Here is a 57,671-nt window from a genome sequence, read left to right on the forward strand (position 1 = left end):
ACCTGCTGGAAACCTCCTGTTATTACAGTCAGTGTAAAAAGTGATACTGTGAAGAAATTGAAACCGCTGAAGCCTTCATATCCCGGAAGATTAAGACTTGTAGGATCTCCTAATGCCCAAAGCAGCATCATTAACACGTTTCCTATAAGTGCTATCCAGCTGCTGAGAACCATGGCTTTCTTCTGTCCGAATCTTGTGGCGATAACTCCCACTCCCAGGATAACGAAGATAACATTACCGATGGTGGTATAAATCTGGAAACCACCGGAGAGAGCAAAGTTGCCTGCCACTATGGCATACATGATGAGAGTAACTGTTGAAGTCTTGGCTGCTGTTCCAAGTTTGTCAGTTGAAGCTGCGATAACAAGCATCTGTATTGCCTTATTGCTTTTGATGACATCAACATAATCCCTGAAGGTAATCTTCTGAACCTCACCTGTACCGAAATACTCTCTTCTGTCCTTAGGCCAGATGGAGATGACTGCGATGGCTGTGAAAACCGCTGAAGTTACGGCAACTATAAGCCAGAACTCATGGAACATGGCAATGTCTTTACCGAGGCCGTGGTACTTGGCCGCAAGATACGAAGAAACAAAAACCTGTCCTCCCGTGAAAAGGATCATGTTGTAAATTGCATCGAACACTGTGAAAAGGGGCCGCTGTTTAGGGTCATTGGTAACACAGGACTGTGCCGCTTTTGTTGTTACACACTGGAAGGTGTAACCGATATAATAGATCGCATTTACAAGTATGAAAAAAAGGATTCTCGGGGCTCCCTCAGGAAGTGAAGGAGTCACATAGAACATAAGGAAACTTGCAAGGGCAAGAATCAGATTTCCCATGATCATAAAGGGTCTGTTCTTACCGAACTTTCCGTCTGTTTTGTCAACGATATAGCCTATGATGGGATCAGTTACACCATCCCATACACGCATTATCATCGAAAAGCTTCCTGCCAGTACTACTCCCAGGCCTACCCATCCTGTGATGTAATAAGCTATGAAGTTCATAAGAAAAAGATAAAGGTTTGTTGCGGTGTTGTTCAGGGCATACCCTGCAATTCTCCAGGTTGGAACTCTGTGAATTCCGTTTCCGACATCATATTTACTGCTTCCCATTTCAGGTCCTCCAGATTAAAATACCCGGTATCTGATACCATATTCCGAATGGATTTCACAACTTATCAAATACCTTAGTTTTTATTGATTTCGTCCATGGTTATTTCTGAATTATATGCCGGCAGGTTATCCAGATCCTTATCCATGACTCATATCTTTTTAATGAATTGTTTGAATTTCAAGTGTCTTCATGATAATCTGATGTCAGAATTTGGACAATGACTATATTTTGTAATTATAGTATTATATTTGTCTCCGACATCTTAAAACAAATTTAGTACTATATCATCCAAATATAGAGCCTTATTTCATACTTTTCCGGTTAGGAGAACTTTATGCAGAACCCATTTCTTGAATTCACAAAAAGTTATTTTGACAAAATCGGTATACCCGCTCATATAGTGGATATACGGGAGCCCATTTCTCAGGAACTGGACCGCGGTCTCAGAAAGACCATTCTTCATCAGGACTTTTCCAAAAGTACACTTTTTGAGGATATAAGTAAAAACTTTTCACAGGACCATATCATTTATTACTTTGAAGATAACTACAGTTTAAGATATATTCTTCTGTCTGTTCCTGATCAGGAAATTCCTTTGGCCATGGTACTCGGCCCTTATATCGTAGAATCTCCCGGGATACAAAAAACCCAGGAAATCTGCAGGAAGCATAATATACCTCAGGGACTTTGGCCGTTTATAAATCAGTATTTCTCAGCCATCACCTATATCGACAACATCTCCATGCTTGAGAGCTATGTGGAGACCCTTGCAGAGACCATCTATGGCATAGGAAGCTTCAGGATAGAATATTTAAGTCAGAGAAATCCGGAAAAAGAGTCCTTCCTTGATTCCGCCTCAAGCACTTCCAATGAAGATACCATGCAGCAGTTGGAATACCGGTACAATCTGGAAGAAAAAATAATGGACGCAATCGCAAGCGGAGATTTCGACAAAGCCATGCATTACAGTGCGGATAATGCATTTAACAGTGTAGACAACAGATCATCCAATACGCTGAGAAGCAGAAAGAACAATCTTTTCGCCTTTAACACAGTTTGCAGGAAAGCTGCGGAACGAGGTAAAGTTCACCCCATTCACCTTGATGAAATGTCACGAAGGATGGCTATAAAAATAGAAAATATGAAATCTCCGGCAGAAAACAAGGATGTTCATCGGGAGATTCTGAAAAAATACTGTCTTTTGGTGCAGCAGCAGTCCACTGCCGGCTACTCCCCTGTTATGCAGAAGATACTGAATCATATATCTCAAAAACTTTCAGACCCGGAACTTACGCTTCAGGAAACCGCAGAAGATCTTGGTCTTAACAAAAGCTATCTTGCATCACTTTTCAAGAAAGAAACAGGCAGTACATTTACAGGATTTGTGAACAAAAAAAGGGTGGAACGCGCCATATTCCTTCTCAATACAGCGGATTATTCTGTTCACACCATAGCTTCCATCTGTGGTATGAATGACATGACTTATTTCAATCGGATTTTCAAAAAGGAAAAAGGTATGACACCTACACAGTACAGGAATATGATACGGGGAGTAATACTATGATATAAGTGTCATAAGTCTTCCTCCACTTGTGCTTGCACAAAAGTGGAGGATAGACTTCATGACACGCCCCACATGACTGGTGGCAGATTCCGTAGGAATCTGGCATATAGCACCAGCCCTTCGCGAAGCGAACTAAATGGGCTGGTGTTCTCAGAGAGCACGAAAGGACGATTTATCGGCCTGAGAGTGCGGAATGTGGGAGGGCGCTGATGATCCAGTGGATCATCGCTTAGCGCCGACCGAAGTGGAACGTAGACGCGAGAGCGCATAGCGCGAAGCGGTCCGATATCGACTTTTTCATTTAAAAAAGAAAACAGGCAATATTAAAATGAGGTGACCCCAAAGTCTTAATTTCGGGTCACCTCAAATATTCCTACATTGCTTTTGGCAAATATAAATAATGTTTATGTCAAAAGTGGATTACTTATGATACTTATATCAGGCTGCAGCTTTTTCTGTTTCTGAAACCTGAGATGCCTTAGCAGCCGTTTCAGGTTCTGTATACTGCTTATCAGCCTTTGTGATGGTTTCAGGATAAATTTCCGCAAAATCATTCTTCATGGAAACAGGAACATATCCCTGCTCTTTGTACTGTGCTGATTTCTCTTCCCAGTTCTGTGTTCCCCATTCACGTACATCATCGTCAGCAACTACCATAAATGCTTTTGCAGGATAGGGATTTCTCTTATCAATGGCATAATTCATCATACTTGTATCACTACCGCTGTTACCGAAAGCAAGTACCGGACGCTGGCCGATTTCTCTTTCAATCCATATAGTTTTGTTGGCATTCAGATTCTTCTGGATAAAACCGCCTGTAAGCACAAGCTCATCTCCGTCATTGTACTTGAAATCCATATTGGATGATACATCCTCATTGCCCTTTACCTTAACTTCAAATTCAGTTCCGATAACATGGCTCGGAGACACATATTCACTGATAGGTGAATTGTCTACTATGGCTCTTGTAGTGGTGCGTTCTGTTCCGCTCACAACATAGATTGTGTAGTCATTGTCATAAAGGTACTTTACGACCTCTACCATGGGCAGGTAAAAACCATCTATGTAACGCATATTGTTGAAGCTTTCTGTCTTTTTCTGTCCGAACTCAACCGCATAGTCATAAAGCTCCGAAACAGTCATACCTGCATAGGCTTTTGCAAAGTTTCTTGCAAGCTCCTCTCCCGCTGTATATCCCGGCTTTATCTCACGGGCTGCTTCCTTAAGCTCCTCGGATACCTTTTCAGGATGATCCTCGAGACAGTAGCTTATGAACATGCATGTATCGTAATATGTAAAATAAGTTTCACAGGTTAAGGTTCCGTCCATATCAAATACAGCGATTCGATCCTTAACAGGAATAAATCCATCCGAATTTTCATCAACAGAAGCACTGACAAATTCAACAAGAGACTCCATGGCGGGAGAAGAAGGATCCCACTTTGGAAGTACTGCCTTCTTTTCGTTTTTCTTTTCTTCAAAAGATATGATCTTTCCGTCATCCGGTGCAGTTGTTTCCGCGACTTCTGTCACAGCTTCCGTCTCTTCTGTTTTTTCAGATTCTTTTGTTTCTTCTGTTTCCGCAATTTCAACAGTTTCTGTACTTTCTACAGTCTCTGTACTTTCTACAGTTGCAGCTTCTGTACCTGCCACAGGAACAGAAGTGGTTTCACATGCAGTGAGACCAAGGGGCAGAGCCAATGCCAATAACAGTGAAACTAATTTTTTCATATTGTTTAATCCTCCATATACACTGACACAAATAATGTGAGTATCAAAACCGATAAAGTACGCATAGCGTTAAACTTATATCGAACTACGGGTTACTAATAAAGATTCGACACCCACTCTGATAAATATAAGCTACATTTTACAATCAATCAGAGAAAAAAATAAGTGCAACTGACAGTGGAAATTAATCCCTGTCAATTACACTTTTAACTGTATCTGAAGTATCCCGGATCAGCTCCACATCTCCTCAGCTTTATTGTAATACTCCATAAGAACGGGTTTTGTGAGATGATTCACTTCAACATCTGTGTCAACCTCATCCTTGCCGAATTTGAAAAGGGCGATAACATTGTCATCGGTAATATATTTTGTCTCAACATCAAAAGATATTTCTTCGGAAAGCTCACCTTTGCCTGCCATGTTGAAGCCCCAGTCGCCGAAGGCGGGAACCTCCATGTGATAGGGTTTAACATTGAAACCTTCACTTTCAATGGTCTTGTTGATGCACCAGAAAGCCTTTGTTGCATAGTAAGGGCTTGTGGACTGGACCACCAGTACGCCGGAATCCGAAAGACATCCGGAGCACATTCTGTAAAATATATTTGAATAAAGCTTATTTAACACTTCTGTGTTAGGATCCGGAAGATCAACGATTATCACATCATACCGTTCTTTACAGTCTTCAAGATACTCATATGCGTCCATGTTAAAGATATTGAGCTTATCCGAAAGAAGACTGTTTTCGTTTATATCCGTGATATTTTTGTTTGTACTGCATATCCTGATCATCTCCGAGTCAAGATCCACCAGATCTATCTTCTTTACTTCGGGATATTTCAAGACCTCCCGGACTGCCAGACCGTCACCTCCGCCAAGGATCAGTATATTCTCCCGTTTACTCACCTCATTCATGGGAACATGGACCAATGCTTCATGATAGCGGTATTCGTCGGACGTCGAGAACTGGCAGTTTCCGTCGATGTACAGCCTTACGTCGTCCCTGTGCTTTGTCATAACTATCTTCTGGTACTGAGTCTGCTCAATCAGCACAACTTTATCTCTGTAAAGACCGCTCTCGATGGATTCGGAGATATTGTCAGCCATGACCATGCCTTCCAGCATAGCAAAAGAAAGAAGGAAAGCCAGTGTGCGAAACACCCTGATATGATCTACTCTTTTCCCGAATCTCCACATGATTAGGAGAGCTGCAAGTATATTCAGAAATCCGCACAAAAAAGAAGTGGCAAAATACCCAAGCTTCGGAAGAAGGATAAGGGGAAATGCAATTGACCCTATGAGTCCGCCAATGTAGTCAAAACTGAAAATGGATGAAAGCGTCACCTTCAGGTTGTTTTCATCCTGCTCGATGATTCTTGTCATGACCGGAATCTCAGCACCGGCAAAAGCTCCTATTATGATTATTTCAAGGTACATGACCAGCGCATAATTGGATATATAGATATTGGCAAGAAAAAGTACCAGTGAGCTGATACCTCCGATAACACCTATTCCGAGCTCGATGGATACAAAAATGTTGAAAAGATTATTTGAAAAATATTTGGAAACATAAGATCCCAGTCCCAGTGATGCCATGTAAAGTCCGATGGTCACCGAGTACTGTAGTGTGCTGTTTCCCAAAAGATAAGAACTTACTGCGCTGATGATAAGCTCGTAGCACATGGAACATCCTGAGATTATCAGGGTGGTCAGCATCAGAAGTCTGTACTTTTTACTCATTAAAAAACGCCTTCCTAAAGGACTATAAGTCCATGTATTTGTTAAATTACTGTATTACTCCGCTCACTATGAAAGCCACTCCCATGAATATACCAAAAATCATGATGCCGGCAGCTTCATTCTTCCTGCTGAGCTCCACTCCGAAATTGAATTTTCTGTTTACGATATCAACGATAAAATAGCCTATCATCAGAGCGACTACACCGATTCCCGCAAATTCCACCGTACTGATAACGCCCTGAAGAAGATCATGTACCTCTGATACTTCAAATGAAATAATGGCGGAACGGATGATGAATCCGAGAGCTGAATATATTCCGGCCGAGACCCAGCCTACTGCCTTGTTTCCTTCCTGTATTTCCTTGGGAAAATCCACAGGAATAAGAAGATCTATGATGAAGTAAGCGATCATCATAACTAAAAGTCCGACTGCAAGATATGCTAAAGTTTCAAGTGCTACCATTTTTATTTCCTCCCATAAATAAAATGTTTTGTGTCACCCTCCAAATGAGTCAAACAGACGAGTGAGAGTGTGAAGTAAGTATCAAAAACTATATTTAATGTTTGTCAACAGTTGCTTTCCGGCACCTTTTAACCGGGCTATACGGGGTCTCCCTTACTTTCCGCCGCCAAGTCCGCCGCCGGATGAATTTCTGGAATTTATGCTGCTCTGCCTTACTGATGACGAATAACTGTCGAAATATCCGTTACCTATATTATGTATGGTGTCCCCGCTGTAGCTTTGATATGCGGATGGTGTCTTGCTGAAAGAAGAAGAATCCTTCGTGTAACTGGAGCTGTAATAATGGCTCCTGTACCAGTGTGTGGTTGTACCAGAACTCCTGTAAGGCGAATTATCCGAAGAATAGTTGTACTTTCTGTTTGAAACCTGTACGTATATCTTTTCAGGTTCGTCTTCAGGATGGTATATGAGACAGTATTCTTTTTTGGTGACTATGGCAATGTCTCCATCCTTGACATCATCCTTCTGTGTAACGGATTCCGTGTTACCCTCGACCCCATCTATGATGTCCCTTGCTGTATCATCGGTAGTAGCATACGTTACCAGATTTTCATAAACATCCGCCTTCTGATTTTCATTTCCGGTGATGGATGTAACATATCCGAAACGCTGATCTTTTTTAAGATAATCGCTGATCAACTTATTGCCGCCAGAGGGCATAACAAGAATGGCAATGGCACATATAAAGGTTAATACCACAGATACAAAACATATTGCGGCCCCGACCATTCCTACGGAACTGCTTTTTGAAGGCTCCTCATAGCCCACCACCTTTATTTCATCAAGATCCAGGTATTCACCCATTGAATACTCCGTTCCGTCATCCCATATCTCGGTGGAAAGTATTTTTTCTTCTTCAGCATCTTCAAATTCAACGAAGTCTGCAGCATCACCGTTTTCCACATCCACGTCTCCGCTGCAGGCCACAACCACCTGATGGCCCTTGTCCACTTCGTGCCACTCGGGTCCGATATTTCCTCGGACATTATTGGCAGCCCATGAAATCGAGTATTCCTTGTAGACATCATCTACAGAAAGCCATCGCTCCCCCTTATTTGTTTTCAATCTGTATTCCACCCAGGTCTTATTACCGTCCTGAGTGTTTTTATACCTGACCCATCCGATAACATGGGCATCCAGTCCCTTTATCTTCAGGATCGATCCTGTTTTTATATCCATTTCCTACCCCTGCATAAACAATCAGGAAAATCACATTGACTTAAAGCCACTCAGGCTTTCCTGATTTCCTGTGCTTATGTCCCTTTCAATGACTTTGATCTTTACTTCCTTTGCCTGAAAAAGCTCCCTTAGCTTTTCAGCGATTCCATCCACCACCGTATCGGTACATGAAAAAATATCTATGGCCGCATAACCGTATTCAGGCCATGTGTGTACCGAAAAATGAGAGGTGGTTATAACAGCAAAGTAAGTAACCCCAATGGGCTCGAATTCGTGTATACACTCTTCCACTATATCTGCCCCTACATACTTTATAGCACTATGTGCAGCCTCTTTGATTCCCTCAGGATCATCGATGATCTCGCCGCAGCCATAAAGATCCGCCACAAGCTGCTTCGCCATTTTATACTCTCCTCTATTCTTTATTATTATGAAGTGTTCCGTAGTCATCTTCAGCATGGGACCTCGGAGCACCGCATTTTTTACAGAATGATGCATCTGACCGGTTATATGAATCACAGTACTTACAGAGCCAGTCAGGTCTGTCGGTTGTCTTCTTTGCCTGTTCCTCTGTTAATACCGATGATGCCCTTTCCTTAGGCATATAGAAGATCGTATCGATCCCTCTGGATTTCCCGCAATTTGGACAAGTGTCAAACCTGGCCCTGATTTCCTTTGAACCGCAAAACACACAGTCCCAAAGTCCTTCAATCCTTTTTTCTTCCATACCATCAAAATTCGACATTGAACCGTTCCGCACAGATAGCTTTCACGATTTACATGTCATATTTCCCCTCCTTTATAATTGATACACCAAAGAGCCCCGGATTGTCTTCCGGGGCTCCGTATCAGTCTTTCATCTGTGCCATGCTGTCTCCCATTCCTTTAAGGATATCGGAAAAAGCACGTATATACTCCGCAGGAATTAAATCGGCTTTTTTGAACATCTCTTTGAACCAGAATTCGTAAATAAAGTGCGAATACTGCTCATAAACCTTTTCTCCCTCGGAAGTTACGACAGGATAAATATTCTTTTTATTATCGCCTCTGCGCTCCTTAGTCAAAAAACCCTTTGCTACTAGTTTGTTGACAATGTTTGAAAATGCGCCTCGTGTCACACCTAAACGATTTGCCACCGAAACCATATTGCCGGAGGTATCCTCAAGCAGATACTCTATCACCTGAGCTTCCCTGGCTGTAATCTTATACTCTGTTCCGTAATGGAAGGGTGTAACAAAACCTGTACTGGAACTATTACAAAGATAAATGATGCTTTCCACCATTTCTCTGTATTTTCCCATCCATTCAGTCTTCATATCCATACCTCTCTAATAAAACTAAAATCAAAAGAGGATAATGCCCCCTAATAGCTAAAGTTTATATAAAAAATGTTAAAAAACACAGATATGAATATGTTACTTAATTATTTTTCAGATGTAAAGTCACTTATTTTCACTGCAAGTCCTACGAGGTTGAAGAATTCCTTTACTTGATTTATTGTATTACATTAATACAATAAAATATAAACTTTGCTCAATGATAATGCAATATGGTAATACAATAATGTGAATATTTCACAATACAAAGATCAAAAAGTTGTCGATAAGCACAACTGACAATTTTGTGACAAAATAAGCGGATACTGTTCATGTATGTTATACTGATTTACATGAATGTAACATTTGAAAACTGTTGACTGTACGTTTGAAAGGAGAACATCATGTGGGACAGAGTCTATGTTAAATCACAGGGAAAGGCCAGTTTTAAAAGAAACTACCTGAATTCGGTTCTTGTAGCGTTGATCTATTCACTGTTTATTATGGCATCAGGTTCATTATCAAGAGGTAAGACCGGAAGTATTAATAAGGAAACACTTAACGATCCGGATTTCATCAGGATATTTTTGATTGTTCTGGCTGTCGTTGGTGTTCTCATTCTGGTAGCTTCTATATTTAAAATATTTGTATTCAATCCGCTGGAAGTAGGATGCACCAGATTTTTCCTTGTGAATCAATATGAGAATGCAAACATCGGTGAAGTGGGATTCAGCTATAAGAATAACTATATGAATGCGGTAGTCGGTATCTTCCTTCGTGATCTTTTGACTGCACTGGGATACTGCCTTCTTATCATTCCCGGCATTATTTTAGGTTACTCCTACAGACTGGTTCCTTATATCCTGGCTGACGATCCTCAAATTAAAGGCGCAGATGCCCTGAGGATGTCCAGAAATATGATGAAGGGACATAAATTTGCAGCATTTATCTACGATCTGTCATTTATAGGCTGGTACCTTTTGGGAATAATCACCTGCGGAATAGCCATCGCCTTTTATGTGCGTCCATACAAGCTTAATGCAGACGCATCCCTTTACCTTGCTATTAAAGCATATAACGGCTCTGCACAGGAACAGACGACATACTATTAACAGCAGTCCGGATTCCTTCGGAATCTGCTCCGGAACAGGACACACCTTATCGCCTTATCCCAATCTCCCGTTGGAGATTGGCTTATAGTAAAGTGAAAGACCTCTGTCATTACCGACAGAGGTCTTTTATTCTACACTTCCATGAACTCAGTGTTTGGTTTTTTCCTGATATGATGATCAAGTGATATGGCAAAGCCTGTTGGTGAAATCATCAAAGCCGATATGGAAGATCCGGTATCGGTAATCTTGTCTCCCTGGGAATTTTTAAATCCCCGGGATTTCAGAAACTCATAGGCTTCTTCAAAATCATCCATATTCAATTGTTCACGATGTAATACAAAAAAATCTCTTACACGAAAAATGCATTTCTGATATAATCCTGCACTGCTAAGAAAATATTTGAAGATTTCATGGTAACATTGGAAACGCACATCCTGTTTATATGATGGTGAAAGTGTCAAAGGTATCTGCCACTTACATATGCCCCTTATATAATACGATGATAACGAACAACACTGATATCTTCCCGTTTTATGAAAGAGAGGAAATCAAACATGTTACCACAGAATAAATTTCAGGATGTAGTTTTCACCTGCCTTATGGCTTTTGTCATGGTTTATGCCATGATCTGCTACAACATTTCTCTTAATGTCGGCGGACTGCAGAATTTCGTATTCCTTGCAGCTTTTTCCGAGATAATCATTATGTGGCCTATTGCAGTTATACTTGAGCTTCTGTTCGTAGGCAAGCTGGCTCAGATCCTTGCATTCAGATTTGTTACTCCGGGAAAAGATCCTATGATTATGATGATACTTGCCATTTCATCCATGTCAGTTTGTCTTATGTGCCCGCTTATGAGTCTTGCAGCCACTATTCTATTTAAGAATGCAGGCTCCCAGTTCCTTTCTGTATGGCTTCAGACTACCGCTTTTAATTTCCCTATGGCTTTCTGCTGGCAGATCTTTTTTGCAGGTCCTCTTGTAAGAAATGTTTTCGGAATGCTTGTTAAGGTATTCGGAAAGCGATAATATATCAGCTCTTTATAGCACCATCCACAAGACCTCCCATGATCTGCTTCTGGGCAAAGAGGAAAAGAATGATCATAGGTATGATGGCAAGAAATGCCGCTGTAAGAATGAGATCCCACTGCTTAACGTATGAACCCACAAAGGCCTGTACAGCAACGGGCAATGTTTTTACCTTTCCGTTATGCCCGAGCATAAGAGACGGAAGCAGGTAGTCGTTCCATATCCACATACCGTTAAGGATGGTGACAGTAACAACAGGTGGCTTAAGAAGAGGTAAAATAATCTCGAAATATGTTCTCTCGGGAGAACATCCGTCTATGGCTGCCGCCTCTTCAAGTTCATAGGGAACTGTCTTAATGAAACCTGTAAGTATGAAAACCGTCATGGCACCGCCAAATCCCAGATAGGCAAAAATGATGCCGGAAAATGACTGAAGCATGCTGATACCCAAAAACTTTCCCACATCTCTGAAGGTAGAAATAAGCGGGAGCATAACTACCTGGAAGGGAATGATCATTGAAGCGATGAATACCATGTAAATAAACAATGACCACTTTGTTTTGTTCCTGCAGATGACCCAGGCTGCCATTCCTCCGAAAAGTGCCAAAAGTACTATAGAGAAAAATGTTATAACCGCAGATGTACCGAAGGCAGACCAAAAACTGAAATTACTGTTGTTAATGACCGAGCTGAAGTTTTTTGTCAGTTTAGACAGTGACATTCCTGCAACGCTTATAGGATTTGACACGATATCATTGGTGGTTCTGAAAACATTGATAACCACAAGAAAGAATGGAAACAAAACATAAAGTGCCAGCAGAAAGAATACAAGTCTGATGACTATACCTGAAAAAGTAAGTTTCTTTACCATTACATCTCCACCTCCTTCTTATTTGATACTCGAACCTGTATTATGGAAACCACAGAAAGAATAAGGAAGAACAATACTGCCTTTGCCTGTCCCATGGAATAATTATTTTTGGTGATGGCGGTGTTATAGATATTCAGTGCCAGCATCTGGGTTCCGTTTGAAAGATATTTCCCCATGAATGTTACGGAGCCTGTACCGTTGGTAAGGGCCATATTAACGTCAAACTGTTTGAATGCAGACTGAAGTGTAAGGAATGTACAAACAGTTATTGTAGAAGCTATCATGGGAAGTTTTATGCCGAAGAAGGTCTGAATAGCTGTAGCTCCATCTATGGCGGATGCCTCGATAACATCCGACGGAACAGCTGTGAGGCCGGTAATATAGATCATCATGATGTATCCGGCGTACTGCCAGATATAAACGATAATGATAGCCATGAATCCGGTATTGTACTTTGAGAGCATAGAACTGTTATAACCGAAGGTCTCAAAGGTCCATTTCAGTACAACATTGTTGAAGATGAACTGCCAGATGTATCCAAGTACGATACCTCCGATGAGATTAGGGATAAAGAATGATGCTCTGAAAAAGCTTACCGCCTTCCATTTTGTTGTGCAGAGAACCGCAAGAGCAAGGCCGATGACATTGACCAAAACCATATTCACGATAACAAACATTACCGTAAGAAGAAGTGACCATAGGAATCCTTCTTCACTGAACATGGCAGAATAGTTATCGATTCCGACGAACTTAGTCATCCTGATGCCGTTCCAGTCTGTTGTGGAATAGAAAAGTCCCAGTCCGAAGGGAATGATTACTGTTATAACAAAACAGAACAACAGAGGAAAAAGGAAAATGATGTTTATGATGGTCCTATGATGTTTTTTTGTCGGGAACAGATACAATCCCATAAAAAACAGGATGATTCCTGTCAGCAGAAGTCCGCCCCTGAATGAGAATTTACTCCCTGTAAAATCAAGTACGAGAGCCGTGATGGTACCTATGACACCCGCCAAAAGAAACGTGATGGAAACAGCTCTGTCCGCTCCACTTGTTTTCTCCATGTTATGACCTCCAAGCTTTCGGTTCCGTCCAACAGCGATTCTTATGAACTTAACCGGTTTCTTACATCGTATCTATATAATCTAAAAATATTTTAAAACGCCGGTCCATGGGAGCTTTACGCCCTTATGGGCCGACGTCATATGTCAGATTATCAAGAAAATCCGACATCTTTGTTTATAGAATACCTTATCCTTCAGGAAATATCACAACCTGTCAGCCTGCATATGCTGACTCTGTTACCTGCTTGAATGTTGAGATAAATGTATCCTTATCCATAGAACCTGCTGCGAAATCTGCAAATACCTGACCTGTGTAGTTCTGTGCATAACCATCCTTCATGCTGAGCCAGTGCCATGCTGATGTCTTTCCTGCTGATGTGTAATCTGAAATGGTCTGTGCAAAAGGATCTGATGCTACAAACTTGCATGACTTGAATGGGCTGATAAAACCTGCTTCGTTGACAAGAACCTCCTGTGCAGGATCTGTTGTGAGCCACTGTAAAAATGCTTCTGCATCTTCAACATCGCCATCCTTATATACAGCCCACCATGAAGGTGAATTTGTAAGGATTGTGTCGATGCCTTCCTGGAAAGCATAAGGAATCATTCCGCACTTGAAGTTTCCGGCTGCGTTGTAGGCATCAGCATCATCTCCTGTTATGGTTGCACCGATCCATGATCCCTGGGTTACAAATGCATACTTTCCCGATGCAAAGTTAAGGATCTGCTGATCATAGGTTCCTGATACAAGAAGAGCCTGATCAGAATATTTATTGAAGAGTTCTACCATGGAAGCAAAGTCGGAAAATCTTGCATCATCGATCTTTCCGCCATCGCTGAGCATATCGATATAAGTTGTGTCGTCACGTGAAAGTCCGGCGTCAATATAGTTGGCGAATAAATGGTTTCCTGTTGACCAGTAAAGATTTACAGGCTCTGCAAAGTATCCGATAACAGCTGTAAGTCCAAGTTCATCCTTCTTTGAATCGATGGTCTCAAATGCCTTCTTCATGGACTCGGGTCCTGTGATGGATTTAGGATCAACCCCTGCTTTTTCCAGGATGTCAGCATTATAAGCAAGACCTACGGCCTCTGTTGTGTATGGGAATCCGATAACCTCTGTTCCCTCCTTGTAAGCAGCCTCAGTATCACTCACCCATGCCTGATCGCTCATATCCTGAAGGAGTCCTGTCCAGTTCTTGAAATCTGTAGCTCCGCCGCATACGAAGATATCCGGCATATTATCCGACTGATAGTAGGCCTTCAGTTCTCCCTGGATATCGATTCCGCCGCCCATGGACTCAATCTCAACATGGACTCCGGTTTCCTTCTCGTACATCTCTGCAAGCTTCTTTAACTGTGAATCTACTTCGATCTTTCCGTTTACGAGACGGATGGTCTTACCTGATGCTGATGCTCCGCCTGATGCCTCTGTGGCTTTTGTTTCACCTGATCCTCCGGCATTACCCGCATCACCTGAACCGCCGCAGGCAACAAGGCTTGCAGCCATAAAACCCGCTAAAACTGCTGATAACCATCTTTTTTTCATAATACATCTCTCCTTCTTTATTATATTTTCGGAAAGCCATAGCTCTTGCTTTCCGTTGTTTCATAATTTTTAAAATGATTCTTAAATAATATTTATTCTTCAAATCTCCCATACGGCAGAGAACCAGGGTTTCAGATTCATATCTTCCGTAAGGGCAGCATCTTTGTAGTTTGATATAAGAAGTTCTTTGCTGCTTAAATACTTACTGTCACACTTATAGTTTATGTCTCTATCTGTCATATTGCAAAGCACTAAGAGTCGTCTTCCATTCAGTTCCCTGATATATGAAAAAACATGGCTACTTTCTTCATCGAGAAGTTTGTAATCACCATAAACAATAAGCTCCGACCACTTGCTGTTTCTTCTTAGTGAAATAAGTTTCTTATAATAGTTAAATACCGAATCCTCATTCTTTAACTCGTCTTCAGCATTGATTTCTTTGTAATTCGGATTCACCATGATCCATGGCTTTCCTGTAGTAAAACCTGCATTGTCAGTAGAATCCCACTGCATGGGTGTTCTTGCGTTATCTCTGCCCTTTGCCTCTATACCGGCCATCATATCCTCGGGACTCATCTTTCCGCTTCCCACAAGATCCTTATATGCATTTATCTCTTCGATATCCCTGCAGTTTTCGATTCTACCGAAGCTGCAGTTCGTCATACCCAGTTCTTCACCCTGATATACATAGGGAGTACCCTTCATAAAATGGAGAACCGTTGCTATGCTTTTTGCAGAAAGTGGTGAATTATCGCCGAGTCTTGAAACGATTCTTGGCTGATCATGATTATCCCAGAAAAGCGAGTTCCAGGCTTTACCTTCCAGCTCATACTGCCATTTGCTGAGATTGTTTTTCAGTTCCCTAAGATCAAATCTTTTCGTGGTCCACTTTCCGTTTTCATCATAATCAAGTCCCACATGTTCAAACTGAAAAACCATATTAAGTTCTTTTCCGTCAAGAGAAGCATACTTCTTTGCTTCTTCGATGGTTACTCCTGCGCACTCCCCAACAGTCATAAGATCATACTTTGATAGAACTTTTTTATTCATTTCCTGAAGGTATTCATGTACATGGGGACCGTTTGTAGTATTCTCAAGTCCTCCATATTTAGAATTATCAGGAACCTTTCCGTCCGGAAGCCCGGGCACCTTTGAGATCATGGATATAACATCCATCCGGAATCCGTCAATGCCTCTGTCGCACCACCATCTCATCATCCTGAAGACTTCGTCTCTTACTTTTGGATTATCCCAGTTCAGATCCGGCTGCTTCTTTGAAAAGCAGTGAAGATAATACATATCGGTTTTTTCATCGTATTCCCATGCCGGGCCTGAAAAGCAGCTTCCCCAGTTGTTTGGCGGATTACCGTTCCTGCCTTCACGCCAGATATAAAAATCTCTCTTGTCATTATCCTTTGATGATCTGCTTTCCACGAACCAGGGATGCTCGTCTGAGGTATGATTTACCACAAGATCCATAACTATCTTTATTCCATGTTCATGTGCGCTTTTTAAAAGATCATCAAAATCCTGAAGAGTTCCGAACTCATCCATGATGTCCTGATAATCTGAAATATCATATCCGTTATCATCATTGGGAGATTTATATACGGGGCTCAGCCATATGACATTTATGCCAAGCTCCTTAAGATAATCAAGCTTTCCTGCGATTCCACGGAGATCTCCTATTCCATCCCCATTGGAATCACAAAATGATCTGGGATAAATCTGATAAACTACACTTTCCTTCCACCAGTTCCTGTCCATGTGGCCTCCACAAATTAAAAATGAAGTGAATATCAATATATGAGTGTCCAAAATCGATATCGAATGGTTCTGCATATTGCGGTTAAACGAGTAACTCTATGAAACTAAACTATATCAGATCATCTGTTATGTCAAAGGTTATGCACATAACTATCATATTTTTTTATCATTATCCCCGTTACATTGTAGATATTATACAACATTTAACCTTTTCCTGGGACTTTTTCTTTTGTGAAACCGTACTCAAATTAAAGTATGCTTTTATAGTATATACACAGGTTATGCCGCATAACTCCTACTTACAGTATTCTCTGCATGATTTTCTCACCACAAGTTCCACCGGCAGCTTGACATTATGCTTTACAGACTTTCCTGCTATCATCCTCATCATACTGTTCACGGCAGTAACCGCCTTTTCTTCCACGTTCTGACGAATGGTAGTAAGCTCCGGAATCGAGAAACGTGAATATGCTATATCATCATATCCTGAAACAGAAATATCTTCCGGTACCCTGATACCGTTCTGAGACAGATGATTGATTATCTGAAGGGCATAATTATCGGAAACGCAGAAAATCGCTGAATAATTTTTGATATTCGGAAAGATTCTGTCCAGACCATCCCTGAATTTCTCTTTGTTGATATCTATTATGTAGTGGCAGTCTTCTCCCAGAACCACGCCCCTCTCCATGTAGGCCTGTCTGAATCCCCTCCATCTGTGGCGATTCACTTCCAGATCACTGTCATCAACCATGGCAACATTTTTATGCCCGAGACTCAGGAAGTACTGTCCCATAAGATATCCGCCGTTAAAGTCATCAATGAATATCTGAACCAGCTTGTCATATTCATAAACATACGAAGCATCTATGGTTACAATGGGGTTCAGGAACTGGCTGCTTATCTCTATCATCATGTCCTTCATCTGATTACAGAGTATCAGGCCGTCAAGATTCCAGCGCCTTGCATCCCTTATGATGACATCAACCGACTGATCCAGAATCACGAGAATGTACTTATCCTTCTTTCGAAACTCCTTTTCCAGATACGAAAACAGAACCCCGAAATACGGATCTGCCATAATGTTTTTATTTTCACCATGGTTCATGACCGCTATACCTATGAGTCCGGAACTTTTGCTGACAAGTGAAAGCGCAGACTGATTGGAAATATAACCTGATTCTGCTATGGCAGTCTCTATGCGTTCCCTCACCTCTTTTGAAACCTTGCCCTGTCTTCCATGGATAACATAGGAAACCGTCGCGGTACTGACTCCGCATTTTTCAGCAATATCCTTAATTCTGACCATAAGAAACTCCTGATTATTATTAATGCATAAGTCCTGCGCATTGCTTCGCTTACGCTATCATAATGCTTATACAATATGGTTATACGCGTAACCTATTTACCTGTCAATATAATCATGCTAAGTTTTTGTCGAACAGCTGATGAAGCTAAAATCTTTCGCGAAGATGTATGACTTGATTTTGAGTTTCCAGGAGGAAATTATGGAAAAGAAATGGTGGCACAGAAAAATCGTTTATCAGATTTATCCAAAAAGCTTTAAAGATTCAAACAGTGATGGAATAGGTGATATAAGAGGAATAATAGAAAAGCTGGACTACCTTCAGGATCTCGGGATAGATCTGCTGTGGCTTTCTCCTATTTACCGGTCTCCCCTTGCAGATCAGGGCTATGACATATCCGATTACTACAACATTGACCCAAGATTCGGAAGCCTTGAAGATCTTCAGGAACTTATAGAGGAAGGCAAGAAGCGAAACATCGGTATAGTCATGGATCTGGTGGTAAATCACTGTTCCGATGAGCACGAGTGGTTCAAAAAAGCATGTGAAGATCCTGAGGGCCCTTACGGGAAATTCTTCTATATCGAAGACCATAAAAAGGGTGAAAAGCTTCCCTGCAACTGGAGAAGCTATTTCGGAGGCTCCTGCTGGGATTATCTGCCGGGACATGATGACAAAATTTATCTTCACGTATTTCACAAAAAGCAGCCGGATCTTAACTGGGAAAATCCCCTTTTGAGAAAAGAAATTTATAAGATGATCAACTGGTGGCTGGATAAGGGCATAGCCGGTTTTCGCATAGATGCTATCATAAACATCAAGAAAAAGCTCCCTTTTCAAGACTATCCTGCAGATAGATGCGATGGTCTCTCATCCATCGAAAACATGCTTAAGGAAGCAACAGGCATCGGTGAATTTCTGAATGAAATGGCGGATGAATGTTTCAGAAAGCATGATTCCTTTACAGTTGGTGAAGTATTCAATGAAAAGGACTCAGAACTTCCTCTGTTCATAGGCGAAAACGGCTATTTTTCCACTATGTTCGACTTCTCCACAACCTTTATCGATGAAACTCCCGTATCTACTGTGGAGCCTTTAAAGGATCTTGCGGAAAAGTACAAGAAAGCAGCATTTGCATCACACAAGCGTGTGGAAGGCATAGGTCTGCTGTCAAACATCATAGAAAACCATGATGAACCGAGAGGTGTTTCCAGATATATAAAGCCTGAGGATCTCTGCGACAACAGCAAAAAGATGCTGGCCGGAATATACTTTATGATGCCCGGAATCCCTTTTATATATCAGGGACAGGAAATCGGAATGGAAAATCTTCCGGAAGTAAAGAGTATGGAGGAACTTGATGACTGCGCAAATCCACACCTTTATCAGAGGGCTATCGAAGACGGTCTCTCAGAAAAAGATGCTCTGAAGATCCTTAGTTTAAAGTCCAGGGATAATGCAAGAACACCTTTTCAGTGGTCCGAAGATAAGTACACCGGTTTCAGTGATACAGAACCATGGCTTAAGGTCAATCCTAAATATAAGGATATAAATCTTGAAAAGCAGAAGGATGATGCAGGATCCGTTTTTAATTTCTATAAAGAGCTTATAAAACTGAGAAAAAATCCGGACTACCTTGATACCATGGTCTACGGTGAATTTTCCCCTTATCACGAGGAACAGAAAAATTTACTGAGCTTTAAGAGAAAAGCTGATAAGACCATTCTTGTAGTGGCGAATTATCAGAATGAACCCCAGAGTCTGGTGCTTGACAGACCTGTAAAGTCCATACTCATGTCAAATCGTAAGGATATATGCTTCGATAACGGAGCCATCAGCCTTCAGGGCTATGATTTCATAATCGCAGAGCTGGAAAACTAAAACAAACAAAGTGCAGATGACAGAGTTAATTAATCTCTGACATCTGCACTTTTATGGTATTAAAAAACAGACCCTCAGTTGGTATGACCTCCCAGCGTTAGATTTTTTAAGTCTGACTTTTGAGTGTCGGTACATTTGAGAATCTGCTTTTATGGTCATATCTTTTTATACGTGTCTTCTCGGGTCAAGTTTATCCATGACAGTTCCTGCGATTTCATCGATCTCTCTCAGTTCTTCCTCAGTGAAAACAGTATTCTCAACTGCACTTATATTCTCGATGATCTGAGATGGCTTTGAGGCTCCGATCAGAACTGATGTGATCTCAGGATCCTTCAGATCCCAGGCAAGTGCCATCTGGGGCAATGTCTGCCCCCTTCTCTTTGCGATGTCAGAAAGCTTCTGAATAGCCTCAAGCTTTTCAGGGCTAATGTCTGATGCATGGAGAAATCTTCCATCCCTTGCAACTCTGGAATCTTCAGGGATTCCATGAAGATACTTCTCAGAAAGCATTCCCTGGGCAAGAGGTGAGAAACAGATGATTCCCATACCTGACTCACCGGCATACTTCTTGAGGCCGTTTCCTTCTATGGTCCTGTCCAGAATAGAATATCTGTTCTGATTGATGATCAAAGGCAGATGTATCTCTTTCGCAATCTTCATCGCCTCTGCGGCACGCTCCCCGTTGTAATTTGAAATGCCGACATAAAGTGCTTTACCGGAGCGGACTATCTGATCCAGTGCCATAATGGTCTCTTCAACAGGAGTCTCCGGATCCATACGGTGATGATAGAAAATGTCTACATAGTCGAGTCCCATCCTCATAAGTGACTGATCAAGAGAAGCAATAAGGTACTTTCTTGAACCCCAGTCTCCGTAGGGTCCTTTCCACATGTAGTATCCGGCCTTCGTGGAAATGATCATTTCATCCCTGTAAGCTCTCATATTATTTGCAAAAATATGACCGAAATTCTCTTCTGCGGTACCGTTGTCGGGGCCGTAATTGTTTGCCAGATCAAAATGAGTGATACCATGATCAAATGCAGTGAAAAGCAGTTCTTTCATGTTATCTGTATCATCCTTGGAACCAAAATTGTGCCAGAGCCCCAAGGATACCTTAGGAAGCTTTAAGCCTGAACGTCCAACCCGCTTGTAAAAGCCGGCTTCATTGTCATATCTTCCTTCTGCTGCCTTATATTCATCGGTAATATACATTTATACTATCTCCTTCGTTTTTTACACATATAGATAATTCAACGCCCGAATTCTCCATTCTTTTGAATCCGGGCGAAAATCATCCTTCAGATACTTGGATAAATATCAGATGCAGTATACGTAATTCTCTTTTCTTGGTGCCGCTTCCTTTGAAGGTGCCGCAGCATAACCGAGAGCACAATGCCCTATACCTTCATAGTCTCCCTGGATTCCAAGTTTATTGAGAATCTCCTTTCCGAAATCAGACTCAAATTCTTCCTTTGCTCTGTGAATCCAAACGCTGGAAACGCCGAGACTCTCTGCCGCATTCATAAGATTTCCCATTACAAGTGCACCGTCATAAACATGAGTCGGTACACTCTTATCTGAAAGAACAATAAGGATGACAGGTGCGCCATAGAAAGGATCGAAGCCTTCATTCCAACCGCCGATCTTTCTGTTCTCCTCAGAAATCTTATCTCTGAGCTCTTTGTCAGTAACCGCGATGATGATTGGACTCTGCTTTCCCATTCCTGTTGCAGCATAAGTTCCTGCCTTGAGTATAGCTTCGAGCTCTTCCTTCTTTACCATATCAGGCTTGAAATTTCTGCAGCTTCTTCTTGTTTCCAGTACTTTTAATGTCTCGTTCATGTTTACCCCTTTCTTTTAAACATAAGTATATTTATCATTTAAACCATACAGTGCTATATTAACTGTTTCCAATCTACTATATCACAACTATGTATTTAAAGCTATTATATTGTGCGCAATACATCTTATTTTTTCCGGGCTCATTATATTTTCATACAATGATCTCTATCTTATCCGGCGGAATGCTCGGATCTCCATTCCTCATAAACGAGTCATCTGAATAAACTAATACCGTTTATTTATCACACTTCACACCCTTCTTTGAAGCGTCTCATCATTTCATTTGTCAAACTCAGATTGTTTGGCTGAAGAACTATATCTTCACGCTTAACCCATTCAGCATACTTAAGTTCACTTTCGTCCATCCTGATCTCCGAGTCCGGTTCCGCATCGCAGTAATAGCCCACCAGTATGTCCTGGGCCATGCCCCAGGGCTGTGACTTATAGTACCTGATGTTCTTCACCTTCACACCGGTCTCTTCCATAACCTCTCTTGCGACGGTTTCTTCAAAGGTCTCACCTATCTCAGTGAAACCGGCCACAAGGGCGTTGTGGCTGTATCCCGCCCTGTATCGTGTGATAAGAATGGAATCACCCTTTATAACCCCTACTATGACAGCAGGATTGATTCGTGGATAGATAATGTTTCCGCATTTCGGACATCTGAGAGCCCTTTCCTTATCATCAAGTTCAAGTATGTCACCACACTTGCCGCAGAAGACATTGTCAGAGTACCACTTCCATAGGTGATATGCTGTAAATACCGCATACACTTCCTTACCGGAAAAATGATCACGGACCTCACGAATGGAATAAAACAAGAATCCCTCCTTTTCGAAGGTATCCTCATGAAGAGAAAGGAAAAAACGTTTTTCATCCAGAGAAAAAAGATATACGAAACCTGCAGCCTTTATTTCACTGCACTTTGGAAAAAGTATATCTGTTCCACTTTTCCCGAGACATATCCTGCCCTCACTGTTAAAAATAATGAGGAGGTCTTCATCAACCGGAGAAAGATTCTTAAAACTGTTATCAAGTCTGCTTGGAAAAATATCCTGTATCATAAGTTCATAGCTCCTTTATTTAAATCCGGGTGTCATATCTACCCACATGTACCTGCACAAAAGTATAAGATAAACTTCACTGCACCAGGATTATGTCATTTTAATTACCTGTATAAATCCGGGCTTACATGGCTTCCATCCCTTAAGAGCTGCCCTGCCCTCCGGCGTTACCGGCTTTATCCACTTACCGCGATAAAGATGTACCTGCATGAGCACATATCTAATGGGCTCATCCAGATAGCAGCAGGCAAACACCAGAAGTGTTGGCAGCTTCAATACCATACCTGTGAGCCATACAATCGGTATGAGCATCAGCCACATAAAAACGATCTCAAGTATGGTACCATAGGAAGCATCCCCTGCAGCTCTGAATGTATCGTTCTGGGTCCAGTTGCCCATTCTGATAAATGCCGCAACTGCATATATGCACAGAAAACCAAAGGCTATCCTGAAGCTCTCTCCTTTCATCCCCATAACAGTCAGTATAGGCACATGCAGTAATACAAGAGAAAATACCACCAGACCTATAACCAGCTGACAAAGATATACAAGCCTCCATGCTCTCCTGTAAGCAGTATCCAGATTTCCGGTACCCACCTCTTTCCCGACAAGGATGGAAGCGGCATTGGAAAAGCCTGCAAAGAATCCTATGACCAGACCCTCCAGAGTTCTGAATACAGCCACTGCAGCGATGGCTTCTTCCGGCTGTCTGCCCAGGACAACATTGATCACCATATTTCCAAGTCCTATGAAAAACTCATTGGCTATGATAGGTGAACACTTTCTGAAAAAATCAGACATAAAGGCTCTAGTAAATCTAAAGTGCCTGTTCACAGCAAAAAAATAGACATGTCTGTTCCTGAAGGCGAAAAGTGTTATGATGCCAATGCTTACAGCCTGTGCAATAACCGTAGCCAGCGCAGCTCCCCTTACACCCATGGGGCGAAATCCCAGGTTGCCGAAAATCAGCACCCAGTTAAGAAATATGTTTGTTGCCACAGCTACCAAAGAACCGTACAGAGGAATACGAACTCTTTCAGTACATCTTAAAAGCACAGACATGGCCACGGATATCACCATAAGGGGATATGAAAATCCTGCTATCCTGAGATACTCTATGCCTATTCTCTGTATGGTTTCCTTATCTGTATAAAGACTCATTACGAGCCCTGGAAAGCATATAGCCATTATGCAGAAAATTAAAGCTACAGTCAAAAGACAGGAAAGGGTGATTCCATAAGATCTGTTTATGCCGTCATCATCCTTGACGCCCCAGTATTGGGAAAGAAACAGCATTCCACCGCCAACAAATCCCCAATAACAGCTGAACATCAGTGACGAAAACTGGGCGCAAAGACCTACTGCACCAACCTCGATTCTGCCTATAGATGCGATCATCATGGTATCTACCATGGAGCCTGTTGTGGTAAGGAGATTCTGCAAAGCCACCGGAATCGCAATAACAGCAACTCTTTTAAGAAAATCTCTCCAATCAAATTTTTCTTTATCCAAAAAACTCATATTCATTCTCCGGAATATCTGTTTCAATCTTTTTAATATACCATAAAAATAATAACACAGATGTCGATGTATCATTTCAACCAATTCTGTAACATTTTATGTGTGCAGTATGCCTATTTTGAAAATATTTTTCGTTATTTCATTGACAATATTCACCATTATTAAGTATCATTATTCAAGAGTTATTGATAATCTTTTAACATTGTTTCGTGAATTAGCCCGACCGGGTTATAAAAAATACACAAAGAAGGAGTAATTATATGAAAGGTTTTGCGATGCTTAAGATCGGTGAGGTTGGCTGGATTGAGAAGGAGCGTCCTGTATGTGGGCCAATGGATGCTATATGTAAGCCACTTGCCATCGCTATCTGTACTTCAGACGTACACACTGTTTGGGAAGGTGCTGTAGGTGATCGTCACAACATGATCCTCGGACATGAGGGATGTGCTGAAGTCGTTGAAGTTGGTTCCATGGTTAAGGATTTTAAACCGGGCGATAAGGTTCTGGTTCCTGCCATCACACCTGACTGGAACTCACTCGAAGCACAGAGCGGCTACTCGATGCACTCAAACGGAATGCTTGCAGGCTGGAAGTTCTCAAACTTCAAGGATGGTCTTGATTCCGAGTTTTTCCATGTTAATGATGCCGACGGAAACCTTGCACACATGCCTGAGGGAATGAGCCTCGAGGATGCATGTATGCTTTCAGACATGGTTCCCACAGGTTTCCATGGTGTAGAGCTCGCAGATGTTCAGTTCGGTGATACAGTTCTGGTAATAGGTATCGGACCTGTTGGTCTTATGTCAGTAGCAGGTACACATATGCGTGGAGCTTCCCGCATTATCGCAGTAGGAACACGTCCTAAGTGCGTAGAGGCCGCCAAGTTCTATGGCGCTGACGAGTTCATCAGCTACAAGGACGGAACCATCGAAGATCAGGTTATGAAGCTTACAAACGGCAAGGGTGTTGACCGCGTAGTTATCGCAGGCGGAAGCGTTAAGACCTTTGAATCAGCCGTTAAGTCTCTTAAGCCGGGTGGAAAGATCGGTAATGTAAACTATCTCGGAAGCGGTGATTTCATCACTATCCCACGTGTAGAATGGGGCGTAGGTATGGGTCACAAGCAGATCAACGGCGGTCTCATGCCGGGCGGACGTCTCCGCATGGAGAAGCTCGGTGCTCTCGTATCATCAGGTAAGCTGGATGTAAGCAAGCTTTCAACTCATGTATTCCATGGCTGGGAGCACATTCCTGAGGCACTTCAGCTCATGAAGGATAAGCCTGCAGAGCTCATCAAGCCGGTTGTTATCCTTGACAACAACCCATAAAAGACTTCGTACACCGGTCGATGAAATAAGATTTGTCAGGTGTATGACATCCTATTAAACATACATTAAATAATATTCCGGAGCGGTCTTTGACCGCTCCTTCTGTTGAAGTAAGGACTTGCTGCTCTAGAAGAACACCCCAAACCTTTACTCTTCCATCGCAGTAAGTTATCTCATGTGATATCATAGCTTCCGGTTTCAGTATGATTTGATACCTTCAACAGCAGAAAGGATTCTATTATGAAGATTCTTATCGTATCCGGTTTTTTAGGTGCCGGTAAAACCACTTTTATTAAAGAACTCATACGTCGTACAGGCACCGCCCCGGTTATTCTGGAAAATGAATACGGAAACAACAGTATCGATGCAGGAGAACTTCGAAATGCCGATACCGGCGATAAAAAGCTGGAGGTTCTGGAATTTATGGAAGGCTGCGTTTGCTGCACCATGAAAGACAGCTTCGTAAATTCGGTATTTACTGTATTTTCCGGTTTGTCTCCTGAGTATCTCATTATAGAACCAACCGGTGTAGGAAGGCTCAGCAATATCCTCTCCAACTTAAAGCCTCTTCTTCACGATCCTGTAACGCTGCTTAATCCTATAGTTGTTATAGCTCCACGCAGCTACAACCAGAACATGATGGAATTTGAGGCTCTTTACAAAGATCAGATAGCACATGCGAAAACTGTAGTCTTTTCAAAATGTGAAAATGAAGATGCTGAAGTTCTCGCAGCCACAGAAAAAGCTGTCAAAGAGATAAATCCGGAAGCGGAAATCATTTGCAGACATTATTCAAAGCAGGATGATGACTGGTGGCGTTCTGTCATGGCTCTTCCTTCCGATAACATAGATGTGGAAGAAACGGAAACAGCGAAGGACGATTTCTCACAGATAACCATGAACCATGCTTCTATGGAGAATCCATTCCAGCTCATTCAGCTTTTAGAGGATTGCCTGAGAGGACAGTTTGGACATATCGTCCGAGCCAAAGGCACCATCCCTGTCGGCAGTGAAACTCTCCGCTTTGATCTTGCGGATGGTCTATACTCAATTTCAGATTCACCGGAAGCAGCAAATCAGTGTGTATTTATAGGAAAGGATATCGACAGAATCGGACTGGGCATACGGACCGGAAGCCTGTTTGACGGACGAAATCTTTCCATGAATAAAAAGATCATCAACAGGAATATGGGATCAAAAATTGCCATGAGGGCATGATCTCATCCATATCAATCACATATTTTATGACTTGAGTTTACAAGAATAAATCTCCCGGTTCTGCACGGTACCGCGCAGAACCGGGAGATTAAATTATATTTCTCTTCATCTCCAGAATGCCCAAATGAACATATAGCCTGTGCCGGCGGCTACAAGGGTAAAAGGCAAACCTATCTTCATAAAATCAGAAAATGAAACATCATATCCTTCTTTCTTCAGTATGCCCACGGCAGTTATGTTTGCACTTGCACCGATGGGAGTGATATTCCCCCCGAGAGTGGCTCCGGAAAGAAGGCCTAAATAAAGAAGATAGGGTTCCATTCCGAGAATTGCGGTTATACTTGTGATGATGGGAAGCATAGTGGCAACATAAGGGATGTTATCGATAAATGCAGAGAACAGAACAGATCCCCACACAATTATTGTGTAGAGAAGAAAGACATTATCCCCTCCCGCATCTACTATTATTTTTGCAGCATCATCAATGAGCCCCACATCCGTAATGCCCTGTATGACTATAAAAAGTCCGCAGAGCACAAGCAGGGTTTCCATATCAACCGAAGAAAATGCATTCTTTATATTAAGCTTATCTTTATTCTTTATATAATCGTAAATCACACTTATTGCCGCTATGACCATACATATGACACCGTTTGTCACCGAGGGGGTATCCGGAATAAAGGAAGCGATGATGAGACATACTACTATTCCGCACAGAGTAAAAGTCGGCACCATATCTGTTACCGGAGTCTTTTCCTTTGCTTCAACTGACTGTGTGAATTTTTTAAACAGGAACATCATAACCGGAACTGTAAACAATGCCCCCAGTTCAACTGCAAAAAAGATACCGGGTCTTCCCTTCATCCAAAAGAATTGAATGAAATTCATATCAGCGTAGTTTCCAAGCATGATGGATGTTGTATCCCCCACCAGGGTCGCTGCTCCCTGAAGGTTTGATGAAACCGAAATAGAAAGAATCATGGGAACCGGGGAAATATCCAACTTTTTACATATGGCAAGTCCTACAGGTGCTATCATAAGCACTGTGGCAACATTATCAATGAATGCAGAAACGGCCCCCGAAAAAAGAGACATCAGAATGATGACCCACATCACGTTCTTACACTTATCAAGAATTATATCAGCAAGAAGGTTAGGCATCTTTGATTCAATGAAATAGTACACCACTATCATGGTGCCGCCTATCATCATAAGCACATTCCAGTTCACTGCCGACAGTATGTAAAACAGATTTCTCTCCACAATGCCGAGAACAGTAAATAAAACCGCAACAAACCATATGGCGTACAGTTTCCAGTCGGATTTTGCTATCATGACAACATACATCAATATAAAAAGAATCAATGCTACTGTTTTAAGTTCCAAGATTGGCTCCCTTCCGAAATGATCATAGCGCTCTTTGATTCATTGTATCACGAAACAGATCCGGATATAGTAATCAGGATTTAATAATCCTTTACATATTCAATGACATGAGTGTCAAAAGTCGACACGAATCATTCCGCACTCCGGCGCCGCAAAAGCGTCCTTACCTCATGACACTTATGTCAATTCATTATCTACAGCAAAACTCCCCGGATATGTATTATTCCGACACATATCCGGGGAGTTCATTTGGTTTTGTTATTATAGCTTTGTTTTGAAAGTAATATGCTTAAATAAGCATACCGGCATATCATTCATCAAATCCTACAAACCAGGTGATTACAAATCCAAGGACTGTAGCGATAACTGCTGCAGCACAGGCAAATACGAAGTTCTGCATGGTTCCGCCAAGGAAGATAGGAAGAGTAAGGAATGAGCAGGATGCTGTTGCATAAGCCCGAACATCGAACATACCTACAAATATTCCGGTGATGGCTGCTGCAGCGATTGCTGAGATAAGAGGCTTTCTGAGACGAATGAGACATCCGTAAAGTGCAGGCTCAGTTACTGAAAGAAGCGCTGTGATACCTGTCGAGATACCTGTCTGCTTGTTCTCTGCCTTCTTAGCCTTAACACCAACCGCAAGAGCTGCACCTGCGATAGCAAGGTTAGCTGCAAGAGCCTTTGTAAAAAGAAGTGATGAACCGTAGGTTGTGATCTCGTTTACGATAAGCGGAGTGATGATTGTATGCATACCAACCATTACAAGAAGAGGATGTAATGCTGAAAGCACTGCCATGCTGATTCCGCCGAAGCTTGTGAGCCATACGCAGAAGTTAGCGAGAGCTGTTCCGATGATGGTTCCGATAGGTCCAAGGATAAGAAGTGTAAGTACGAACATCACAAGGCCGAGAATAAACGGTCTGAGAATTGACTTAACAGCATCAGGAAGAACCTTCATAATCTGTCGGTCAAGAACTGCCATGACAGGAACCATAAGAAGTGCAGGTACGATATTTGATGTGTAGCTGACCTTTGTAAGAGCGATACCGAAAAGATCAAGCTCCTCAACACCTGAGATGGAGCCTGAGCAAAGGGCAAGCATCACAAATGCCGCAACATATTCATTGGTCTTGAGACGACGTGCACCTGCGAAGGCAACCATAACAGGAAGATAACTGTATGCTGCCTGTGCCAATGCATTAACCAGTATATAAGTGTTTGTCTCTGTAGCTGCCGGATTCATGAACTTCACGATGGCAAGCAGTGCGGATATAAGACCTGAACCGATAAGTACAGGAAGTGTAGGTGTGATACAGCCTGAGATAAATGCAAATACCTTGCTAACTGTATTCTCCTTAACCTCTCCGTCAAGGTTCTCATTAACAGGTGCCTCTGCTCCTGTTGCAGGAAGCAGTGGAAGCATCTCATTGTAAAGCTGCTCAACGGAAGGTCCGATAACAATCTGATACTGACCGGCCTGGTCTACAACACCCTTAACTCCGTCGATTGCCTTAAGTTCCGCTTCATTAGCCTTCTTCTTATCAACAAGAACAAGTCTTAATCTTGTCATACAGTGTGTATGTGTGCTGATGTTTTCAGCGCCGCCCACTGCTGCGATTATAGCAGGCGCCATGGTTTTGAAATCAAGTTCTTTCTTCATTGCTTTAGCTCTCCTTACTGTTTAATGTCAACCTTCATTTTCAGGCCACATTCTTCATTAACGAATCCCCTTCAGATTCGAATTGTTTTAATGATTTCCACTCTTCTAAATCAAAGATACTCTATACCGGGATTTATCACATAAAATAAGAAAATCCCTTTAAGTATCACATCTCTTCGCCGTTTGTCTCAATGACCTTCTTGTACCAGTAGAAGCTGTCCTTACGGGAACGTGCCAGTGTTCCCTTTCCGTAATCATCCTGATCCACATAGATGAAACCGTATCTTTTACTCATCTGGTTCCCGGAAGCGCTGATGATATCTATAGGGCCCCAGCTTGTGTAACCAAGCAGCTCTACTCCGTCATCAATGGCCTTTGCCATCTCCACAAAATGATTTCTGAAGTATTCTATTCTGTAATCATCGTGAATGCTTCCGTCCTCTTCCACCCTGTCTCTGGCTCCGAGACCATTCTCCACAACAAACAGAGGCTTTTTGTATCTGTCATACATCTCTATGAGAGAGAATCTGAGTCCCACAGGATCCGTCTGCCATCCCCATTCACTGGACTTAAGATACGGATTCTTGACTCCCAGAACCGTATTTCCCGGTGTTCTCGGGGCATCAGGGGAAACAGACTCTGTCATGCTCATGTAGTAACTGAAGCTCACATAATCAACAGTGTTCTCCTTTATGAGCTTAAGATCTCCCTCTTCCATTTTTATGTTAATGTCTCTCTTTTCAAGATCTCTAAGTATCAGTTTCGGGTACTCACCAAAAACAAGCACATCCGTGTAGCTGAGATTCTCAAGGTTTCTCTTCTGTGTAGCCAGGGCATCCATTGGCTCACAGGTATACGGATAACAGGTAAGCTTTGTAAGCATACATCCCATAAGTGCTCCGGGGACCATCTCATGAAGCATTTTTGCCGCCAATGCAGACGCCACGAACTGATGGTGAAGTGCCTGATAACATGCCTTATCCACACCCTCCGTACTGAGTTCCGGAATGATACCGGCAGAAGTAAAAGGATGTCTTCCGCAGCTGTCGATCTCATTGAAGCCCATCCAGTATTTAACATACTTACCATACTCTCTGAAGCAGGTTTCACAGAACTTCATGAAAAGCCCTATCACATCTCTTGAAACCCAGCCGTTGCCGGAAAACGCAAGACTAAGCGGCATCTCATAGTGATGAAGTGTCACCATAGGTTCAATGCCTCTTGCTTTCATGGCAGTGAAAAGTCTGTGATAGAACTCAACGCCCTTTAAATTGGGCTCTGCCTCATGACCTGTAGGATAGAGTCTGGTCCATTGGATGGACACTCGAAGAATCTTAAAGCCCATCTCCTTAAAGAGATCCAGGTCCTCTTCATAGCGATGGTAAAAATCTATTCCATGACGCTTTGGATAGTAAGTGGTATCTGTTTCCGCAGCTGCTGCCTTGAGACCCTCAAGTGTAACCGCTGTATTTTCTTTCAGGTTCTTCTGATCAACCTTAGGCTTAAAAGCCTGAACATCCTGAACACTCAGCCCCTTGCCGTCTTCATTCCAGGCACCCTCGCACTGATTCGCCGCCAGGGCTCCGCCCCATAGAAAATTCGAAGGAAATTTCAATTTCACACGCTCCTTTTATTTTGATGTATTCAGAATAAACTCTTAAAAAAAATAAATCCATTCCATAAATTGCAAAGTTTCAATGCAATAAATGGAATGGATTTATAGAATGCCCCCTGATTATAAAGAGAGTCTCAGTTCATCTATCTTTCCCGGCTTTAAAATCTCACTTATCAGGTTGTAGAAACTTATCATCTCATTTGTTTCCGTGTAGTAGTCTGATATCACCACTGACCTTATGTTTGTTCCGCGATATAATACAGGTTTTTCAAGATAAATGATCTGTATGCTGTTTTCATCCCCGGGATGGGCTTTTCTCATATGTACTCTCGGCACCAGAAAAGAATCTGTATCAAGAACAAATTCATATATTTCAGAAGATAAAGAAAGCGCCTCATCTCCATAGTCCATTTTCACTGGTTCAACCGGCTTTAAATCCGGTGAACTATGATTTCCTTCAACACTACCACTAAAATCATCTTCCTTATCCGGACCGGGGTTTACTGAATCGGAACATAACCCATTTATCAGTTCCGGCAAATCTTTGAACTCTTCAGCTTCCAGGGCTGTCACGTTTTTGAACCTTACATATCTTTCTACATATTCCTCAAATTCTCTGTCTCTCTGACGCTTTTTTATCTCCTTTATCCTTTTGCTTATAAGCTCGTACTCATTATCAAGAGCAAAAAGCTTTACAAGTACCGCCTCCGGACAGGAAAGTGCCATAGAAGCGCTGGCTGTAAGAATCAGAGCCTCATCCTGTTCCGGCACATACTTACTCCTGAGTTCCTTATTGAGCCAAAGATAATGTTCGACCACCATAACCCGGCCTGTTTCATTGGGAAAATGCTCCTCTATCCACTGCTTCATAGGCCAGACAAGACTGGGATTCTTCGAGGTGACTATGATGCACGGAACAGGCTTCTCCTTGAATCTTATAGCCATGGCAACGTAAAGGGCAATGAACGTCACTTCCGTTTCATGGGCCTTGAATCCAAAAGCCTTTTCAAAACAGCTTAAAACTATCTGTGTCGCAAGGACATAGGTTCTGTTTATCTCCCTCTTATAGTAATTACTGATATGGTGTCCGTAGTCTGCCCGTTGATGCAGCTTATATACATGAAGAAGGAATCTCTGTTTCTCATCTTCCTTCATGGAAAACTCCAGGCCGAAAGTATCTCTGACACACTGGATGAAACGACGGTATTTAGGTTCCCATTCAGCAATCCACGCCCTTCTTGTTTCGGGAATCTCAATGAGAAATGCAGGAAGCTCATTTAACTTTGCCTGCAGATCCTGCTTCTCCGACTCAGAAAAGGACATTCCCGTTACAGAATGAATGATATCCATAAGCTCATTCATCAGGGATGATATGGCAAGTCCGTGATCCATCTGTTCCAGTGTATATCCCAGACTGCTTCTGATAAGGGACAGTATCATGTATCGCCGGAAACTTCTCAGGGCTTCTCCAGAAACATGATACTGATGGGAAACAAAAAGCTTCGCCATATAGGTTCTCATTATTCCATCCAGACCTTTATATTTCGCAGAAACATTTGGTGCATAGATTTCCGCTGATTCCCTGTCAAAGACCTTGCTCAGATACTGCCTTTTCTGAAATTCAGGAAGGTCTACCATCAGTCCCTTTGTCCTGTTCACAGTCACAAGCTTTTTTAAGACACTTGAATTCTCTATAGTTCTGAAAACAGTACCCTTTGAAAGAAAAAGCTTTCCTGCCAGGGCTTCCATGCTTATATAGTCCTTCTCAAAAAGCAGTGCCGACAGAATATCATTCACTCTTTGCTCCGGCATCAGCATGGTCTGACGGTCATCAGCCTGGGCAAGTATAGTCTCCCTGGCTTTTTCACTGAAATTTCTTACCGCATAACCATGCTTTCCAACATTGATAATTGCGGCCCCGTCCTGAAGGCTTTTGTTAATGTCTCTGATTTCAGTCTGAAGGGTACGAAAAGAAATCCCTGCCTTCGAAGCCAGGTGATCCGCATTCATCCCCTCCGGATTATTCAAAAGATATGAAATGATGTAGATTTGTCTGTTGGTTAATTCCATGTTTGTGATCCGCTCCCTCAGGAAGGAAATAGCTTTAAATACACTTATTCACGTTCCTTAAGCTATACTATATTTTTTACTTTTCACCTGCAAGCTCCTTTACAATAAAGATAAAATATTCCGGAAAGCTGATAGAAGCATGGTGTTATATGGCGATAACATCTCCATATCTTACGAATTTTGGTATAATAAAACCGGTATGATTTAATTTACCAATGCTTTTATAGTAAAATAAAAGAGTGAAAGTTTTTTGAACCGGAGTTTTATATAATGCCGAATGAATATGCAATTCTTTACTTTGAGATAAATCTCTTTTCTCTCATACTTATAGGAATCATCCTCTTCAAGACCAGAGGACTTTCAAAGATGGTTGCGCAAACGCATTTTGCCATATCCATAATTGCGGAAATGCTGTTTTTTGCTTCCGACACACTGTTCATATTGATATATAAGGGGGTACTTCCGGGTGGCAAAATACTGCTTATGACATGTAAGGAGCTCTACTTTCTGTCAACCGAGCTTATGTGTTTTTTCTGGTTCCTTTATTTTGAGTATCTAAGAGAAACCAGCTTCGTAAAGAATAGAAAACATGTCATGTATTCCACTTTACTGCTGTGGATACTGGTGATACTTCTTTTGATTAATCCCTTCGGGAAGATTCTCTTCTATGTTGATGAAAGCGGAGTATATCACAGAGGACCGCTTTTTATTCTTACATATGTCCTCTCATATAGTTATGTAGTGATAGCTTTCATCAGAGCCGTGATAAACATTTTTAAAGAAACCGATGAACAGAATAAAGCTTTTCTCATAAGGCTTTGTCTTTTCCCCATCGGTCCGGGATTATCAGGAATCCTGCAGTTTGTATATCCAAAATTTCCGGTTGCATGCGTAGCGATTTCCCTTTCGACATTTTTCCTGTATCTCACATGGATCGATCAGTTGATATCACTTGATCCGCTGACAGGACTTAACAACCGGAAACAGCTTAATCACTCCTTTGACAGCCTGTCAAAGAACTCAGGCGAGCTTGATAACATTTGGCTTTATCTTATAGATGTCAATCATTTTAAGCAGATAAATGATACTTACGGTCATCTCCAGGGGGATAAGGCACTTAAGATCATCGCAGAAACATTAAAATCTGCCTGCAAGGGAATGGACAAGGGTACCGTAATCTCCAGATTTGGCGGGGATGAATTTGTTATTCTCGCCCCGGGAAACAGTGAAGACGAGACCGGGGAACTGAAGAACATCATAAGAGAAAAGCTTAAAGAACTGTCAGCTAAAAAAAATATTCCCTTTGAGCTTACAGTCAGCATCGGAGTAGCAAAATCAGAAACCGGGGAAAGTCTTAAGGATCTGCTGTCACGTGCCGACAGTGCCATGTATAAGGAAAAGAAAGCCGAAAAGAAATAAACATTAACAATAAAATGAACAGCACACTGCACACGGATGTGTGCTTTGGCGCTAAACAGGGAGTGGCAAATGCTTTTGACACTCACGACATATAATGAAAGAGGGGTGTATATGGGTAATGTAATTAACTTTAAGTGTCCATGCTGTGGTGCAAAACTGGTCTACAGCGGACAGGTCCAGGAAATGGCATGTGAGTATTGCGGCTCACAGTTCAGCATGGATCAGGTAAAGGCTGCGGAGGAATCTCTGAAAGAAAACGCCGGTGGCAATAATCTTGTATGGGATACTCCAAATCAGCAGATTATCAGTGATGAAAACGGAAAGGTCCAAGGGTACAGGTGTCAGTCCTGCGGAGCCGAAATGGTTGCTGACGAACATACCGCAGCAACGGAATGTCCGTATTGCGGTAATCCGTCCATTATTCCGCAGTCTTTTGAAGGTTTGTACCGTCCGAATTTAGTGATTCCTTTTGCCATAGGCAAAAAACAGGCATGCGAGAAACTTAAGGAATTCACCAAAGGAAAGAAACTCCTGCCGGATTCTTTTACTGCGGGAAATCGTATTGATAAGATCACAGGTATCTATGTACCCTTCTGGCTGTACAGTTGTCACGCAGGAGGTTCCGTTTCCTTTGAGGGCGTAAAGGCAAAGACCTGGGAGGATGCCAAGTACACCTATGAAAGAAAGGATTATTACCGTATCACAAGATCCGGTGAAATGGACTTCAACAGAATCCCGGTAGATGCTTCATCACAGATGGATGATGCCACTATGGACTCATTGGAACCCTTTGATTTCGGAAAAGCAACTGACTATGATGCTGCCTACTTCTCAGGATACCTTGCTGATCGCTATGATGTACCGGAAAATGACGCGCAGCCAAGAGCCAATGAAAGAGTCCAGAATACTTTCCGGAACAAAATGCGGGAAGCGGTAACCGGCTATACGGAGGTCTCCCAGAAAAGCGAAAGTATAAAGCTTTCCGATGCCAAAGCCGAATACGCCATGCTGCCTGTATGGATGATGACCACAAAGTATGAGGGAAACTCATATACCTTCGGAATAAACGGTCAAACCGGCAAAATGGTTGGAAGTCTTCCCATAGATAAAGGTAAATACTATAAATATATGACTATGACCTTCCTGATAGCATTTATCATACTCTCAGCCTTGTCGTTCCTCTTCTTATCCGGAGGCATCACCCTTAAGGGAGAACTGATATGTGCAGGCATCGGGCTTCTTATCGGATGGATATATGCAACCAGTCTTAAGAGTGCCATGAATACCATCGCCATAAAGAAAAACGCCGCGGGTTACATGAAAGACAGCTCTTTAAAATTTGGATCCAAACTTGACCTCTTCCTTTATTACAAAACAGAAAAGAAAGAAAAAGCACCAAAGAAATAGCATCAGATTTTGGTCAGATAAACACGGAAGGTTCTATAAAAAGAACCCTCCGTGTTTTAGCTTATCCGTTTACTCAAAAAAAGCAGGTGGAAATCCACCTGCTCGAAGTAATCAAACCATCTTTTCCGGCCTGACAGTCTCGTCGTATTGCTCTCCTGAAAGAAAACCAAGAGAAAGAACGGCTTCACGTAATGTTGTATTTTCTTCAAATGCCTTATGAGCGCATTTTGCTGCATTTTCATAGCCGATTACAGGACTAAGGCAGGTAACCAGCATAAGTGAATTTCTGAGGTTTTCTTCCATCTTGTCCTTCTTGGCTTTTATTCCTGACGCACAGTTTTTATCGAAGGAAACAACGGCATCAGAAAGTAACCTGATGGACTGCATCATGTTATAGGCAAGCACCGGCATGAAGACATTAAGCTCGAAATTTCCCTGGGATGCTCCGATACCTATGGTTGTATCATTACCCATAACCTGAATCGCAACCATTGTCATAGCCTCACACTGAGTGGGATTAACCTTACCCGGCATGATAGAGCTTCCCGGCTCATTTTCAGGTATGCTTATCTCACCGAGGCCACAGCGTGGGCCGTTGGCAAGCCATCTTACATCATTGGCTATCTTCATAAGGTTTGCAGCAAGTCCCTTTAATGCGCCGCTTACATAAACATATCCGTCTTTAGACGTAAGAGCATGGAATTTATTCTCACTTGCTTTAAACTCCTGCCCGGTTATCGTCGAAATCTCTTCACAACAAATCCTGTCAAAGCCCTCAGGACAGTTAAGACCTGTACCCACAGCAGTTCCGCCTATGGCCAGCTTTCTCAAGTGGGCTGAAGCTTCTATGATCTGAGCCTTTGATTCCTCCAGCATACCTCTCCAGCCTGAGATTTCCTGGCTGAACCTTAAAGGTACCGCGTCCTGAAGATGTGTGCGTCCGATCTTAATGATGTCTGCATTTTCTTTCTCAAGGCGCTTCATGGTTTCAATAAGGGTGTCCACTGCAGGAATCAGATTCTCTTGTATGGCGATCACTGCAGCCATGTTCATGGCTGTCGGGAAAGTGTCATTTGAAGACTGAGACATATTTACATGGTCATTGGGATGAATGCTCACCTCCGGATGGTCATGTACCGCAACGTGAGCTATGACCTCATTCATATTCATGTTGGACTGTGTGCCTGAACCTGTCTGCCATACCTTAAGAGGAAACTCCTCCGGATATTTGTTATTTATTATATCCTTGCAGGCTCCCATGATGGCATCTGCTCTGTCCTTCGAAAGCTTTCCCAGCTTAAGATTCGCAGCCGCTGCCGCAGACTTCAGAACTGCAAATGCATGTATAACCTCTCCTGGTATTGTTTCGGTTCCTATACGGAAGTTCTCCAGAGAACGCTCAGTCTGAGCTCCCCAGAAATGATCCGCCGGTACTTTTACTTCTCCCATTGTGTCATGCTCGATCCTAAATTCCATGTTTTCTCCTCATTTTTTCACTTCCACACATAATTCGAAATCCACTCAGGTGTACCAACCTGCAGATTTCGTACAGCAACATTCACATCATATCATGACGAGAGTGTGAAAGTCGACCTTGAATCCTTCCGCAGCCGGTTTCGATAATAAGTATCATCCTCGTTCTTTAAGCCTCTTTTCAAATTCCTGTTCGAATTCAAGTTCCTGCAGAGAACCAAATACCGGTATATCAATCATCCTTTTCTCCCAGGAAGATAAATAGATGGCATTTGATATCATGAGGCTCTTACGTCCTTCACTTCCATGGGCTATACTTGTGCCTGAACCGTTACATTCATCAGAAAAACTCTGAAGTACTTTTTCATACGGAGCCGGCTCCTTTTCAAAACAAAGTTCACTCCAGCTACCGTTTATCTTTCTGAAATAATCAGTTGATTCCACACGGTATTCCGGTTCCTTCTGCTGCATTTCCGGAAATGTTTCACCTATTCTGAGTCTCCCGTTCTCACATATAATGGTGGCTTCCTCCAGGGATATCTCCAGCCTGTTGGAACCCGGAGCTTCCCCTGTTGAAGTAATAAATACTCCGGTTGCACCATTTTTCCACTCAAGGTAAGCTGTAACATCATCCTCAACCTCTATGTTATGAAAGTGTCCCTCTTTACAAAAGCCCTGCACCTTTACCGGCATACCGAAAAGCCACTGAATCATATCAAGATTGTGAGGTGCCTGATTCAGTAAAACTCCTCCTCCGTCTTTTTTCCAGGTAGCGTGCCAGGAACTTGAAGTATAATACTTTTCAGGTCTGTACCAATCCGTCACGATCCAGTTCACACGCTTTAGTTCACCATATTTTCCGCTTTCCAGAATTTCTTTAAGCTTTATATATACCGGTGAAGTTCTCTGATTAAAAACGATGGAAAACACCTTTCCGGACCGCTCAGCTGCCTCCTCCATATTCCTTGCCTGCCTGCTGTATACCCCTGAAGGCTTATCTGTCAGTACATTTAAACCATGTTCAAATGCCTTAAGGGCGATATCCTCATGGGAAATGTGAGGTGTGGCAATAACCACTGCATCAAGCTTTAAAACACCCTTTTCCGCTTCATTAAAAATATCATCTGCCGAATCAAAAACCGGCACACCTGAATCCACAGCAGCGTTAAGCATCCCGCTGTATGGCGGACGCATTCTGGTAAGTGCTGCAAGTTCCATCCCCTTTATCTTTCCATCAAATATCATGGAAGCATATTTGCTCCCCATATTACCTACTCCTATCACAGCTGTCTTCATATCATCACCGCTATTCCTATATTTATATCATGCCCTCACCTTTGAAAAGTCGATGCTGCATTTTCCTCCGGATATACCCACAGGTATCTCGGCATCAAAGTCATACTGCTTCGGGGCATAGTCTTCATCCATAAACTCATGAACATAAACTGTTCTATGTTTGGAATCTATGATCCAGTACTCCTTAACTCCGGCATTCTGGTATTTATATAGTTTAAGTACCATATCCTTGCTTCTGGAGGAAGGTGATAATATCTCAACCACCAGTTCCGGCGCACCCTCGTATCGTATTCCCTTTTCGTCATATTCTCCGCAGATCACCAGAAGATCCGGCTGCACCATGGTGTAATTGTCTTTATCAAGTCTTACATCACAGGGAGAAAGATAGACCTCGCATGGCATGTTATGCTTTGCAGCACATTCTCTGAATAAAACAAAAATATCACCCAGTATCCTCTGATGAGTCAGAGACGGGGCTCCCATATCATAAATAACCCCATCTATAAGCTCAACCCTCCGGTCATCGGGTATGGCATAGTAATCATCTATGGTATATCTCTTTTTCCCCCCCTCTGCCGAATATGCCACTGCTGTTTCAGATACCACACCACTTTCTGTATGTGTCACTTTTGTATAGTCAACCGGTCCATCACCAAGAACTTTTGAAAGCGCATCTATGGTAAGTTTTCTGGGAGCTGTGGTTTCTCCGCTCATTATCTTCTGAACAGTTCCCAGGGGGACACCTGAAAGCTTTGACAGCATCTCATTGGTATAACCTTTTTCGGTTTTTTTCTTTTTCATCTCCTCAATAGTCATAATCGTACCTCCCAAGCGAATTCATAAATCCTGCTTTTAAATCTGACATGAAGATGTCATCCGGATTGGCTGATATGTACTTTCAATTATAACCTGTTTATTTTTATCAATCAACCATATTTGGATATTAAATGGATATTAAAATATCCACATAATATCCAAATGGCGTTTTTGATACTTAGGCTGCCTATGTTTAAAACGTGTTTTTCATCGAAGCCTTTATGTGAAACTGTCACAAATCCATTAAAGCAAGGCTATCAAAAAAGATATATATCTTATATCGAAAAATATAATTGTGAGTGCGATAAACAAAAGATATGTCTGCCATTCCCAACCCGGAATCTCAAAAAGTAAAGGAATTATCAGAAAGTATATATAACTTTCAGAAATCCTTCGGGATATAATGATTCTATTACATACGTGTAAGAGCGCTGCTCCCGGAACGATTCGATGTCGGCTTTTGACACTCACGTCATAGGATCAGTGCCCATGGAGGTAAAAATGAACTCTTTTTATATGTGGTTTGCGCCATTTTTTCTTTTTTTCATCTTTTCACTTGGTTTATTTATATGGGATGGCGTAAAAGCCAAAGAAGCGGGAAGGAAAAGAAAGACCTGGATTATGGTTTTAGCCGTCATAAGTTTCGGATTGATGGCAACAGTGATCATTTTATCCGTGCTTTTGCTGCTTCTTACCATAGCGATAGTTCAAAACATGTAATCAGGAAAGAAGATACAGATATGAGCGACAAAGTGTTTATACGAATCCTTGTTTCCATAGTCGCAGCAGGAGTCATCATCACGGCTTTACATGCTGCCTATATTTATTATGCCTATGAGCATTCTTCAATCATATACTTTATTTCAAAGGAGCTGTGGCCATGAAAAAAACAGCTGTCATAGCGGCTTCCGTCCTTTTCTTTGTATTTGTCAATGTCTTTTTATACACATCCGTCACCCGCCGTCTCGGTAATAATTACAGCGGTATATCACAGACAAAAATGGTGGATGTGGCAAGATATCTTCCTTTTGAAGATACTTCGGATCTTGCAAGGACAGGTTCCTCCATGCATTTTTCAAAGGAGGATGACCTTCCTGTACTTGATGGTGCTGCGGCACTGGTTCCTGTATATGCCTCAGTCATAGATTCAGTTTATCCGGAAGGGTCTGTCACCTATGAGGGTGGCTCTTTTTCAGATGATAATCAGTACGGAGAAAATTTCGCAGAAGACAGTGTTATGCAGTATCAGAACACTATCCGCGGGTTCGATGCTCTTCTCGATGGTTCTGTAGATCTGTTCTTTACTGCACATCCTTCGGAAAAGCAGATGGAAACAGCAAAAGAAAAAGGCATAGATATCGAACTGGTTCCCATAGGACTTGAAGCATTTGTATTCTTCGTAAATAAAAACAACCCTGTAGACAGCCTTACCGTTGATGAGATAAGGGGAATCTACAGGGGAAAGATCACAAACTGGAAGGAAGTGGGCGGTGCCGACAGAAGCATTAACCCGCTTCTCAGGATCAAAAATTCCGGAAGCCAGACTATGATGGAAAAATTCATGGAAAATGACATGCTGAAAAGTCGCAGCATATTCGCGATATTCGGAGCCTCCATCGGGTATTCTTTCCGGTACTATCTTTCGGGAATGGTGGCAAATGATAATGTCCGTATGCTTTCCGTAAACGGCATTTATCCCGATGCAGAAAACATCAGAAACAGCCGGTATCCCTTAACCGCCGCCTTCTATGCTGCCTGCCGAAAAGATAATACAAATCCCAATGTTCCAAAACTCGTTGACTGGCTACTGTCAAAAGAAGGTCAGAAACTGATAGAAGAATGCGGTTATGTGGCGATAAATCCCATCTGATCCAACAGCTATATCTCCTTTTCATAAGCTTCTGCAATCTCCTTAAGCCGCTTTTGAAGATCCTCTTTCAGGGCTTTACTAATCATTCTACCGCTTTACAGTTCTTCACCGTTTGTTTTTATCACGTTCTTGTACCAGTCGAAGGACTTTTTCTTTCTTCTCGCAAGAGAGCCTGTTCCGTCATCATATTTCTCAACAAAGATAAAGCCGTAACGCTTGGCCATCTCTCCTGTTGAAGCTGAAACGAGATCTATGCAGCCCCAGGGTGTATATCCCATGAGGTCAACACCTTCTGCTGCAGCCTTCTTCATTTCCTCAATATGCTGACGGAGGTAATCTATTCTGTAACTGTCGTTTATAGTGCCGTCTTCCTCGATCTTGTCGTAGGCACCGAGTCCGTTCTCAACTACCATAAGAGGGATGCGGTATCTGTCGTAGATTTCATTAAGAGCAAATCTAAGTCCCTGAGGGTCGATCTGCCAGCCCCAGTCAGATGCCTTGAGATAAGGATTCTTGAGACCTGCAATAAGATTTCCGTCTGATGCTTCATTCGCAGGATCTGCGCTGATACAGTTTGTCATGTAATAACTGAAGGTATAAAAATCAATGGTTCCTGCCTTAAGGTCCTCAAGGTCACCATCCTCAATCTTAAGCTTTACTCCGTATCTGTCCCAGATGCTCTGTGCATATGAAGGATACTCTCCTCTTACCTGAACGTCGGAACAGTACCAGTTGACTTCTCTCATATGCTCCTGATTTAACAGAATATCGTCTGGTTTGCATGTCATAGGATATGAAAGGACAAAGCAGATCATATTTCCCATCTTGAACTCAGGATAATGCTCATGCGCGTACTTTATCACCCTGGCGCTTGCAACGAACTGATGATGAAGTGCCTGGTAACGCTCCTGAGGCTTATCAGGAACCTCTGTAACAGGTCCATTGTATCCCTTGACGGTGCCTGTTGAAAGAACTGCACCGAGAGGCATGGTTCCTGCATTGATTTCATTGAAAGTAAGCCAGTATTTAACCTTATCCTTGAAGCGCTCAAATATAACATGGCAGTAGTTTTCAAAGCAGGCAATGAGTTCTCTTCCTTCCCATCCGTTGTACTTCTCCACAAGATTGTAGGGAAGTTCATAATGAGATATGGTCACCAGCGGCTCGATACCATGCTTTTTACAACAGTCAAAAAGTCTGTCATAGAACTCGAGCCCTTTTTCATTTGGCTCCGTCTCCTCGCCCGTAGGGAAGATACGGGTCCAGTTGATGGAAGTACGGAAACATTTGAACCCCATCTCTGCAAAGAGAGCAATGTCTTCCTCGTAATGATGGTAAAAATCTATGGCTTCATGTGATGGATAAAGAGTATCCGGTTCAATTGATGTTGTTAATCTCTTAGGAGTCTTATGACTTCCGTTTGTACACATATCTGATACGGAAGCACCCTTTCCGTCAATGTTCCAGGCACCCTCACACTGATTGGCCGCAACTGCGCCTCCCCATAAAAAATCTTTTCTTAATACTGACATAAATATTCCTTTCATAATTCTATCTGCCAACTCAATAGCCTTCTATAGGTTAATGTAGTATTTCATGATGCCAAGGATACAATACTTGTATACATAATCAAAATCCTTTACTGTATGAACAAAAACTTGGATTGATTCCATATACCTTGATCAAACTGCACCGTCAGCATCATGATATCATAATATAAAATCTGTTATCAAACCACTGTCAGAAGGCATTCGCCGTTCTTTACTGTAGCACAATCTGATGCCTTTACAGAAACATAATCTTCTGAATTGGTTACAATAACAGGTGTGATGATCTTCTTTCCGGCATTTTCAATAGCCTTAAGATCTGCAGTCATGAGAAGGTCACCCTTCTTGACATGTGCACCTTCTTTTATCTTGTATTCAAATGGTGCCCCCTGAAGCTCAACTGTATCGATTCCCACGTGGATAAGAAGCTCAAGACCTTCATCTGTAGCCAATCCGATGGCATGCTTTGTATCCATCATAGAGGTAACAACACCATCTGCAGGAGCGTAAACATTACCATCTTGAGGAATGATAGCAACACCTTCTCCAAGTGCTCCGGAAGAGAAACCTTCATCAGGAATTTCTGACATAGGTACAACCTTACCTGTTAAAGGTGCGGCGATCTCAATCTTTTTTACCATTGGCTTGTTGACTTCAGCATTTTCAGCAGCAGTTTCTGTCTCTGTTACAGTTGTCTCTTCTTCTGCTTCCTCTTTGTAAAGAATCATTGTAAGCACAAACGGAACTGCAATTGCGATAACAGCACCGATGATACCGAAGTAAACACCGCTCATAGGATTTTCACCACCAATGAAAGTTATGATGGAGAACAGTGAAGGTGAACCACCCATGGTATAGCCCTTAACACCTGTGATACCTGTGAAAAGACCTGCAATACCTGCACCTATAACCGCTGCGATCATTGGCTTAACCTTTGCAAGGTTGATACCGTACATGGCAGGCTCTGTGATACCTGCAACTACTGCAGAGATACCACTGGCGATACCTTCTGACTTTGTATCTGTGTTCTTTGACTTAAATGCAACACCAAAAGCTGCGCCGCCCTGGGCAAGATTTGAACAGAACATGGTAACCATTACGATAACGTCAAAACCCAGTGTTGCAAGGTTATTCATGCAGAGAGGTATAAGGGCATAATGCATACCTGTCATAACGATAAACGGCATTGCAGCTGAAAGGATACCTACTGTGAGCCATGGAACTGTGTTGTACATTGCAGAGAATACTCCGGCAAGAACATTACCGATGACATTACCGATAGGTCCCAATACACAGAGTGCTACAGGAGTACAGATAAGGAGGAAAAGCATCGGCTTAAGGAAAGCCTTTACTACGTTAGGTGATACACGGTCGGCAAAATTCTCAACAGCCTTCATAACCGGAGCCATAAGAAGGATAGGCAGTACGGATGAAGTATAGGTGGCTGTTATTACCGGAAGACCGAAAAGTGATGTGGAAGGCATTCCCATGAAGGTTCCGAGAGGAAGGTCCGCGTTAGAACCTGCCATGAGATTTACGATGTCAGGATATACCATCATGGTTGCTATAACCATATAAAGGGCAGGTGAACCGTTAAGCTTCTTTGCGATCTGGTAAGCCAGGAAAACCGGAAGGAAATAGAAGAAAGAATCTGCCATTCCATAAAGGATCACATAGCCTGAGCTTGCTTTGTCCATCATACCGAAGGTTACAAGAAGAGTAAGGAGAACCTTTACCATACCTGTTCCAAGCATGGCAGGAAGAAGCGGAGTCATACAGCCGGCAACAAATCCGAAGAGTCTCTGAACTGCATTTCCTGTGGGTTTTGCAGCCGCAGCGCTTCCTTCAGTGAAATTTCCAAGCTTTGCAAACTCCTTGAAAAGATTTGATACTTCATTTCCGATAACGATCTGATACTGACCGCCCTGCTTTACGATGGATTTTACTCCTTTGATGCTCTTTACTTTTGCATCGTCAGCCTTTGCCGCATCCTTAAGTGTAAGACGAAGACGTGTCATACAGTTGGTTGCACTTGTAATGTTCTCAACTCCGCCTACGGCAGCGAGAATCTTTTTCGAAGTCTCCTGATAATCGAGTGCCATTGTTTTACTCCTTTTATTGAATAATGTGTTAAATGATGTTTTATTTCCAGACAGTGCGCATCTGTCTTAGATACTTAGGTATAAATGAAAAACGGGCAAGACCGGAAACATCTTAAAAGCGAAATATCAAAGCACTGAAAATGGGAGTATAACCAAAAAATCCATGTGGACTATTAATCCGGCTTTCAGGTGAATGTTTTTCATGGACATTCACACATAAAATTACTCAGTGAATATATTTTCGTTTTTAATGAATCCAGGTCTTGCCCGCTTAAGGTCACAATCCTGTTTATGAAAGTGTGATCACCGAATGCGAACTTCTGGTCAGCATACGGTAACCTTTATTTATTTAGATCTGATCCTTCGCGTCACGCGCTCTATATGGATCAACAGGTAAAGGCGTTCATCCGAACTTATGTCATAGTGATATTCAATCAGAATATAATCCGCTATCCTGTCAACACAGTTTTTTACATGGACGAAACGTCCGGATAACTCTGTGAATATGTCATCATCTTCTGTATTTTCATAGCATTCCCTGGAAAGGATACGCTTTGCAAAAAACTTAAGATGTGTGAGGAATCTCTGATAATTCCACTCCTCTTCATCAAGCTGTGACTGGAAAGACTGCTGTACGATATCCACAACACTTCCTATGAGTTTTGAAACCTCATCCGGGGAAACAGTGGATCTTTGGGCAAGTTCTGCATTAACAAAATGATATGCAATAAATGCAGCCTCGTCCTGAGCCATATCCGCTCCGAAACGTTCTTTCAAAACCTTCAGTGCATACTTTCCTATCCTGAATTCTGCAGGATATATTCGTTTGATATCCCAAAGCATGGGATTATCCAGTGAAACATTTTCACGGCTTCTCTCAATGCTTCCGGCCATATGATCACAAAGAGGAAGTATGATTCTGTCAGAAACAAGGACATGACACTCTTTCCTCGCATACTCGAGTACATCCTCTGCAATTTCCCAGTATTCATCGGGAATCTCTGTGAAGAGTTCCTGAAAATGGCGGCTTTCCGAAGCATTCTCCGGGATAAAACGTCGTTCAATCCTGTCTTCTTCAAGACTGTCACCGGTTTTTTTCTGAAATCCGATGCCCTTTCCCTGACAGATCGACTCATTCCCATCCTTGTCACGGACCAGCACCATATTATTGTTAAGTGCTTTTACAACTTTCACAAAAGACCTCCGCATAAACCAAGAATCATAGGGACAAAAAAAGACAGGGCTATACGCATAAAAAACACTGAATCATCTACAGTCAGTATAATCTGCGTGAGCCTTGCCTGCATTACCAGTCACAAATCACGAAGATTACTATAACAAATAGGATTCGATTTGTAAATTTGTACTGTTTTACAATTTTCTATATGTTTTTTTAGTTAAATATTACAAGGTCACATGGTTATCAACTCATATTCACGTGTCCCAAGACCGATCTTTTCTGCATGTTCCAGGGTCTCTTTCCATCTGATATTGGGATTGGAATCAAAGAAATGGTCGTGATGATGATGCCAGCCCGGTTTATTTAAATTATCCGAAAGCTGGCTGTTGGGCATAGGAGCCGACCTGAGACATGCATCCACACATGCCTGATCAAGAGCAACCGGGTCAAATGATGCAAAAAATCCCACATCCGGCAGAATAGGAGCATCATTCTCTCCGTGACAGTCACAGTTAGGTGAAATATCCCGTACCAGACTTATATGGAAGCATGGTCTGTCAGCACACACAGCAGCGCTGTACTCCGCTATCTTGCGTCCCAGTATCTCATTTGCATCCCAGTTCATGTTTTCTATTGCATCAAATGCGCAGGCACCTATACATCGGCCACAGCCTTTGCAGAGGTTCTGGTCAATATGAGCCTTTTTATTTTCATAGTATATGGCATTCGAGCCGCATTCCTTCGCACAGCGGCCGCATCCACGGCACATGTCCTCGTGAACTGAAGGATGTCCGCTGTTGTGCTGCTGCATTTTGCCTGCGCGGCTTCCGCATCCCATACCTATATTTTTTAAAGCGCCTCCAAAGCCGGTAGACTCATGTCCTTTAAAGTGGGTAAGAGAAATAAAGATATCTGCATCCATCACAGCTCTTCCTATATAAGCAGTCTTACAATACTCGCCGTTAGGTACCGGAATCTCTATATCATCTGTACCTCTTAAACCATCTCCGATGATTATCTGACATCCGGTAGTAATGGTATTGAAGCCGTTGATATTGGCACAGTCCATGTGCTCAAGGGCATTCTTGCGTGACCCCGGATAAAGGGTATTGCAGTCAGTTAAAAAGGGTATGCCTCCCTGTTCTTTGACCACGTCAGCAACAGCCTTGGCATAATTCGGTCTAAGATATGACAGATTGCCAAGTTCTCCAAAGTGCATTTTGATTGCAACAAACTTACCGTCCATATCGATGCTGCCTATACCTGCCTTACGTATCAGCTTCTGCATCTTGACAGTCAGTGACGTTCCCACAGTTGTTCTGAAATCTGTAAAATATACCTTTGATCCGGCCATTTCTCCTCCTAAAAAAATAATCATCCTGAAACACAAAACTATGTTTCAGGATGATTATACCTTATTTACTAGAGCAGGTGTCTCAATTTTTTCAGTACTTCCACTTCTTAGGGTTTTTCACTTCCTCAACCATATCGAAGTAAAGTTTTTCGGCTTCTCCGAAGATTCCCACACGACGGGTCAAAAAACCGTGCCTTGTTCCCAGAAGTCGTTTGCAGGTAACGGATACTCCTGCCTGAATAAGCATTCCCGCAAACTTTTCTCCTTCAGGTCCCAAACTATCGGTTCCGCCGGTACAGATAAGGAACGGATTCAGTCCCTCAAGCTGTTCTCTTTCTGCATATACAGGTGACACTCTCCAGTCAGTTTTATTCTCACCGCCTGCATACCATTCATTATAGAGAAGTCCTCTCTTTTGAAGCTCGATGGACTCAGGTGTAGCATCCGGTCCAAGCTTTGATACAGGATCTGCTGCAAGGTCAAGCGGGGGATATGCAAGACAGGTGCGGCAGATCTTGAAATCAGGCTTTTCACCCCTTCGCTCCTTTTCATGATTCATAAGCGTTATAACGGTTGCCATGTTTGCACCTGCACTGGCACCGCTCAGGATGATACGTTCAGGGTCAATGTCAAACTCCTCAGCATGCTCATAAACATACTTTACCACTGCATAGCCTTCATTGATCGCATAAGGATATGCCTTCTCCGGAGCCGGTTTATAGTCAATGTCTATCATTAGACATTTTGTATTGAAAGCCACCACATGGGAATAGTTCACATCCTGTCCGCGATAAGGCTTAACAAATCCGCCTCCATGAAGCCTTATGATAACAGGCCCCCTTGTTTCCATGCCTTCCGGCTCATATATGTAAACCTTCACAGCCTCCTCACCTTCACGTAGTATCATCTTTTCATAGCTCCTCTTTAAAGGAAACTCCTTCAGAAGCTCCTGATCCGGTTCTATACCATGAGCACCATCTCTTACATTGCTCAATGCTTCATTATTTTCATTCATTGTCTTCTCCGTCCTGTAGTTCTTCCGGTACTGATGCTTCCCCTATATGGAAGCATATATAATACCTGTAATTCTTTATATTTAAATTCAATCTATACTCATACAAAACTGTTTTCGCCCATTATTCCGATATACCGGCGCATCCTCACCGGGGCAACACTAATTTTCTCAGATAACGGGAAATACTGTCATGGTCCAGAACACTGATATGATGCATCCAAGAACTGCGAACAGTGCGCCATGCTTCATCATATACGGAATGTCATATCCACCGAGTCCCATGATATATGGGGTTGCTGATGTAGACATCGGAGTCATAAATGCTGTCAGGCATGCTGCCTGAATAAGTATCATAAGTCCTACCGGATTTCCGCCCATGGCTGCGCAGGTTGCGATGGCAATCGGGTGGAATATAAGCATTGTACCTCTGTTTGACATGAACTGTGTAAGCACAAAGGGAAGGACAAAAAAGATAAATCCTAAAAGGTAATTGCTGTTTCCGAGGCTTCCTACAAATCCTGAAATGACGCTTCCGATAAACTCACCTGCACCTGTTGCTGAAAGAGCTCCAGCGATGGCATTTGAACCGACTATAAGGAAAAGGATACCAAGAGGAAGTGACTTTCCTGCCTCCTTAGGATTAAGAACATTTGTGAGAATCATAAGGAGCGCACCGATTACCGTGATGGCCCAGCTGTCGAGACCAAGCTGATCGCTGAACATAAGTGCAAGGGCATCTCCAAAGAAAATGATGATGGATGCATACTCCTGGAACGTTGTAAGTGTGGACTCACTCATCTTCTTTAATGCCATGTCCTGAACCTTCACAGGAGACTCTGAAGGAAGTCCCTTAATGCAGAATATTCCAAAATATACGATGGAAAGAATAAGCATCGGAAGTCTTGCCTTCATTGGATCCGCAAGACCCACTGCGAAATCTGTGTATCCGTAAGACTCAAGATAACCGTTTAATTCTGCTGCAACTGTTGCTCCGGCACCTACAGGAAGGATACAGCAGGTAGAAATGATGGCTATACCTACCGGGAAAAGTACCTTTGTTGTGGGAATCCCCATCTCGGTTGCTGTTGCCATAAGCATAGGCGCTACGATGGAAAATACAACCACCGGACTCTGGATGAACTGGGAAAGGATAACACCGATAATGACATATCCAAGCACCATTTTGGTAACGCTTCCCTTTGAAAGATTTGAAATGCTCTTTGCCAGATTGATACAAAACTGTGTTTTGTTGAAACCCGCAGCTACAACGCACATACCGCCAACCATGATTACATTGGAATTGGCGAAGTATGAAAGTGCTTTTTTTGCCTCCAGACATCCTGTCAGTGTCATAAGCATCATGGATGTCAATGCTATGACTGCGAGGCTGTACTTACCACTGCAGTAGCCGATGATGGTAAGCACAAAGATAATGAAACAGATCGTTAACAGACTCATATAGTCCCTCCTTCGTTTGATACGTCAGCCATCAAAATCAGGTAACCCTATGAGCCGACGCCCTATGACAAAATTTTTTGTAAACCTTGTCATAAACATTGTTTTTTTATCATCTTTTGCTTACTATAATGGAGTTCCAAGTATTACACAAACGCATATATTTCATGTATACATTCCATAATGTAATTTAAAACAAGCGAAATAATGACAGAGCGGAGATCATCATGAATGTCAGAGACTATGAATACATAATCAAGATTGCAGAGAATCAGAGCATAACAAAGGCTGCTTCAGCTCTCTATATCACGCAGTCAGCCTTAACCAAATATCTTCAAAGAATTGAGGAGGAAATCGGACTGCCTCTTTTTTTGCGTTCCGGTCATAAATTTTTGCTTACAGATGCCGGCAGAGAATATGTGGAAACAGGTCGTGTGATTCTTAAACTTGATCAGGACCTGATGCAGAAATTAAATCAGAGTTCTGACTTAAGACAGAAAGAAGTGCGTTTTGGATTTGGAATGGGACGTGAACATTTTCTGTATACAAAAGTATTCCCGAAGTTCCTGAAAGAACATCCGGGAATAACATTGAAAAATCATGCTGATGCCAGCAGGCACCTGAAAATGTATCTTGATAACGGTCTTCTGGATCTTGCCCTCGTCACTAACCTCGATCCTGCACCGGGATATAAATACATACCTGTAAAACAGTGCTATCTCTCACTTTTGGTACCCGCAGATTCACATCTCACAGAATCAGCATCAACTATAGAGGGATATCCTTATCCTGTGGTCTCTCTTTCGGATTGCGCTGCAGAAACATTTGTATCCACGGATCCTACAACTCATTCCGGTTCTTTTTCTGATAAACTTTTGAAGCAATTTCTTCCCGATGCCTATGTCTCAATGGAGGTAAGCGACATAAGAAGTCTTTTCAATGCAGTAAGAGCCGGATTTGGCATTGCCATAACATTATCCTACGACTTCGTAGGAAAGGATCTCAAATATCTTTCAATCAGGGAAGCAAAGCCCATAGAGGAAAACATCCAGCTGGTTTACCGTTCAGACATGGCAATGTCCAAATCCATGAAGGACCTTATAGATATAATCCTGGAGGCAGCGAGGGACTGATAAATCCTGAATCAACAGCAGGTTATGAGCAAATGTTCCCCCGCCACATCATTGTAAACCTTACAGTTACTTTTCGACATATCATAAACGTGGACGATGTCCCTGAGCTTTTCATTTTCCTCAAACTCCTTTACAAGATCCTTATTCTTTTCAAGTTTTTCCGGAGCAAAATGGAGGGTCTTATCATTCTGGAACACTGCGGTATAAAGAATTTCAGCTTCTACAAGATCCTGGAAGATATGGCTTCCGTAGGAAAGCTCCGGATTGTAGCCTGCTTTTGATTCCTCTGTTTCGCATATTATCTCATAGGCGCTTATATCGGAAAATGCCGTTGGAACTCCCAGTTCAGGCGAGGAGGTCCCCACTCTTCCCGGAACTATAAGCATCATATGCTTATTCTTATCACGGAAATACCAGTTTATCTTCCTGATAAGATTTGCAACAAGATGCTTGTCGTTGTATGGCATGGTGTAGTATCTGACAGGATCGACATATACTATCAGGTCAAGTTCGGCTGTCTTACACATGCCCATGGAAGAGCCTTTACTTTCAAGCAGTATGTTCTCTTCCTGAATTCCCGGCGGTATGATGGTTCCTGCTTCACTCTTCTGCACCTGAAGTGGTCTGCACTGAAGGAGGTCGATAGAATATTCACCGTTTTCCGACATGTTAATAGTGAATTCCGTGTCCACAGGATAATCATATTCTTCCTGGATACAGCACAACATCCTCTTCATCTGCTCCATCAGAGTTTCATTTTGAACAAGGCCCTTACAGGATATAAATTCGACATCCTGGTCTTTTCCTATCTCCCTGAGTCTAAGTTCCGCGTCATAATCATGTTCCAGAAGGATCTTCCCGAGATACTTCGGAATATACGGCAGCAGCTCATAAAGAGTCAGTTTTTTTAATGTTTTATCCGCCATGTCTATGACTTCTGCTTTACCCTGTGAAAACTTATGTTTATCTGCTGATGAAGAATAGTTTGATTTTTCCGGCATATCAAGATTCACTATTCGTGGATAAGAGCCTTCTGTCCTGTCAACTGCTGAGGTTCCCAGTCCCATAACAAGCCTGAGCATTCCGGCTGAAGGATCTGAATCCTTCATGATGCGATAAGGGCTGAAGGAATAGCCCACACCTGCGGCGCAGGGCATGTAGAAGGATCCGTAATATGACCCCGATACTCTTTGAATGAGAAGTGCCATCTGTTCATCCCGCTTTTCAAGCCCCCGGCGTTTGCGGTAATCCAGTGCCGAAAGCTTCATGGAGCTTGCATACACCACTTTTATGGCATGTTCGAATTCATTAAGACGCTCCTCCAGAGTGCCTCTGTTCACGCAGAATACTGATTCGTATTTCCCGGCAAAAGCATTACCAAACCCATCCTCAAGTATACTGCTGGACCTGACGATATAAGGATCCTGACCATAGTACTCTATGATTCCTTTAAATCTTTCACCCATGGCTTCAGAGAAGCTGCCCTTCATTATCTTTTCAGCAAATTCCGGTGCAAGCTCGAAATAGCCCTCTTCAGTGCGCTGGTTTACTCTCAGGTCCCAGAGATTGTTATCAACTATGTAGGTATAGTACAAATCGGATCCCACATAGAAGGAGTCATGGGGTTCCAGAACATCATTTATATCCGGCTCCTTATTTCTGATAATGGCTCTGGCCAGAAGCATTCCGCAGGCTTTTCCTCCTATCATGCCGGTACCGATCATATGGTCTCGTACCGCAAAATAGTCATCGGGCGTGAAATGTTTCTTAACCATAAGCCTCATTTTCTCATCACGGGTCATCATGATGTTGCACATCCTGGAGCACTCCTCCGTGATTTCCTCACCGCTTTCCTTTTTCATCTTAACGAGATCAAAAAATCTCTCCCAGGAATCCGAGTACTGTTCCTCTGCAGAACGCTGGGCCTGCCCAAGGGCATGATAGAAACGGCTGGATTTTACACCGTCAAGTATGGGGCGGAATTCTCCTCCCTCAGGGTCATAGATGTGGGGCAGAAACATTGTCTCCGAATTCCTGTTCCAGACCTTTTGGGGACGTACATAAATGTTTTTATTGTCTGAATATACATCAAAGAAAAGCTGGGTGGTATTGAGGATCTTATTGATGGCATACATAGAATGCTTTCCTCTTATGATAGGGAAGAACGCTACCGTATCAAGTATAAAGAGGAATGGGCAGGTTACCCTGAAAAAATTCCCCATCATGAGATCCGTGGCCCAGGCAGTCTGAAGCTCAGAAAGACAGTCAAAAACATAGAAGGCATCCTTTCCTTCCTGCTTTATAAAATTATGAACATCCACAGTGAAGGTTTCAAATCTGTGGGAAAGAGGCACCGGTATGGTTTTTATCTCCGGTATGTCGGGAAGAAGGGGTTTGTGACTTGCAAATCTGAAATAGATGATGTTGCGCCTGTCCTCTATGGCCTGCTTTATAAAGGGCTCCATAAACAGTTTGAACTGGGACAATTCAGTAACACGCCATACAACATTATCACCCAATCGGATATTATCAAGGGCATGATCCATCTCCGGGATTCCGCTTTTTACTCTGTCAAAAGAAGACATGGTTACCTCCCTTTAAAATACAAAAGACGCCTCATCCTGATAGGATGAAACGTCTTTGTTTCCTCTGCTTATTTATGTTTCAATCTTAACATTTCAGACAGGCTATCGCAATGTTGACAGTGTAGTTTCTAATTATTTCAGATTCATTTATTCCGGAAGATTTCCATCATCAGGTATATAATATCCTTCTTTCATCTTATCCTATATCTGTTTCTTTCCCGATACTTTCCGGCATAGGACCATCCTTTACATCTGTGTACCAGTAATCATAGGACACCGGAAGAAAATCCACATTTGAAGTACGGACATCCTCCCAGTCCATGCCCCATGGCCGGAGATAAATATAGTACCTGAAGCTTCCATGTTCATCCTCGTATCTGCAATTTACTTCTATCATATGATCATAGTCACTTACGTCAGAAGCACCGGGATCCACAATCCAGTCCGCATGCTGAACATTTTCACCATCCAGCAGGAAATATCCCTTCTCACTCTTCATGCAGCCCGCACTTGTTGTGCCGGGACCGAAGCTTACCTCCACCTCACAGATAAGTGATTTCGCAGAACCCTGGTCATCCCAAAGGACGATTCGACCGGCATTATCACTTTCTACAAATATCGATCCGCAAACATCATGTATGCTGTCTTCCAGATCCTCGTAATCACCGTGACATGATTCTATCACATACCAGCCGAACCAGTCCCGATCCCAGTAGTCAGTATAAATAGAAGCTGCAGCCTTACCATGTTCTCCCAAGACCGCCTTGGCTTCAGAACTTACTTTTTTGACTGTTGTTTCAGATTTGGCATCACCGCTTTCCTTTGTTTCTCCGGTTTTTGCTTCTGATGCTTCTTCTGTTACAGATTCGGTTTCAGATTCTGATTCCTTTTTGATTTCGGCAGTTACCTTATTTTCTGAGGGATCCTTAGGACAAAAGAAGGTGTAATACTCACCGTCTTTCACATAATCCGCCTTAAGTCCTTCATCCTCTACGTTCCAGGTAAGTTTTATATCTTCAGAATCAACGGAACCGTAATCCTTGAGATTGGACCACTTCAGGTTTTTAAATTCTTTACCTTCAATCACAGCATCCATGGTGTGATCTCCACGAAAACTCATCTTAAGGGCATCCGGTGCAATCTCATCAGCAGGGTCTCCCAGTATATCCGTCACCGAAACAGACTGCCAGTCCTGCAGCATAAACTTCTCGGATTCCGGTAGATACTGTGCCGGATCTGCGGCAGGGGTACCTTCTTTTGCAAAGGTAAAATCCATCCCCAGGCCAAGCATGTCTTTTACAGCAAAACAATCCTCGCCACGTTCACCCGTGATCTCTTCTCCATCTACCGTAATGGTTATGGTAGTGTCATCACTGGTCCATTTGACATCGTGCGTTTCCCCGTTTACCGTCATGACGGCCTTACCCCCGCTCTGCAGTTCGAATCCAAAACCCTTAAGGTCATCACCGGTCAGGGCCATACCCATCATCTCTCCCACCACAGGGATATAGTTACCTGCCAACGGATCATCATCCTTTGTTTTTGCCGAAGTCCCTCCGCCGCAGCCTGTAAGACACAGTCCAAAACAAAGAATCACAGCCAGCATAAGGGCTGTAAGCTTACCTGTTACTCTTTCGCCTCTTTTCATCACGAATCCTCCCTAAAGCTTTCCAACTATTAATTCATCCGGGTAACAATTCTTGTTATTAACTTGTCAATTATTATCTTAATTTTACTCGAGGAACTACGAAAATATATGTATCGAAATAGCATTTTATAATTATTTTAGAAATCAAAAAACACTGACAGGCATTAAACCCATCAGTGTTTTTTGTTTTACCAGTCTTTTACGGAACCATCGAAATATCTGAAAGCATCGTTGCTTCCACGGCTCTTTGCCGGATACAGCTCTTCTGCATTATCAGGTCTCATCGACCAAAGCAGGACTCACCTGCTGCGCCTACACAGGTGCCTGCATGGTAACACTGGATCAGATGGTGCTTGCAAACCATTTTGAACATAATCTGAGGATTTTTTCAATCGGTGACAAACGGGTTCAGGTTGGACTGTCTCTGCTATATCACCGGGGATCCATGCTTACGGAAGAAATAAACACCCTGTTCCGGATCACGAAAGATGAACTGACTAAGGGCGGAGTTCATTGAATGCATCATAGTCCCATGACCTCTCCATAAATCAGTACTGCGTTTCTGACACACTCATCACAGGGGCATAGCGGTTTCCCATCTGTTATGGCTTTCAGATCCCTGCATTTTAAGGCTCCGCATCTTCTTCGGAACTCTTCCTGTATCTTCTTTGTCGCCATCACTGCACCTTTGCCTTCAGTTTTAAGGCCTACTATCATGGCTGCACCGATCATGGCACCGCATGTCGCTTCCATATTTCCCATTCCTGCAGCAAAACCCGATGAGATCTTCAGGAGCTGTTCTTCCGTAAGTGAAGTCTCATCAGATAGTGCCTTTGTCACTGCCTGAGTGCAGTTACATGCTCCTGAACTCTTTAATTCTGCCGCCATTTCGGCTCTCTCATTTAATGTCATTCTCTTTCATGCCTTTCTTTGCTTTTATCTTACATATTCCCTGAGTCATGGTTCCCATAGGGCAGAAGGAACACCAGGTTCTCTCTTTGTATAATACCATAACTATAAGTCCAATGAGCGTGGATGTGAGCATCAGACTGTAGAATCCAAAGCCAAACTGAGCCACCCAGTCCGGGAATACGCTGCCATTATAAGCCCATTGCCATGGAACTCTGAAGGTCCAGAACAACTTTATGGCTTTTCTTAATGTTCCTGCTCCGGAGAACACCAGATATGTCTGGAATACCATAGTTCCGAACATTGTGAGGAAAAATATCAAAAATCCATACCGGAAACCTTTGGAAGATAGCCACTTAGGTGCAGGTTTTCTTCTTGAACATTTAAGATTCCTTCCAAGTACCCAGAACAGCTGTCCTCTTCCGCACATATGGTTACAGAACCATTTATTGCCGCCGACTGTGGCGAATATAAGCGGCAGGATGAAATCTATCATGCCAAGCCAAGCGAATAAAATATTGAAAAAACCAAGTGCAAAATAAACTATCGACCATATCCAGAGGTAATCATACCAGTGCTTTTTCTTATTTACTGACATTTCCCACCTCCGAAACATTTATGGAACCTGCAGGGCAGGCCTTTTCACATAAACCGCATCCTACGCATTTACTGAAATCTACCTTCGCATAACATCCTTTATAAATCGATATAGCTTCTCTTGGACACTGCCGGGCACATACTCCGCAGGCAACGCATCTGTCTATATCATTAACAGCCTTTTTCATTTCCTATAACCTCTTTCTGCATTACATACACTTGCATTTGAAATCTGATAGCGTTATTATACATGGTATAGTTTTTATATCAAGTACGCAGTTTTAATTTACCAGGTAAGGAAAAGTATACCATGAAAAAAACAGAAAAGCATGAACCATTATGTGAAGATATCGCAGGAAGAGACTGTGGATTAAAGAGAATCATTGATAAAATCGGTGGAAAATGGAAGA

General features: G+C 42.4%; 49 protein-coding genes (2 of these 49 cut by a window edge). 13 read left to right on the forward strand and 36 right to left on the reverse strand.

Annotated features, from left to right (window positions below; all coding sequences use genetic code 11):
* On the reverse strand, positions 1-1,118 hold the 5' portion of the coding sequence (locus tag T515_RS04885; protein WP_036608311.1) for an MFS transporter. Its footprint begins 358 nt before the window's first position; only the first 1,118 of its 1,476 coding nucleotides appear in the window; its start codon is at positions 1,116-1,118; the stop codon falls past the left edge of the window.
* Positions 1,119-1,453: 335 nt separating this feature from the next.
* Here T515_RS04885 and T515_RS16420 point away from each other — a divergent pair, with 335 nt between their 5' ends.
* Positions 1,454-2,683, forward strand: a complete 1,230-nt coding sequence (locus T515_RS16420) for a helix-turn-helix domain-containing protein (RefSeq protein WP_051671442.1) — start codon at positions 1,454-1,456, stop codon at positions 2,681-2,683.
* A 438-nt stretch (positions 2,684-3,121) separates the two neighbouring features.
* Here the strand turns inward: T515_RS16420 and T515_RS04895 are convergent, their stop codons facing one another.
* The 7 genes from T515_RS04895 to T515_RS04925 form a co-directional block, all read right to left on the reverse strand.
* A complete protein-coding gene (locus T515_RS04895; protein WP_051671443.1) occupies positions 3,122-4,414 on the reverse strand; it encodes an HAD family hydrolase in 1,293 nt (430 codons plus the stop codon).
* 231 nt (positions 4,415-4,645) lie between these two features.
* Positions 4,646-6,151, reverse strand: a complete 1,506-nt coding sequence (locus T515_RS04900; protein ID WP_036608313.1) for a polyamine aminopropyltransferase — start codon at positions 6,149-6,151, stop codon at positions 4,646-4,648.
* 46 nt (positions 6,152-6,197) lie between these two features.
* On the reverse strand, positions 6,198-6,614 hold the full coding sequence (locus T515_RS04905; RefSeq protein WP_036608316.1) for a DUF350 domain-containing protein: 417 nt from the start codon (positions 6,612-6,614) through the stop codon (positions 6,198-6,200).
* Positions 6,615-6,767: 153 nt separating this feature from the next.
* On the reverse strand, positions 6,768-7,853 hold the full coding sequence (locus T515_RS04910) for a DUF4178 domain-containing protein (RefSeq protein ID WP_036608317.1): 1,086 nt from the start codon (positions 7,851-7,853) through the stop codon (positions 6,768-6,770).
* Between the two features lie 30 nt (positions 7,854-7,883).
* Positions 7,884-8,255: an adenosylmethionine decarboxylase gene (gene speD / locus T515_RS04915; protein ID WP_036608320.1), complete on the reverse strand. Its 372-nt coding sequence runs from the start codon at positions 8,253-8,255 to the stop codon at positions 7,884-7,886.
* A gap of 13 nt (positions 8,256-8,268) precedes the next feature.
* Positions 8,269-8,598, reverse strand: coding sequence for a hypothetical protein (locus T515_RS04920; protein ID WP_155988274.1), 330 nt, complete (start codon positions 8,596-8,598; stop codon positions 8,269-8,271).
* A gap of 103 nt (positions 8,599-8,701) precedes the next feature.
* Entirely contained in the window at positions 8,702-9,169 is a 468-nt protein-coding gene (locus T515_RS04925; RefSeq protein ID WP_051671444.1) for a MarR family winged helix-turn-helix transcriptional regulator, read from the reverse strand.
* Positions 9,170-9,573: 404 nt separating this feature from the next.
* Between T515_RS04925 and T515_RS04930 the strand changes: the two genes are divergently transcribed.
* The gene (locus tag T515_RS04930) at positions 9,574-10,281 is read left to right on the forward strand and encodes a DUF975 family protein (protein WP_036608326.1); all 708 of its coding nucleotides are present in this window, start codon (positions 9,574-9,576) and stop codon (positions 10,279-10,281) included.
* A gap of 131 nt (positions 10,282-10,412) precedes the next feature.
* Here T515_RS04930 and T515_RS04935 read toward each other — a convergent pair whose 3' ends face one another.
* On the reverse strand, positions 10,413-10,595 hold the full coding sequence (locus tag T515_RS04935; RefSeq protein WP_036608328.1) for a hypothetical protein: 183 nt from the start codon (positions 10,593-10,595) through the stop codon (positions 10,413-10,415).
* Positions 10,596-10,835: 240 nt separating this feature from the next.
* Between T515_RS04935 and T515_RS04940 the strand changes: the two genes are divergently transcribed.
* On the forward strand, positions 10,836-11,309 hold the full coding sequence (locus tag T515_RS04940) for a DUF2798 domain-containing protein (RefSeq protein ID WP_036608329.1): 474 nt from the start codon (positions 10,836-10,838) through the stop codon (positions 11,307-11,309).
* A 4-nt stretch (positions 11,310-11,313) separates the two neighbouring features.
* Here the strand turns inward: T515_RS04940 and T515_RS04945 are convergent, their stop codons facing one another.
* The 5 genes from T515_RS04945 to T515_RS04965 form a co-directional block, all read right to left on the reverse strand.
* On the reverse strand, positions 11,314-12,180 hold the full coding sequence (locus T515_RS04945) for a carbohydrate ABC transporter permease (protein ID WP_036608331.1): 867 nt from the start codon (positions 12,178-12,180) through the stop codon (positions 11,314-11,316).
* The gene (locus tag T515_RS04950; protein ID WP_036608333.1) at positions 12,180-13,244 is read right to left on the reverse strand and encodes a carbohydrate ABC transporter permease; all 1,065 of its coding nucleotides are present in this window, start codon (positions 13,242-13,244) and stop codon (positions 12,180-12,182) included. Before T515_RS04950 ends, T515_RS04945 begins: the two co-directional genes overlap by 1 nt.
* A gap of 214 nt (positions 13,245-13,458) precedes the next feature.
* Positions 13,459-14,793, reverse strand: coding sequence for an ABC transporter substrate-binding protein (locus tag T515_RS04955; RefSeq protein WP_036608335.1), 1,335 nt, complete (start codon positions 14,791-14,793; stop codon positions 13,459-13,461).
* A 99-nt stretch (positions 14,794-14,892) separates the two neighbouring features.
* Complete coding sequence (locus tag T515_RS04960) at positions 14,893-16,560, reverse strand: glycoside hydrolase family 13 protein (protein WP_036608337.1); 1,668 nt, start codon at positions 16,558-16,560, stop codon at positions 14,893-14,895.
* Between the two features lie 295 nt (positions 16,561-16,855).
* On the reverse strand, positions 16,856-17,869 hold the full coding sequence (locus tag T515_RS04965; protein WP_036608340.1) for a LacI family DNA-binding transcriptional regulator: 1,014 nt from the start codon (positions 17,867-17,869) through the stop codon (positions 16,856-16,858).
* A 199-nt stretch (positions 17,870-18,068) separates the two neighbouring features.
* On the opposite strand from T515_RS04965, the gene T515_RS04970 reads away from it, so the two are divergent.
* Positions 18,069-19,748: an alpha-glucosidase gene (locus T515_RS04970; RefSeq protein WP_036608342.1), complete on the forward strand. Its 1,680-nt coding sequence runs from the start codon at positions 18,069-18,071 to the stop codon at positions 19,746-19,748.
* A 165-nt stretch (positions 19,749-19,913) separates the two neighbouring features.
* On the opposite strand, the gene T515_RS04975 is transcribed toward T515_RS04970, so the two are convergent.
* The 4 genes from T515_RS04975 to T515_RS04990 form a co-directional block, all read right to left on the reverse strand.
* Positions 19,914-20,960: an aldo/keto reductase gene (locus T515_RS04975; RefSeq protein WP_051671445.1), complete on the reverse strand. Its 1,047-nt coding sequence runs from the start codon at positions 20,958-20,960 to the stop codon at positions 19,914-19,916.
* Positions 20,961-21,065: 105 nt separating this feature from the next.
* Complete coding sequence (locus T515_RS04980; protein ID WP_036608344.1) at positions 21,066-21,590, reverse strand: nitroreductase; 525 nt, start codon at positions 21,588-21,590, stop codon at positions 21,066-21,068.
* A gap of 242 nt (positions 21,591-21,832) precedes the next feature.
* A complete protein-coding gene (gene nudC, locus T515_RS04985) occupies positions 21,833-22,654 on the reverse strand; it encodes an NAD(+) diphosphatase (protein ID WP_036608347.1) in 822 nt (273 codons plus the stop codon).
* A gap of 90 nt (positions 22,655-22,744) precedes the next feature.
* The gene (locus T515_RS04990) at positions 22,745-24,175 is read right to left on the reverse strand and encodes an MATE family efflux transporter (RefSeq protein ID WP_051671446.1); all 1,431 of its coding nucleotides are present in this window, start codon (positions 24,173-24,175) and stop codon (positions 22,745-22,747) included.
* 260 nt (positions 24,176-24,435) lie between these two features.
* On the opposite strand from T515_RS04990, the gene T515_RS04995 reads away from it, so the two are divergent.
* Together T515_RS04995 and T515_RS05000 are read left to right on the forward strand one after the other, a co-directional pair.
* Positions 24,436-25,503 carry an NAD(P)-dependent alcohol dehydrogenase gene (locus tag T515_RS04995; protein ID WP_036608349.1) on the forward strand — a complete coding sequence of 356 codons (1,068 nt, stop codon included), beginning with the start codon at positions 24,436-24,438 and terminating at the stop codon, positions 25,501-25,503.
* Between the two features lie 240 nt (positions 25,504-25,743).
* Positions 25,744-26,721, forward strand: a complete 978-nt coding sequence (locus T515_RS05000) for a GTP-binding protein (RefSeq protein ID WP_051671447.1) — start codon at positions 25,744-25,746, stop codon at positions 26,719-26,721.
* 105 nt (positions 26,722-26,826) lie between these two features.
* Here T515_RS05000 and T515_RS05005 read toward each other — a convergent pair whose 3' ends face one another.
* From T515_RS05005 to T515_RS05020, 4 genes are all read right to left on the reverse strand, one after another.
* Positions 26,827-28,107 carry an SLC13 family permease gene (locus T515_RS05005; protein ID WP_036608351.1) on the reverse strand — a complete coding sequence of 427 codons (1,281 nt, stop codon included), beginning with the start codon at positions 28,105-28,107 and terminating at the stop codon, positions 26,827-26,829.
* 310 nt (positions 28,108-28,417) lie between these two features.
* Positions 28,418-29,770, reverse strand: a complete 1,353-nt coding sequence (locus T515_RS05010; RefSeq protein WP_036608354.1) for a PTS transporter subunit EIIC — start codon at positions 29,768-29,770, stop codon at positions 28,418-28,420.
* A 166-nt stretch (positions 29,771-29,936) separates the two neighbouring features.
* A complete protein-coding gene (locus T515_RS05015; protein WP_036608356.1) occupies positions 29,937-31,391 on the reverse strand; it encodes a glycoside hydrolase family 1 protein in 1,455 nt (484 codons plus the stop codon).
* A gap of 114 nt (positions 31,392-31,505) precedes the next feature.
* Entirely contained in the window at positions 31,506-33,455 is a 1,950-nt protein-coding gene (locus T515_RS05020) for a BglG family transcription antiterminator (RefSeq protein WP_036608359.1), read from the reverse strand.
* Positions 33,456-33,725: 270 nt separating this feature from the next.
* On the opposite strand from T515_RS05020, the gene T515_RS05025 reads away from it, so the two are divergent.
* The gene (locus tag T515_RS05025; RefSeq protein ID WP_036608362.1) at positions 33,726-34,874 is read left to right on the forward strand and encodes a GGDEF domain-containing protein; all 1,149 of its coding nucleotides are present in this window, start codon (positions 33,726-33,728) and stop codon (positions 34,872-34,874) included.
* A 111-nt stretch (positions 34,875-34,985) separates the two neighbouring features.
* A complete protein-coding gene (locus tag T515_RS05030) occupies positions 34,986-36,281 on the forward strand; it encodes a hypothetical protein (protein ID WP_051671448.1) in 1,296 nt (431 codons plus the stop codon).
* Positions 36,282-36,392: 111 nt separating this feature from the next.
* Here the strand turns inward: T515_RS05030 and fumC are convergent, their stop codons facing one another.
* From fumC to T515_RS05045, 3 genes are all read right to left on the reverse strand, one after another.
* Positions 36,393-37,757: a class II fumarate hydratase gene (gene fumC, locus T515_RS05035; protein WP_036608365.1), complete on the reverse strand. Its 1,365-nt coding sequence runs from the start codon at positions 37,755-37,757 to the stop codon at positions 36,393-36,395.
* A 153-nt stretch (positions 37,758-37,910) separates the two neighbouring features.
* Entirely contained in the window at positions 37,911-39,050 is a 1,140-nt protein-coding gene (locus T515_RS05040; RefSeq protein WP_036608367.1) for a Gfo/Idh/MocA family protein, read from the reverse strand.
* Positions 39,051-39,077: 27 nt separating this feature from the next.
* Positions 39,078-39,866 carry a Uma2 family endonuclease gene (locus T515_RS05045; protein ID WP_036608370.1) on the reverse strand — a complete coding sequence of 263 codons (789 nt, stop codon included), beginning with the start codon at positions 39,864-39,866 and terminating at the stop codon, positions 39,078-39,080.
* Between the two features lie 740 nt (positions 39,867-40,606).
* On the opposite strand from T515_RS05045, the gene T515_RS17345 reads away from it, so the two are divergent.
* Positions 40,607-40,750, forward strand: coding sequence for a hypothetical protein (locus tag T515_RS17345; protein WP_155988278.1), 144 nt, complete (start codon positions 40,607-40,609; stop codon positions 40,748-40,750).
* Entirely contained in the window at positions 40,747-41,736 is a 990-nt protein-coding gene (locus tag T515_RS05055; RefSeq protein ID WP_036608374.1) for a PstS family phosphate ABC transporter substrate-binding protein, read from the forward strand. Before T515_RS17345 ends, T515_RS05055 begins: the two co-directional genes overlap by 4 nt.
* A gap of 95 nt (positions 41,737-41,831) precedes the next feature.
* Here T515_RS05055 and T515_RS05060 read toward each other — a convergent pair whose 3' ends face one another.
* The 6 genes from T515_RS05060 to T515_RS05085 all read right to left on the reverse strand — a co-directional run bounded on the left by T515_RS05060 (position 41,832) and on the right by T515_RS05085 (position 50,392).
* Positions 41,832-43,268 carry a 6-phospho-beta-glucosidase gene (locus tag T515_RS05060; RefSeq protein WP_036608601.1) on the reverse strand — a complete coding sequence of 479 codons (1,437 nt, stop codon included), beginning with the start codon at positions 43,266-43,268 and terminating at the stop codon, positions 41,832-41,834.
* A gap of 197 nt (positions 43,269-43,465) precedes the next feature.
* Positions 43,466-45,385, reverse strand: coding sequence for a beta-glucoside-specific PTS transporter subunit IIABC (locus tag T515_RS05065; protein WP_036608377.1), 1,920 nt, complete (start codon positions 45,383-45,385; stop codon positions 43,466-43,468).
* A 345-nt stretch (positions 45,386-45,730) separates the two neighbouring features.
* The gene (gene licT, locus T515_RS05070; protein WP_036608379.1) at positions 45,731-46,579 is read right to left on the reverse strand and encodes a BglG family transcription antiterminator LicT; all 849 of its coding nucleotides are present in this window, start codon (positions 46,577-46,579) and stop codon (positions 45,731-45,733) included.
* A 218-nt stretch (positions 46,580-46,797) separates the two neighbouring features.
* Complete coding sequence (locus T515_RS05075; protein ID WP_036608382.1) at positions 46,798-47,919, reverse strand: DUF362 domain-containing protein; 1,122 nt, start codon at positions 47,917-47,919, stop codon at positions 46,798-46,800.
* A gap of 91 nt (positions 47,920-48,010) precedes the next feature.
* Positions 48,011-48,934, reverse strand: a complete 924-nt coding sequence (locus T515_RS05080; protein WP_036608385.1) for an alpha/beta hydrolase — start codon at positions 48,932-48,934, stop codon at positions 48,011-48,013.
* A gap of 168 nt (positions 48,935-49,102) precedes the next feature.
* Complete coding sequence (locus T515_RS05085; RefSeq protein ID WP_036608387.1) at positions 49,103-50,392, reverse strand: SLC13 family permease; 1,290 nt, start codon at positions 50,390-50,392, stop codon at positions 49,103-49,105.
* Positions 50,393-50,616: 224 nt separating this feature from the next.
* Here T515_RS05085 and T515_RS05090 point away from each other — a divergent pair, with 224 nt between their 5' ends.
* Positions 50,617-51,522, forward strand: coding sequence for a LysR family transcriptional regulator (locus tag T515_RS05090; RefSeq protein WP_036608389.1), 906 nt, complete (start codon positions 50,617-50,619; stop codon positions 51,520-51,522).
* Between the two features lie 11 nt (positions 51,523-51,533).
* Here the strand turns inward: T515_RS05090 and T515_RS05095 are convergent, their stop codons facing one another.
* Positions 51,534-54,107 carry a PEP/pyruvate-binding domain-containing protein gene (locus T515_RS05095; RefSeq protein ID WP_036608391.1) on the reverse strand — a complete coding sequence of 858 codons (2,574 nt, stop codon included), beginning with the start codon at positions 54,105-54,107 and terminating at the stop codon, positions 51,534-51,536.
* A gap of 196 nt (positions 54,108-54,303) precedes the next feature.
* Positions 54,304-55,755 (reverse strand): hypothetical protein, encoded by a 1,452-nt coding sequence (locus tag T515_RS16425; RefSeq protein WP_051671449.1) that lies wholly within the window; start codon positions 55,753-55,755, stop codon positions 54,304-54,306.
* Positions 55,756-56,083: 328 nt separating this feature from the next.
* Here T515_RS16425 and T515_RS05105 point away from each other — a divergent pair, with 328 nt between their 5' ends.
* Positions 56,084-56,272 (forward strand): hypothetical protein, encoded by a 189-nt coding sequence (locus T515_RS05105; RefSeq protein WP_036608393.1) that lies wholly within the window; start codon positions 56,084-56,086, stop codon positions 56,270-56,272.
* A gap of 5 nt (positions 56,273-56,277) precedes the next feature.
* Here T515_RS05105 and T515_RS05110 read toward each other — a convergent pair whose 3' ends face one another.
* Genes T515_RS05110 through T515_RS05120 form a run of 3 tightly spaced genes read right to left on the reverse strand, consistent with a single transcriptional unit; the run spans position 56,278 to position 57,449 of the window.
* The gene (locus tag T515_RS05110; RefSeq protein WP_242839327.1) at positions 56,278-56,643 is read right to left on the reverse strand and encodes a C-GCAxxG-C-C family protein; all 366 of its coding nucleotides are present in this window, start codon (positions 56,641-56,643) and stop codon (positions 56,278-56,280) included.
* A gap of 10 nt (positions 56,644-56,653) precedes the next feature.
* The gene (locus tag T515_RS05115; protein WP_036608398.1) at positions 56,654-57,262 is read right to left on the reverse strand and encodes a 4Fe-4S binding protein; all 609 of its coding nucleotides are present in this window, start codon (positions 57,260-57,262) and stop codon (positions 56,654-56,656) included.
* On the reverse strand, positions 57,249-57,449 hold the full coding sequence (locus tag T515_RS05120) for a 4Fe-4S binding protein (protein WP_036608399.1): 201 nt from the start codon (positions 57,447-57,449) through the stop codon (positions 57,249-57,251). Before T515_RS05120 ends, T515_RS05115 begins: the two co-directional genes overlap by 14 nt.
* 122 nt (positions 57,450-57,571) lie before the next feature.
* On the opposite strand from T515_RS05120, the gene T515_RS05125 reads away from it, so the two are divergent.
* Positions 57,572-57,671, forward strand: the 5' portion of a protein-coding gene (locus T515_RS05125) for a winged helix-turn-helix transcriptional regulator (RefSeq protein WP_036608402.1). The gene runs 245 nt beyond the window's last position; 100 of the gene's 345 nt are visible here — the first part of the coding sequence; it begins with the start codon at positions 57,572-57,574; the stop codon falls past the right edge of the window.

The sequence above is a fragment of the Oribacterium sp. P6A1 genome, assembly GCF_000702885.1.
Lineage (GTDB): Bacteria > Bacillota > Clostridia > Lachnospirales > Lachnospiraceae > Oribacterium.

Bases quoted from the DNA above. Each gene is read 5' to 3' on its own strand.
- T515_RS16420 (WP_051671442.1), top strand. From the start codon at position 1,454: ATGCAGAACCCATTTCTTGAATTCACAAAAAGTTATTTTGACAAAATC.
- T515_RS04895 (WP_051671443.1), bottom strand. From the start codon at position 4,414: ATGAAAAAATTAGTTTCACTGTTATTGGCATTGGCTCTGCCCCTTGGT.
- T515_RS04900 (WP_036608313.1), bottom strand. From the start codon at position 6,151: ATGAGTAAAAAGTACAGACTTCTGATGCTGACCACCCTGATAATCTCA.
- T515_RS04905 (WP_036608316.1), bottom strand. From the start codon at position 6,614: ATGGTAGCACTTGAAACTTTAGCATATCTTGCAGTCGGACTTTTAGTT.
- T515_RS04910 (WP_036608317.1), bottom strand. From the start codon at position 7,853: ATGGATATAAAAACAGGATCGATCCTGAAGATAAAGGGACTGGATGCC.
- speD (WP_036608320.1), bottom strand. From the start codon at position 8,255: ATGGCGAAGCAGCTTGTGGCGGATCTTTATGGCTGCGGCGAGATCATC.
- T515_RS04920 (WP_155988274.1), bottom strand. From the start codon at position 8,598: ATGTCGAATTTTGATGGTATGGAAGAAAAAAGGATTGAAGGACTTTGG.
- T515_RS04925 (WP_051671444.1), bottom strand. From the start codon at position 9,169: ATGAAGACTGAATGGATGGGAAAATACAGAGAAATGGTGGAAAGCATC.
- T515_RS04930 (WP_036608326.1), top strand. From the start codon at position 9,574: ATGTGGGACAGAGTCTATGTTAAATCACAGGGAAAGGCCAGTTTTAAA.
- T515_RS04935 (WP_036608328.1), bottom strand. From the start codon at position 10,595: ATGGATGATTTTGAAGAAGCCTATGAGTTTCTGAAATCCCGGGGATTT.
- T515_RS04940 (WP_036608329.1), top strand. From the start codon at position 10,836: ATGTTACCACAGAATAAATTTCAGGATGTAGTTTTCACCTGCCTTATG.
- T515_RS04945 (WP_036608331.1), bottom strand. From the start codon at position 12,180: ATGGTAAAGAAACTTACTTTTTCAGGTATAGTCATCAGACTTGTATTC.
- T515_RS04950 (WP_036608333.1), bottom strand. From the start codon at position 13,244: ATGGAGAAAACAAGTGGAGCGGACAGAGCTGTTTCCATCACGTTTCTT.
- T515_RS04955 (WP_036608335.1), bottom strand. From the start codon at position 14,793: ATGAAAAAAAGATGGTTATCAGCAGTTTTAGCGGGTTTTATGGCTGCA.
- T515_RS04960 (WP_036608337.1), bottom strand. From the start codon at position 16,560: ATGGACAGGAACTGGTGGAAGGAAAGTGTAGTTTATCAGATTTATCCC.
- T515_RS04965 (WP_036608340.1), bottom strand. From the start codon at position 17,869: ATGGTCAGAATTAAGGATATTGCTGAAAAATGCGGAGTCAGTACCGCG.
- T515_RS04970 (WP_036608342.1), top strand. From the start codon at position 18,069: ATGGAAAAGAAATGGTGGCACAGAAAAATCGTTTATCAGATTTATCCA.
- T515_RS04975 (WP_051671445.1), bottom strand. From the start codon at position 20,960: ATGTATATTACCGATGAATATAAGGCAGCAGAAGGAAGATATGACAAT.
- T515_RS04980 (WP_036608344.1), bottom strand. From the start codon at position 21,590: ATGAACGAGACATTAAAAGTACTGGAAACAAGAAGAAGCTGCAGAAAT.
- nudC (WP_036608347.1), bottom strand. From the start codon at position 22,654: ATGATACAGGATATTTTTCCAAGCAGACTTGATAACAGTTTTAAGAAT.
- T515_RS04990 (WP_051671446.1), bottom strand. From the start codon at position 24,175: ATGAGTTTTTTGGATAAAGAAAAATTTGATTGGAGAGATTTTCTTAAA.
- T515_RS04995 (WP_036608349.1), top strand. From the start codon at position 24,436: ATGAAAGGTTTTGCGATGCTTAAGATCGGTGAGGTTGGCTGGATTGAG.
- T515_RS05000 (WP_051671447.1), top strand. From the start codon at position 25,744: ATGAAGATTCTTATCGTATCCGGTTTTTTAGGTGCCGGTAAAACCACT.
- T515_RS05010 (WP_036608354.1), bottom strand. From the start codon at position 29,770: ATGAAGAAAGAACTTGATTTCAAAACCATGGCGCCTGCTATAATCGCA.
- T515_RS05020 (WP_036608359.1), bottom strand. From the start codon at position 33,455: ATGGAATTAACCAACAGACAAATCTACATCATTTCATATCTTTTGAAT.
- T515_RS05025 (WP_036608362.1), top strand. From the start codon at position 33,726: ATGCCGAATGAATATGCAATTCTTTACTTTGAGATAAATCTCTTTTCT.
- T515_RS05030 (WP_051671448.1), top strand. From the start codon at position 34,986: ATGGGTAATGTAATTAACTTTAAGTGTCCATGCTGTGGTGCAAAACTG.
- fumC (WP_036608365.1), bottom strand. From the start codon at position 37,757: ATGGAATTTAGGATCGAGCATGACACAATGGGAGAAGTAAAAGTACCG.
- T515_RS05040 (WP_036608367.1), bottom strand. From the start codon at position 39,050: ATGAAGACAGCTGTGATAGGAGTAGGTAATATGGGGAGCAAATATGCT.
- T515_RS05045 (WP_036608370.1), bottom strand. From the start codon at position 39,866: ATGACTATTGAGGAGATGAAAAAGAAAAAAACCGAAAAAGGTTATACC.
- T515_RS17345 (WP_155988278.1), top strand. From the start codon at position 40,607: ATGAGCGACAAAGTGTTTATACGAATCCTTGTTTCCATAGTCGCAGCA.
- T515_RS05055 (WP_036608374.1), top strand. From the start codon at position 40,747: ATGAAAAAAACAGCTGTCATAGCGGCTTCCGTCCTTTTCTTTGTATTT.
- T515_RS05060 (WP_036608601.1), bottom strand. From the start codon at position 43,268: ATGTCAGTATTAAGAAAAGATTTTTTATGGGGAGGCGCAGTTGCGGCC.
- T515_RS05065 (WP_036608377.1), bottom strand. From the start codon at position 45,385: ATGGCACTCGATTATCAGGAGACTTCGAAAAAGATTCTCGCTGCCGTA.
- T515_RS05075 (WP_036608382.1), bottom strand. From the start codon at position 47,919: ATGGCCGGATCAAAGGTATATTTTACAGATTTCAGAACAACTGTGGGA.
- T515_RS05080 (WP_036608385.1), bottom strand. From the start codon at position 48,934: ATGAATGAAAATAATGAAGCATTGAGCAATGTAAGAGATGGTGCTCAT.
- T515_RS05085 (WP_036608387.1), bottom strand. From the start codon at position 50,392: ATGAGTCTGTTAACGATCTGTTTCATTATCTTTGTGCTTACCATCATC.
- T515_RS05090 (WP_036608389.1), top strand. From the start codon at position 50,617: ATGAATGTCAGAGACTATGAATACATAATCAAGATTGCAGAGAATCAG.
- T515_RS05095 (WP_036608391.1), bottom strand. From the start codon at position 54,107: ATGTCTTCTTTTGACAGAGTAAAAAGCGGAATCCCGGAGATGGATCAT.
- T515_RS16425 (WP_051671449.1), bottom strand. From the start codon at position 55,755: ATGAAAAGAGGCGAAAGAGTAACAGGTAAGCTTACAGCCCTTATGCTG.
- T515_RS05105 (WP_036608393.1), top strand. From the start codon at position 56,084: ATGGTAACACTGGATCAGATGGTGCTTGCAAACCATTTTGAACATAAT.
- T515_RS05110 (WP_242839327.1), bottom strand. From the start codon at position 56,643: ATGGCGGCAGAATTAAAGAGTTCAGGAGCATGTAACTGCACTCAGGCA.
- T515_RS05115 (WP_036608398.1), bottom strand. From the start codon at position 57,262: ATGTCAGTAAATAAGAAAAAGCACTGGTATGATTACCTCTGGATATGG.
- T515_RS05120 (WP_036608399.1), bottom strand. From the start codon at position 57,449: ATGAAAAAGGCTGTTAATGATATAGACAGATGCGTTGCCTGCGGAGTA.